This window comes from Shewanella sp. 1180_01, assembly GCF_052850535.1.
Map to the genome: position 1 here is coordinate 115344 of NZ_VXCT01000003.1, position 41276 is coordinate 156619.

The window sequence follows — 41276 nt, forward strand, 5'->3', positions numbered from 1 at the left end:
TGTGTAATCCGCCCTTCCATCAAGGTGAAGCCATTACCGATCATATCGCGTGGCAGATGTTTTTAGACGCCCGCCGCCGCTTAAAAGACGGGGGCATCTTACATATCGTCGGCAACCGCCATCTGGCTTACCATGTGAAATTGCAGCGCTTATTTAAAAACTGCACCACAGTCGCCTCCAACGGTAAATTTGTGATCCTGCAGGCGCAAAAGAAATAACCCTGCCACTATTTAGTACTTTAATCAGAGCCAGCAATGTCTGGCTCTTTGTTGAACTAAACCCGCTAAAATATTGTTCTACTCCACTATCAGCATTTTTCCACATTCGCTATGGCTAGCCGAAATCCCCTGTCGCAAGTACAATCCAATTGCAAAGGTGCTTAAGTCCTTAAATTCTTAAGCGCTGAATGTTTTAAGCTATTAGGCACTTAACTAGGATTGAGATATGCCGTTAAAGGATGACGTCGCACAACTAAAAGCTGAGCTGGCACAATTACAGTCGCTGCATTTATCGCAGCAATCTTCGCTCAGCCGTCAATTGGCAGAATTTTCAACTAAGCTCGATACCTTAAGTCAGCAAATTGCGACTGAAGACGCCTCTGATACCACTATCAGTATGGCGGCAGATGCAGTATCGATTGCGGCTGTGCTCCCTGCCGCAGGTAACACGCCCGCATTAGCCTATGCGGCACACACACCAATCCTTGAGTCTACTCCCGTAGCGGCTACTCAAGCAGACCCCAACCCATGGCAGCAAAACGCTTTGCAAGAAGACCCTTGGCAAAGAAACACAAAAAATACCTCAGCAGAACAAACCGCCAAAACCAGACACCAAGCGCAAGACCAACAACTGAGTGATGAAGTCAAATTACAGGCAAGCGTGCAAGTGGCGAGTCAATTTGACGATCTGTTATCCCAAGGATTAGCGACCATCATGGCGCCCTTTGGCGCAATTACCGAACAAATCAAATCCTTCTACCATCATTATCAAGCCAAGGGATTAGGCCCAGTCTTCTTGATGACAGTCGCAGGGATCATCACCCTGACATTAGGCTTTGGTTATTTACTGCAATATTCCATCAACCATTGGTTCTCAGAACTGGGCAAAGCGCTACTCGGGTTTGCCAGCGCGAACGCTATCATAGCTGGCGGGATTTTTATTCGCCAAAAACGTGCGGGCATGGCGGACTTTGGTTCTGGGATAGTCGGATTAGGCCTTATCCTTAACTTTCTCTGCGCTTACTTTATTGGGCCGTATTTTGAAATCATCCCCAATAGCGCGAGTTTTATCTTACTGTTAATAATCACTCTGGCAGGTTATGGTCTGTCGATGCGCTTAGATGCCAAAGTGATCGCCGTGATCGCCTTAGTCGGCGGCTCGACCGCGCCTATGATGTTGTTATCCCAAAGCTATACACCACTGCTGTATCTTCCTTATTTACTGCTTATTGGAATTGGCGCCCTTGCCCAAAGTTATAAGCTTAAGTGGCCGTTATTACTGGAAATCACCGCGCTGCTGCACATTGGCTGCATCGAAGCCTTTAGCTATTTTGTGCCACTGCCACTCACCGACTTTGGCGGTGGCAGTCTGCTGGCGCTTTTCAGTATTAATGCGACCTTTTATCTCTACGGCATCACCGGCCTACTATTTACCCAGCAGTTTAGCCATCAAGATAAACAACCAAGCAACACCCTAAGCCATCGCATGCTCGCTTTGCCAATAGCATTGCTCGCCTTTGTGCTATTCGAATTAACGCAATTCACTGAGTTCGCAGGGGAAATCTTCGCGATCAACGCGCTGATTTGTGCAGCCCTCTATTGGCAGCTAAAAAGCCGCTTAGAAAAAGCCCGCAGCGGCTTATTGTTAGTCTTGGCAGGAAGTTTTGCCGGATTTGCAGCACTGTATTTACTTAGCCATGATTTCCTCGGCTTAGTCTTACTGCTCGAAGCCTTATTACTGTTATGGATTGGCACCAAAGAAGAGCTGGTTTCAGTGCGCGCCGAAGCCTATGTATTACTGCTAATGGGATTAGGGTTAAATGCGTTTAGCGTGCTTGATAGCATGGCACTGTTAAAATCCAGCATATTAGATGCCTTGGCAATTTCAGCTTTGTCGGCCTTTGGCGTTTCGCTGATCGCACTGGCCTTAAGTTGCGCCGCCTTAGTCTTTGCCATTCGACTATTAACATTCACCCATGCGCCGCTTTCTGCGTTAGAACATCAGCTTTGCAGAATATTAAAAGAACTATTAAGCGGTTTTTATTTGGCGACAATTATCCTCGCGGCTTACCTTTTGAGCAGCGATTACTATCTCGCTATCTTGCCGCTAGTTAGCCTATTACTGCTGTACTTAAGCGTAAAGGACAAACTCGTTGTCAGCGAATTTGCCGCTTGGCTCTTGCTATTGCCACTGCTGTTTAAGGTCGTTGAAGGCATAACGCTCGCGGACAGTTTTAGCTTTAGCGCCCAGCCGCTTATGGCCAAACTGGCACGAATTGAGTTATTTACCGCCTTACTCTTGGCCCATTATTGGTATCGCCGCCACTATAAAGATGCCCTATTTGCTAAAGCCGCTTACAGCGTGCAAATCTGCTGTTACTTGCTGCTGCCGCTTATTCTGCTGCCCAAAGTTATCCGCAACTATTGGGAATATACCGCTATCGCCCTCTGGCTAAGCACCTTTATGAGCCTAGGTTTAGCCTATGTAGTTAAGCATAAGAGTTTGAACATAGAGGCCAAAATCCTCACTTGGCTAGCGGTTATGATGACAGCCTCGCTATGTCTTATTCACGCTTGGCAAGGACTCGCGGCGCTGACCGTTGGCGCCCTGTTTATGGGCTTCACCCTGCTTCGTTATCGCCAATTACCCGAAACATGGCGCCCCTTGCTGCAGCTACAATGGCAACTGAGCCCTTATTACTTTGCACTGGTATTAGCCGTGATCGTTTATGGTTTTAATCATTCAGAGCTCGTCGGAATAGCGATGACAGCGTTAGCCTTAAGTGGTTATTTTGCATTGCTGATCCAAAAAAGTTTAAGCAAAAGAGCTGAAGGCCAAGCCTCACATAGCATGAAATTAACCCTAGTCGCCGAAATCCAAGCCGCAATAAAGGAAAGCTATCATCTCGCCTATGGCCTAACGTTAGGCTTAGCCCTGTTGCCCATCATGTTGCATTTTGAGATCACACTTGGGCTTAATCGTGATAATGCCTCGTTTGTGTTAATCGAGTTTTTATCACTGGCACTCCTAGCAAGGCTTATCTTGCAGCACGGCGCAGCAATACGCTTGCATAGACGTATCTTGCCATTACAAGGACTTAAGTGGGGTTGGCATCTACTGCTCGCCTTGAGTTACTTCATGTGGAGTTATAGCTTCGATAGCATGATTGCCGCCCCACTCAGCGCGATTTTATTGGTTATCCATGGCAGTGTGTTGATGTTTATCAGCTTAAAACCACAAAATGCCGATATGATCCGCCTCGCCGCTGGGCTATTTATCCTATCGACGCTCAAGGTGCTATTACTGGATATGGCGTCCTTCGAGCTAGTGCAAAAGGTCATTGCCTTTATGCTGATCGGGGTTATTTTACTTACCGTTTCTTACTTCTACCAGAAGGCGAGAAATCGATTGCAGCAAGATTAACATCGTTTTAAAAGCACTAAAAAAGCCGCCATCGAATTGAATCGATGGCGGCTTTTTACTGTTAACGATTTAATAAATCGATGGGGTATCAGCTATTCGACATGGGCTATTCGATAAGAACTACTTGCTCACCAGTGCCTTATCGAGCGCCTGCGCCACATCGTTAATGATGTCGTCAATATGCTCAATCCCAACCGAGATACGGATAAGATCTTCTGACACGCCCGCCCGTGCCAGTTCATCGGCATCGAGCTGTCTGTGCGTGGTACTCGCAGGGTGACAGGCCAAGGATTTCGCATCGCCGATGTTCACTAAACGCAGGATCATCTGCAGCGCATCGATAAAACGTCCGCCGGCAATTTTACCCTCTTCAGGCGTGGCCGCTTTAATCCCAAAGCTGATGATCCCAGAAGCTTTTCCGCCAGTGATCTTGTGGCAATTATCCTGATAAGGGCTGCTCGGCAAGGCGCCGTAATTCACCCAACTCACCGCCGGATGCAACACCAAATATTCGGCTAATGCTAGCGCGTTCGAGCAATGGCGCTCCATTCTAAGGCTTAAGGTTTCAAGGCCTTGCAACAGTAAGAATGCGCTGTGCGGTGAAAGCGCGGCGCCGGTATTACGCAGCGGTACCACACGGCAGCGACCAATAAATGCTGCGGGGCCAAAGGCTTCTGTATAAACCACGCCATGATAAGAAGGATCGACTTGGTTGAGTAAGGCAAATCTTTCCTTATTGGCGACCCAATCGAACTTGCCAGAATCGATAATCACCCCGCCAATGGTCGTGCCATGGCCACCAATATATTTGGTTAAAGAATGAATAACGATATCGGCGCCATGCTCAAACGGGCGACATAACACTGGGGTTGCGACCGTATTATCGACAATTAAAGGTACGCCATGCTTATGGGCAATCTCGGCTAAACGTTGTAAATCAACAATATTCCCCGCGGGATTACCAATTGATTCGCAGAACAAGGCCTTAGTTTTGTCGTCGATCAGCTCATCGAGGCCTTCAAAATCATCGAAGGCCGCCATACGCACTTCTACGCCTTGGCGCGGCAGCGTATGGGCAAACAAATTGTAAGTGCCGCCATAGAGCTGACTGGTGCTGACAATATTATCGCCAACTTGAGTCAGGGCTTGAATCGCATAGGTAATCGCCGCCATACCCGATGCCACGGCCAGCGCACCTATGCCGCCTTCAATGGCTGCCAGACGTTGCTCTAGCACGCTAGTAGTAGGATTCATGATCCGCGTATAAATGTTACCTGCGACTTTCAAGTCAAATAAATCAGCACCATGCTGGGTATCATCGAAGGTATAAGAGGTGGTTTGATAGATAGGTACCGCGGCCGCTTTCGTGGTCGCTTCTGACTCATAACCGTAGTGTAATGCCAGTGATTCAAGCTTCATTTTGCCTTCCTTCAACAGAGTGCTGTCCTTGATCCAACCAAGAGGATTGCACAAGATTTGTGCATATTCAACAAGCTAACAGATAGACATCTGGAAGTCTAAAACTTTTTACCTCAGCATTTAACTTCTGACCGAAAACCCCAAACAACAAAGCGGGCTAACATAACAGGCTCATATAAAAAGCGAACCTAACGAGTTAGCACGAATAGTTACGGATGAGTTCGGCCAGCACTACGACAGCAGAGACTATCTCTGGCGAGCACTCGTATGAGGCATTCAAGCGCATAAAATGGCGGAACTCGACCTGATTACTAAAGAGATTTCCGGGAGCAATACTGATCCCGCGCTCAATCGCCTGAGAATAAATTTGTGTTGCATCCATGTGTGCAGGCAGCGCTAACCAGAGAAAATAGCCGCCTTGTGCAAAGTTAACTCCCACAGACTCGGGCAGATGTGCGCGCAATAACTGATACATGGCCAATTTGCGATCGGCTAACTTTTTACGTAACTGCTTCAAATGGCGCTCATATTGTGCCGACTGAATAAAATCGGCGATAGCAAGCTGCATGGGCGCGCTGGTCGATAGCGTCGACATAACTTGCAAGCGCTGTAGCTGCGGCGCATGCAGTCCCGCCGCCACCCAGCCGACACGATAACCTGCAATCAAAGACTTAGAAAATGAGCCGCAGTGCAGCACTCTTCCTTCGGTATCGAAGGCTTTTACTGGCCTTGGTGCACTAGAGCCGACATAGAGTTCTTGATAAACATCATCCTCAATTAAACTGACCTTATGCTCGTTTAATAACTGATAAAGAGCCTGTTTTTTAGTATCCGACAAGCTACAGCCAAGGGGATTTTGATGTTGACTCATCAACCAGCAGGCTTTCACTGGGTAGGTTTTTAACACTTCCGCTAGCGCCTCGAGATCAATGCCCTGTTGTGGATCCGTCGCGACCGCAATGGCCTTAAGCTTAAGCCGCTCAATCGCCTGCATCGCGCCATAAAAGGTCGGGGATTCAATGACTACCCAATCCCCCGCTTGAGTTAAGGTCGCTAAACTCAAGTTGAGCACCTCCATGGCGCCCGAAGTAATAATGATTTCATCGGGTGAAATGCTCATACCCAATTTGGCATAACGTTGGGAAATCGCCTTACGCAGTCCCGCATTCCCCGGCGGTAAATTATCGGCAGCAAAAGACGGTGACATGTGCCGAGTGACCTTAACTAACGAGCGCGCCAACGCTTGCTGCGGGAATAAACTGGGATCGGGAAAACCTGAGCCAAAGGGCACTATTCCAGCCTGTTTTGACGCCTGCAAAACAGAGAAGACGAACTCGTTAATATCCACTTTATCAGAGAGATAAATCTGCCGCTGATGGTCGGGATAGCGAAAGGTTTCTGGCTGCGGCGCCACTAAATAACCCGATTTTGCCTGCGCCGTAATCACGCCTTGGCTTTCCAATAGCTGATAGGCATTAAGCACTGTCATCAAACTCAAACCCGAATCGGCCACAGTTTGGCGCAGCGACGGCAACTTGTCCCCCGCCTGCCAGACGCCTTGGGCTATTCGTGTCTTTAATTCCTGCGCTAACTGCTCGTACTTCGCCATCTGTTATAGCTCATTAAATATATTCTGTGTCTGTTATAGCCAGCTTATCCCATGCTCTAATGGCACACAAGCTTTCACCGCTGGGCCAATATTAGGTTCAGTGGACACTGCATTAATGAATGCCTTTGTAACGAGACTCTTATCTCTCGAGGAAATTATGTTTGATTTTGATGCCACTGTACTTGCTAGGATCCAATTCGCTTTTACTATCTCTTTTCACATTATTTTCCCCGCCATCACTATCGGCCTCGCCACTTATTTAGCGGTATTAGAAGGCTTATGGTTGAAAACGGCGAATCAGGTGTACCAACAACTCTATCAATTTTGGTCGAAGATTTTTGCTATAAACTTCGGCATGGGTGTGGTCTCAGGCATTGTGATGGCCTATCAATTTGGTACCCATTGGAGCGCGTTTTCCGCCTTCGCCGGCAGCGTGACTGGGCCGCTACTCACCTATGAAGTGCTTACCGCGTTTTTCCTCGAAGCGGGATTTCTGGGGGTCATGCTATTTGGTCAGCAGAAGGTAGGCAAAAACCTGCATTTCTTCGCCACTTGCATGGTCGCCACGGGCACGATTATCTCGACCTTCTGGATCTTAGCGTCAAACAGTTGGATGCAGACGCCCCAAGGTTTTGAAATCGTAAATAATCGCGTCATTCCTGTTGATTGGTTTCAGATAGTGTTTAACCCTTCATTTCCCTATCGTTTAGCCCATATGACAGTGGCGGCGTTTATTTCGTCGGCTTTCTTTGTGGGCGCATCGGCGGCGTGGCATTTACTCAAAGGGAACGATACGCCCGCAATCCGTAAGATGTTATCTATGGCGATGTGGATGGCGTTAATCGTCGCGCCGCTGCAAGCTGTGATTGGTGATTTCCATGGTTTAAATACCCTTGAATATCAACCTGTAAAAGTCGCGGCGATGGAAGGCCATTGGCGTAATGAGGGCGATAAACCCACACCGCTGATCTTGTTTGCCATTCCTGATATGGACGCAGAGAAAAACCACTTCAGCCTCGAAATCCCAGGACTGGCGAGTCTGATTTTAAAGCACGATTTAAGTAAACAAGTGCCCGCCTTGACTGAGTATCCCGCCGAGGACAGACCCAATGTGTTGTTAGTGTTTTGGAGTTTTAGAGTCATGGTCGGCTTAGGCCTATTGATGATTTTTGCCGGACTGTGGAGCGCTTATCTCAGACGCAAAGACAAACTCTACAGCAATAAACACTTTCTGCGTTTTGTCTTGCTGCTCGGCCCCGCAGGACTGCTCGCGACACTAGCTGGCTGGTTTACGACCGAGCTTGGCCGCCAACCTTGGGTGATCCAAGGATTGATGCGCACTCAGGATGCCGTGTCTTCCCACAGCGTTACCCACCTGAGTATCAGCCTAGGAATTTTCATCGTCAGTTACTGCGGCATCTTCGGCGTGGGTTATAGCTATATGATGCGACTCATCCGCAAAGGGCCAGATATCGCGGCGACAAGCCATTAGCGTTAACGCAGATGGCACTCGCTTTACTTATTCAATCTTAAACATATTTAAGGGCTCACCATGGAATTCGATTTACCCTTGATTTGGTTCGGGATCATCATTTTTGCCACCTTAATGTATATCGTGATGGATGGCTTTGATCTCGGCATAGGCATACTGTTTCCCTTTATTCACGACGAGGACGACAGGGATATTATGGTTAATACCGTCGCCCCCGTTTGGGATGGTAACGAAACCTGGTTAGTGCTCGGCGGCGCTAGTCTGCTCGGTGCCTTTCCCCTCGCCTATGCCATAGTGCTCGAAGCGCTGACCATACCGCTGCTCATCATGCTGCTGGCACTGATTTTTCGCGGCGTGGCATTTGAGTTTAGATTTAAGTCGGGCGCAGAAGCTAAACTATTCTGGGATAAAGCGTTTATGTTCGGCTCTATCACTGCCACCTTTTCACAGGGCGTAGTACTGGGGGCGTTTATCTCAGGTATTTCTGTTAGTAACCAACAATTTAGTGGCGGAAGTTTCGATTGGTTATCGCCCTTTTCACTCTTCTGTGGATTTGGCCTTATGCTGGCCTATGCGCTGCTCGGCGCGACTTGGCTGGTGAAAAAATGCCAAGGCGAGCTTAAAACGACCATGCAACAACTTGGCAGAGCACTGACCTTATGCCTGCTTATGACCATAGGCTTAGTCAGTTTATGGACGCCTTTTGTGCAGCCCAATATTGCCCTGCGCTGGTTTAGTTTACCGAATTTATTCTATTTCGCCCCAGTGCCCATACTGGTATTAGCCTGCGGCTGGGCCTTGATGAAATCTTTGCGCCGCGATGATAACTATCAGCCATTTCTACTCACCTTATGCCTAGTTTTTTTAGGTTTTAGTGGGCTCGGGATCAGTATCTGGCCACACATTATTCCGCCCAATATCAGCCTTTGGCAGGCGGCCGCGCCCGATAGTAGCTTAAGCTTTATGCTCGTCGGCGCGCTGATGATCATCCCGCTGATTTTGGTTTACACCTTTTGGATCTACTACGTGTTCCGCGGAAAAGTCACTAAAGATGCAGGCTATCACTAGCCATGACTCAGGTAAAAGAGGCTTCCCAAAACGCGACCTAAGCTAATTTGGCTTAGGTCGCTAATTCACTTTAGATAACTTTACATATGCTGGAGATAAACATGACGACCCCAACTAAATCCCTCAGCTATCGACTCGGCTGGTTAGTGCTCATTTGGTGCACGAGCGTCAGTTGCCTGTTCCTCGTCTCCATGTGCATTAAAATACTGTTGAAAGGCGCGGGATTAATCACCTAAGTGGATACCCGATATTTACCATTTAAACGCACACATTAAGGCTTAATTCAGTTAGCTTGCATAGCGCTAAAATATACTTAAGTACTATAATCACCGAGCTAAGGGATTATTCGAGTGTACATTATTGAATGAGTACTTTATTTGAATGAGCAACTTTAGTGAATTAGTGCCTATTTATTTAATGGGTATTTCATCGCTAAACCCATCAGTGCTCGATTTATTTTACGCGTGCTAGGATTAAATTGACTAAGATTGGCATCAACACCAACAAAGTTAATTTAGTGTTAAATACATATTTACTGTAGATAAGTATATTCAGTAATGTGAACCTGGTTGGGCTTGCATTATTTTTTTACTTGGCCTATGGTATCAACCAAGTAAACATGGCTTATTTAGTTAACACTTTACTTAGTTAGCACTTTACATTATTTGCCATATTGAACGCTTAAAAAAGCAACCCATAGCACACACTTTTGACTGGAGATGTAAAACTATGTTTAGCACTGCATTTTCATCACTATTTCCCCATGTATTAGCGAGCACTCTTAGTTTAACCTGCTGCTTGGCTAAATTATTCCGCTTCTCACTCAAATTCCCAGTCTAAGCCGAGCGTCACTCGCGCTCGGCAGAACTTTAATACTCTTGTTAAATAAGCACTGAATCCAGTTATTCCTCTTTTTTAAATTCTTTGCTTGCACTTTTACTTGGTTATTTCAGAGGCGGAAATGGCATATTCCTTTTTTAGCGGTTTATTTCAGAATTTTATACTAAAAACCGAAACCTATTATTTACAGAACAGTTTTAATGCCTCCCTACGCCCAACTGCTTTGGCAGGCGTGATTAGCAAACTTGAGCAGCTAAAGCATGATGTGGCGAGTGATAAAGTGACTGTGGGGCGGGAGATCCGCTTAGTTAATCTGCAGGATCAACAGGAGTATCAAATTGAGCTCGTGTATCCACCAAAGCATAAACCCAGTGCAGGACGCTTCTCTGTTATATCCGATTTAGGCGTTAGCCTACTTGGGCGGTCAAAGGGCGAGTTGGCTGAAGTGAGTATTTTAGGCAAGCCAGTGCTGTTTATGATTAAAGATGTCAGTCTAGCGAAAAAACCTAAAAAAGCTAAGTAGCCAGCTGATTTAAGCAGCGTTATTTCTAATGGCTTTTAGTGGTTTATGTTGACTGAATCTACTCAAGTGTTGAGCCATTTTAGATGACGTAATTAAAGATATAGTGTGTTCTACTCCGTGACAACATACTTCAACTCGCTATTAGCGGCGGCTTCTAGCGGTACTTTTAACATAATTGGATAAGAAGGAATGTTATTTTGAAGTCATTAACTGGCCGCGTTATTTATTAAAGACAGGCATTAAATTAATTTAACACTGAAATTAACGCCTTTTGCCACTATTTACACTAAGTCATGGCAGCGCTTTAAGGTAAAACAGCAAAGGGGTTAAGAGGTTTAGGTTCGGCACCTCATCGTTAAATTACGTTTTATGTGTCCTTTATAAATAAACCGACTCAATTTAAGCCTGAAATAAAAATTGAGCCCAACTATCGAAACCGAATTGCGGCGCGGATTCGGATAGTGACCTTCACTTTGGAGTCTATATCTATGAGTAAAGAAAAAAACAAAAAACCGCCAATGAAAACCTTAAAAGAGAAGCGTCAGGATAAACGGAACCGCCAAAAAGCATCCGACTAATTTATCCACCAATGTAAAAAACCTTAAATCCTCTCTTTAAATAGGCCGAAAATAGGGTGCTAAATGCTTTGGCACCCTATTTTATTTCTCGGTTTTATCCGCTTATCGCCTCACAACATACGCTAGCGTTCGAATTAACAACAGGTCATTTTTCAACACACTAAGCTTATATGCCATCACACTAAACTTATGCGCCATCATAATCGACGGCGATACTGCTCCGGCGAGCACTGGGCATACTTTTTAAACATAACGATATAAGGTGAGGTTTGGTTATAGCCGAGCGTTAATGCCACCTCTTTTATAGCTAGCCCCTGACGCAGCAATTGTAATGAATAGATAAACTTATGCCTTTGCCTTAACTCGGTAAAACTCATCCCCAGCGCCTCTTGGCAACGACGAGCTAAGGTACGCTCTGTAGTGTGTAATTCATTGGCCCAAGATTTAAAGGTCTTAGGACTCGCAGGGGCGGCTTCGAGTGCCAGCAACAAGGGCTGTAACAGTTTATCTGAGACTGTGGGCAAAAATTGCGGCAGAGCTTGGCCGATAGTGAGCTGATCGAGCAAAACCTCAACAAGCCGTTTATCAGCTGCCGAGTTTGCCACTCTAACTTGCCGCTCCCGTAGGTCGTTAACGATCGATTGGGCAATGGATGTCACAGCTAACAAACAGGTCTCTAGGGGAAACGCCGCAGCCCGCTCGGCAACGATATTCATCGAACAATAATGGATACTACGCCGAGTGAAACTTTCATGCTCTATCCCCGCAGGAACCCAAATCGCATATTGCGACGGCGATAAAAACCGTTGCCCTGCGGCATGTAATTCCATGATGCCACCGCTGATTAACTGCAATTGTCCCCATGAGTGTTGATGCTTGGGCGTCACCGTATTAGGCAGGAAAGCTTCATAGTTAAAGAAGATATCCGCAACTGGCCCTTGCTCTGCCGTAAGGGGATGATAAACCGTACGCATTGTGTCTGTCCTCAAAGCCTTCTAGCTCAATACATTCTCTCGTTTAATAGTGCTCAACTGGTTTAATAGCTTTCAAGCAATCCTGATTTAATAGCACTGAAGCAATCTGGGTTTAATAGCACTGGTTTAATCGCGCTCAAGCGATTTTGCCATCCTATAGCACTCTGTCCGCCGGGGAACTGAGCTTGTCCGATTAGCAATATCTATATCATAACCGACCATGGATAATTGCCTGCAATGATTATCTGGATGCATAAGTAATACGTAGTAAGCAGAGTCTCTCGTTCTGAGTTACTCAGTTTTAGCCATGTAGACACAGTCGCTTATGCCTATTCACTCATGTCCAGCCACGTAAACCATTATCGAAAGGCAAAATCATGTTGTATTTGTTTCCCCTATTAGCCGTTTTCATTTGGGCAGGTAACTCGATAGTTAACAAGCTCTCATTTGGGATTATCGATCCTGAAGCCATAGCGTTTTACCGTTGGTTTTTCGCTATGTTGCTATTAACGCCCTTTGTCGCGGGTCGCGTATGGCAAAAGCGCCGAGTGATCTTGCCGCTGTTACCTAAGTTCGCGACTTTGGCCATGCTAGGTATGGTGCTCAACCAGAGTCTGGCCTATTTTGCGGCGGCCACCACCACGGCGACAAATATGGCATTGATCACCTCACTTGTGCCTATGATCAGCCTGTTTTTAGCCGTGCCCTTACTCAAGCAGAAGTTGTCGTCATTAGCCTTTGGTGGCACGCTGATCTCCCTCGTTGGCTTAATTTTTATGTTGAGCCACGGCGATATGATGAATCTTGCCATCGGCGTCACCCAAGGTGACTTGTTACTGCTGTTCAGCGCCTTTGTGTATGCACTCTATGGCGTATTACTGAAACGCTGGCAATTACCACTGCCCACTTGGGAATCGGTTTATATTCAAGGACTCATAGCTGTATTCATGCTGACACCGCTGCTGTTCAGTAGCCCGAGTATGGCGATCAGCACGCAATCGGCACCACTGATCCTGTATGCGGCAGTTGCGGCCTCGCTGCTCGCACCGTGGGCTTGGATCAATGGCATCAGCAAACTCGGCGCCGATCGCACCAGCGTGTTCTTTAATTTAATGCCGATTATTGCGGCGATACTGGCGGCCATTATCCTAGATGAAACCTTGGCCATTTATCATTACATTGGCGGCTCTATGGTCATTATTGGCGTCATGCTAGTACAGATAAAACCTATAAGCCAAAAGCCATCCCCACCTTAGCTTGCCCAGAATAACTTAAGCTAAACACCTAAGCCCTGGCTGCACAGTCGGGGCGATTCACTTTCGTTCAATGGACACAAAACTTCGCACCGAATCCCACCGCAATTTACTGCATGTAAAAGCAATTTCATCAATAACGGCTAAGCTATTTATTACGTTATTAATGGAGATGTTCCTATGTTTAACAGTATTCGCGCTAAGTTTTCGCTGATGTTTGCCATTATGGCGACAGCGCTCATTGTTATGACCGTCACAGACGCCATGCAAAGCCGTGCGACGGTAAAACAGATGCAAGAGTTCAGTCAGTTATTTAATCCTGCGATTTCGGCAATTCTCAATGCAGACCGCGATCTTTACCAAGCACAGCTCAGTGAAGAGGTGTTATTGAGGGAAGAATTATCAGCCGAGAATCGCAAGAGTGAAATTGATAACTGGCAAGAAAACGTCGACCAAGCCCGTGACCGAATGGGCGAGTTTAAAAAAATCCTTAAAGACCATCTGCTCGTACTGCAATCCACCAATGGCTTTGAAGCGCAATTTTCCCTTTGGTATCAAGCATCATCTGAAGTCATTAATGCCGTCAAAAGTAATGACTTTGAACGCGCGAAACAACTCCACGAAACCAAATCCAAACAAGAATTTAAAGCCTTAAGAAGCATCTACAATGCGGCGGGGGAAGCGGCCGATAACCGCGTAAAAGAGCTAGACTTACAAGCAACTGAACAGGCAACCATCCAAACCAAAATATCCCTCACCATAGCCAGCTTAGTGGCCATAGTCGCCCTGTTGATTGCCTACTTTGGCCCTAAAATCATCGTTAATGCCATTAAAGATATCACCAGCAGGATCAATGACATTGTTGATGGTGACGGTAACTTAACTCAGCGGATCCCGATCAAACGTCAGGATGAAATCGGTGAGCTTGCCCATGCCTTTAACTTGTTTGTAGAACAACTGCAGCAGATGGTTATCTCGATTATTGGTCAAACTAAGGATGTGAGCCAAACCGTTGAAAGCCTTGCGACTAAGTCCACCACCACAATCAACATCAGCCATGAACAAGAGCAGTTTGTTGATACCATAGTCACAGCAGTCAATGAAATGAGTGCAGCCGTAAGAGAAGTCGCCAGCAATGCCCTGCACACGGCGACCGAAATCACTAAGGTGAACGACCAGACGGTTGAAGGTAAAAATATCCTCGCCCAGTCCGTTAATCATATTCAGCAACTGTCTGAGTCGGTTAAAAATGCCGTGACTGTTATTGAGAAACTCTCAGTCAATTCTGCCAATATTGCCTCAGTGCTCGATGTGATCCGCTCTATTGCTGAGCAAACTAACCTACTCGCCCTTAACGCGGCCATTGAAGCGGCGCGTGCTGGCGAACAGGGCCGCGGCTTTGCCGTGGTCGCCGACGAAGTGCGTACACTAGCGAGTCGCACCGAAACCTCGACCCAAGATATTCAGCGTATGATTGAAGAGTTACAACGCGGCGTAAATGATGCGGTTAAAAGCATTGAATCGGGCGCCAGCCTGACCACATCAACCGTTACCCTCGCCAGTCAAACCCAAGATGCATTGGATGAAATCCTAAATTCCACCTCTAAGGTCAGCGAGATGTCCACTCAAACGGCAACGGCGACAGAAGAACAGACCCATGTAACCGAAGAAATTAACCGTAACTTGACTGAATTATCCGATAAAACAAGATACTGCAACTTAGTCATTCAAGAGACCCAACAAATCGTCGTCAACACTAAGGCTATTTGCAGCAACCTACAAAAAGAAGTGGCGCGATTTAAAGTCGCCTAAACGGACAGATTGCTAACGACACATAGTTAGCGACAAGCGGTTAGTGGCAAGCGGTTAATAACAGACCGCTCGCAACAAACAGCTAAAACGAAAAGAGTGCCCAATAAAGGCTAATGCCGTTCACTTAAGAGTGAACGGCATTTTTCTTGGGTCTAACCGGATACTTGTTTTTACTCATTTTAAGGACTCTTGGATAAGCCCTTTCCCGTTTACCATCCAACTTAAATTGCCGTGCATTGCGTTCTATATCCAATACGTCTCTCGGGACATTCCCCGGTGTTTGTGATGGCAGTTGTGTCAACTTGAAGATGATATAACTCGCCGCATCCCTAAAACTCAGTTGATTAGGATGGACCGATGACAAGCTTTTAGCCATCAGCAACATCTTATATCTAATGAGATTATAGGCCAGTAGCACGCCCCACAGCTCTTGAGTCACCAGCTCCGGTAGTTGACTGCGTAGCGTAAAACGACTCTCCAACAGATGTTGTTTCATCTCTCTGTAGCCCAGTTCGATTTCCCATCGATGGGCATATAAGTCGACGATGTCTTCGCTGGGGTAACGCATCGGGTCAGTCAACGAGGTCAAAATGGCAACTGACTTACCCTTCACTGTCTTAGTGAGTAAACGCGCTTCAAGGGTATCAGGGAGCTGCGGCCATTTCTTTCTGGCTTGAGGCGTGGTGGTGAGTTTCACCCACTGGTCATGTTTTCCCAATGTTCGAACCACCTCATATTGAGTGCCTTTCTTCAATGGTAACAACCAGTGGCTGTCAGGTTGCGCTTGCTGCCAAGCGTGCAGAAGGCCGAGCGAGTAAAATCCTCGGTCAAAAAGGGTTAGACTGTGATTGGGAATGCTAGAAATGAGCTGAGATGCTAAGTTCATTTCATTTTCGGCAACCGAATCAAAGGCGCTGTTGACCAACAAATGGCTGCTTAACTCCATCAAGCAAACCATGCGAATTTGCGGATAAGCCGCTTCGCCTGAAGCGTTTGCGGTTCGTGCAAAGGCGGCTTGATTTTGGACGCTATCGGGTGTCCGCCACACTACACCGTCAACACCATACAAGTTAAGACCGCACCAATGAGGGTGTTCAGCTCTCGCGTGCCAGGTATTGGCGCTGCGACTAAACACTTCTCGAATAACCTCACTGCCCAATCGTTTACGCGCCTGAGTCACGGCGCTGCATGCAACATAATCAATCTCTTGCGGCAAAACAATGTCGAGTTTGTTGATGAGTGACCGAACAGACTCCCCTCGGAACAAAGCCATTCCGATAACGGCCCAAATCATCGCATCCATCGGCAATTTACGCCGTCTTAATGTCGCAACGCCCTGAGAGTCTAAACAAGATTGAATTAACTCACATCAGCTAAGCAGGTGAATTCGGTTAGGCGGGTAATATGAGTGCGGGCGAGTGCTTCTGAGAGTTGCATAAAAAAATCCGATGACATGAGGTCATCGGATTTTGATCTTTTCAGCGAGATCGTCAAGCGATCTGTCTTAACTGATCGGCATTACCAATAAAGGCACTCTTTTTAATGTGTTTTAACATGGGATTTTTAATCGAATGCTTTTGAATTGGGTTTCAAATTGGGCTTTGGTGCAAAACTTATCAGCTACGGTGACGCCTGAGGGAGTGAAGGCGAATTTTACGGCCATGGTAATAATGCCAAACAAAACCTGAAAACAATAACATCCCCAAAAACGTATGCAATAAACTGTCAAACAGTTGGGCTGACTCTGAGCTCAAGTAATACAGTCCCACACCCGTTAACGCTAAGGTGATAAGACTGAGTGACATCACTAAGCCACTCCAATGGTTCAATTTTTTACGCCATCCAGCCCGAATATGACTGTGCCAAAGTGCACCAAGTAGCATCAACAGCAACCAACCTAACAACACATGCAACACCACTGCGGGTAACCGTAGTTCACCGCTGAGACCAAAATCCACATCCCACTGCAACTTAAACTCCATCACCCAAGGCAGCATAAACAAGCCTGTGATCGTGGTGACGCTAATGGCAAGAATAATTAGCCAAAAAAACCAATTTGGATAGCCAGTTAATTTCTTCATAGGAAAATGTTATACACTCAGAACGCAGCTTTTCCTTAGTAAATTCAGTAAGGAAAACTGCAAATAGTACCAAAGGAATGATTATTCAAAACTGACTAATCGACCACCTAAGTGAGCAATTGTGTCAGCGGCGGAGTCAGAGTTTAGGTAACCCGCAACCTTAGTCAACGCATCGGCGCGCCAAGCAAAGGGCGCACTCACACTGACAATACGTTCACTTTCAAGATCGATATTCACATCAGTAACATTGCCCGTGGGCAGTAATAACGCAGGATAATCATGGCTTAAAGTTTGTGACACCCGCGAACTTGCCAGCGCCATATTGCTAACGCAGATCTTTTGGCTCAATCCCTTTGGGCCGCGGCAGAGTACATTTAAAGAGGCGCTACCAAAGACTCTTAAATCGCCACCGGCATTCACCCAACCACCGCCAACGCCCGCACGGCGCAGCTCACTCACCGCCATATCAACCGCATAACCTTTGGCTATGCCATCTAAGGTCAAAATAAGTGGCCTAGCTAATCTCACTTGATTATCTTTTATTTCAATATCTTGCCACTCGCCTTGCAACAGCAAAGGCATACCTAGATAGGCAGGCAAAGCGCCGCGTGACATCATTTCCCCGCCGACGGTACAATTGAACAAATTATTACTCGCCTTGCCTAGCCACTTAGCTAACTTGAGCACTCGTAAACTGTCTTGGCTTACACGAATCCATGTCCCTGGCTGGCGATTTAGCTGATTTAACTCACTGTCTTGCTGATGAAAACTCAGTAACCGACCAATATGCGTCACACGTGAAAAAGCCGCTGTCATCGCGGCTTCTAAGGCTTTATCCCCAAGTGGGATCTCACAGCCCGAATGTGGCAGTGACTCGGCGGCAATCTCCACCAAAGTCCCGAGTAAGGGTTTAGCGCGACGTATCACGATAATGCCGTCTGTGACAGGAAGAGTTGATGAATAACCAACAGACGCTTCACACCATCGAGTAAATTACGGCAACTCAAGGTTGCGCCGCTGATATTGGTGACATCCTCATCCAGTTTAAAGGGATCGTTCAGTGTTTTACCGTGGAACTGTTGGCGCCAACTGGCCTCGCGCACTTGACCGCCATGGGTCTCGCGATAACTCAACACTTCTAAACCTAACACTTCACCTTGCGGGCTAATCCCCACGGCATAAGTAATGTATTCATGTTTACCGACCACATCATCAACCATAAACCAACCGAGAAATTGCCCGTCTTTCTCCACTTTCCAAATCGGCTGTTGATCTTGACGCTGACGCACGCCAGACAAATCTTTGATCTGATCTTTCGCATCTGAGCTCAATAAGGTTGGCCGCTCACTAAATACGGCCGCTTGATCAAAAATCAATGCCTGCGCCTGTGCAACCGTTAAATAGTCAGCAGCAAAAGCGGGCGCGGTCACCACGACCATGGGCATAAACCACAAGCTATTCCAATATGTCTGCGCCATTTCAATACCTAATGTTAGTGAATATGGAATAAAAACGAGCCATCCTTGGCGCTCACTCTGGCGGTACAGCCTATTACATTCGCTGCAACAGCCTTCATTGAACCTGGATTAAAAGTTAAATGCGACCTTCAATCTGATTTCTTGTTCTGTTTTTTCAATCAGATGCAAACTGGTATCGCGCTGACCTTGGTACTGCTCACCACCGCCACTTAACTGTGGTAACCAAGTCAGCGTCGCCCACCAATCAGCACTACCATAATGCAATGAAGGGCCAGCAAAGAAGGACCATCGTTCTTGACCAATTTCAGTTTCAAATTCAGTTTCAAACAGCACTTCGGCGCTAACGAACCAATTAGGGGCAAAACGATAGCTTAAGCCTGTGCCCATTTTCAATTCCAGTTCCATCTCTGGATCCGTCGACCATTCGAAGTCTTCTGGTAGATTAGCGATAGGGGCGCGGTCAGCATAGGTTGATTCCATGCCTAAGTTTCCCACCCAAATTAACTCACCTTCGAGCATGTATTTTTGGGTTTGCAGACCAAGATCTAACGACAAGGTGTCTTTGTCTTGGCCAGAATGCACATCAATCCAGTCGTAGTCGAGGGAGGCTGTCATCGACAAACCTATGTCATCCTTGGCTGGGCTTAAAAACATATAGCTTAGGCCAACTTCGGCGCCAGAGGATTGAAAACCAATTTTTTTCTCTGCCGGCAAATAACCATCGATGATAAGCCCACTGGTGTCTAAGGACATAAACTTAGCAGAAGCTGACACCGCCAGTTTATTCGTTAGGCCATACTCGAATTCAGTTTCGTAGTTAATACCTCTGTAGGTGCCTTGACCCTTATCATTACGCAGGGTGACCTTTTGGTACAGTTCGATGGCGTCTTTAGGCATAGCTTCAGCGCCTTTGACATAACCGAATAAATCTTCACCGGCGATCGCAGTATGGTTCAACCCTAAAGTCAGTAAAGAGACGGCTACGAGACTCAAGCCATGGCGAGAAGATGTATGCATTTAAACAAAGCCCCAAAGAGTTATTAACATAATTTGTGCGGATTCTATTAAACTCTCCAGTACAACGCAAATCGTTATCATTAGTGTTTTATAGTTTTTTATGCGGCTAACACTTTTTTACATTTGAAAACAATGAATTGATTGTTAAGGTTTAATTAATATTATTTTGTTATCTGAACGTGATTAAGCCGCTAAACGAGCGCTGCAAGCTAATAAGCAATAAAAATGAACTCGATGGATCCAGCTCATCTTCTTCGCCTTCTAAACTCATATAGACACTCACTCAGTGCATCAAAGCTTCAAGGGAAATAAGGGCGATAAATAGCCAATTTATCCCATCACCCCGGGCCACAGCTTAAATTTTACGCTATTCCATTCAGTTGCAATACACTCTAAATCAGATAAAAAACCGCTAATTTAACCTGAATGAAAAATGTTAACACATTGATTAAAAACTCAAATATAGACTAATCTTCATCTTATACAACCTATTAATAACCTAGCGATCACAACGGAAGTAAAAACATCTAGACGTCTAAATTGACAGGTTGGCGGGGATCAAATATGCTTTGCCTCAAGTTGCTAAGATACGATGCCGAAGCGACACTAAATTTAAGCGAGTTTGACTGCTAAGGAACCAGCGGAAAGAACTCTAAGCGAAAGAGAGATAACATTTGAGCAATCCAACACCAGCAACACAGCACAGCCCGGCATCTTTCATTGCCCTGTTGCCATTATTTGTTTTCCTTGGTCTTTTCATTGGCGCGGGTGTGTATTTCCAAAGCCAAGGTGTCGACTTCGCCTTCTATCAATTACCGAGCGTTATCGCCATTTTACCTGCGATTATTCTGGCGTTGATTTTATCAAAGCAGAAATTGAATCAATCGATTGATACCTTTATTGGCGGTATTGGTCACAGCAATATCATAGCTATGTGTTTGATTTATCTATTAGCAGGCGCCTTCGCAGCGGTCGCTAAAGCCACAGGCGGCGTCGATGCCACCGTTGCTCTGGGCTTATCACTGATCCCATCAAACTTGTTGTTACCCGGTTTCTTCGTGATTGCGGCCTTTATCGCAACAGCCATGGGAACCTCAATGGGCACCATAGCTGCTGTCGCACCCATAGCCCTCGGCGTGGCCGACCAAGCGCAAATCGACTATGCCCTGATGGCAGGTGCGGTCATGTCTGGCGCCCTATTCGGTGACAACTTATCAATTATTTCCGATACCACGATTGCAGCCACCCGCACTCAAGGCTGTGATATGAAAGATAAATTCCGTGAAAATCTGATTTTCGCTATCCCAGCATCACTGCTAACCTTGATTGCCTTTCTATTTGCAGGCCAAGGCCAAGCGGAATTAGCCACACAGAACATAGATCTCATTAAGGTCATTCCTTATCTGGCCATTTTGATCTTAGCGGTGGCGGGTCTGAACGTATTTGTGGTCTTAACCTTAGGTATCTTATTAGCAGGCGCTACGGGTCTGTTTACTATGGATTACGGCGTGATCCAATTTGGTAAAGATATTTATGCTGGCTTTAGCAATATGCAGGAGATTTTCATTCTGTCTATGCTGGTCGGTGGTTTAGCGGCACTTATGCAGCAACAAGGTGGTCTTGCCTTTGTGAGCAAACAGATTGAAAAGCTGATCACGCGTTTCTCAAAGGCACAAGGTGAAGCCTCATGCCGCGCCGCAGAACTGGGTATGGCTGGCATAGTCGCAGTGACTAACACTTGTGTGGCCAACAACACGGTTTCTATCGTGGTGACCGGTGATATTGCCAAAGACTTAGCCGAGAAACATGGCGTGAGCCCAAAACGTGCCGCCAGCGTCCTCGATATTTTCGCCTGTATTATCCAAGGCTTGATCCCGTATGGCGCACAAGCCCTACTGATCGCATCGACCTTTAGCATCACCCCATTGGCTGCGGTATCACATGCTTGGTACTGTATGATTTTAGCCGTCGTGGCCGTTGCGATTGTGATTTTCCGCAAACGTCATTGATAGGTCGCACTGTACTTATCGCCTGTTAAACAGCAGGTTGAAATAGCTAATTAAGATGCTGATAAGTACAATTGAAGGAGCCGAATTCGGCTCCTTTTTTATATTTAAATTCATCAACCTTGGATTGATATGCGCCTCGCAAAATACCTCGCCCAATGTGGCATTGGCTCACGCCGTGAAGCCTGCCGTTTAATTGAGGCCGGACGCATCATACTCAATGGCCATATCGCCCGCCACACAGATCCCGTCCGTTTAGGCGAATCATTAAATTGCCTCGACAATATTGAGCTTGATGGCACACCCATCACTCAAGCCGAAACCCTCGCCTACTGGGTATTTAACAAAGCCGTAGGCACAGATTGCCGCCTGCTGGAGCAGGATGAAACGAGCCTTATACACCGACTTCCCAAAGCGCCAAGACTCTATCCCGTCGGCAGGCTCGATAAGGATTCCCGCGGCCTACTGCTGTTAACTAACGATGGCGAGTTGACCCATAAACTCATGCACCCCAGTTTTGCCCACAGCAAAACCTACCATGTGCGCCTCGACAGGCTATTCACTGATGAGTTTGTTGAACAAATGGCCAGTGGAGTACGTTATAAAGACCTGCAAACCCTGCCCTGCCAAGCCCGCCGTCTCAGTTCGGACAGCTTTGAAATAGTGCTAACCCAAGGACTGAATCGCCAAATTCGGCGTATGTCCAGCGCCTTAGGCTATAAGGTAATTGACTTACAGCGCGTCGCATTAATGACATTAACGCTAGAATCCTTAGCCGAAGGAGCGATGCGGCCACTCACCCCACAGGAAGTTGCAGTGCTTAAAGCCGCAGTGACAATTTAGAGAAAGACAAGTGGCGAATACACTCAAGCTACTAACCTCAATTTTAGACAAATGCCCGCGCGAACAATATCTTCCAATGAACTCCAATGAAGATAGAAACGCCTGAGATGACTCAGGCGTTTCTATAAAACGAAGCTCCCCTTTCAAGCTTATTAATATGAGCTACTTTTTATCGGAACGAAGCACTAATTCCACTCTGCGATTCAGTTTTTGTCCGGCGTCATTAGTATTGCTGGCGACAGGGCTGTATTCCCCGTTACCGTGGGCGGTTAATTGGGCCGACGGAATTTGAAACCCGTCACTCAACGGCTTAATCACAGCTGCGGCGCGGCGCTCCGACAGGCTTTGATTGTAACTCCGCTCGCCCTTGTCATCGGTATGTCCAACCACATAAAAACTCATCGCCGGATGCTGCTTAAGATAGCTTGCCAGCACCTCCAGTACAGGTTTGGACTCAGGCAACATGCGCTCACTGTCATAATCAAAAAGCAATCCCTCCAACGTCGCCTTGCCAGTTTGGCTAATCGCATCGGTCAAAGCATTGAGGTCAATCGCCACTCGATCATCCTTCAGAGTAGAGAGTTCCATTACCCTGAGGGTAGTATCGGCAGGTGTACCATCGAAATATCCTTGGGAATAGATATCGAAGTAAACATCGCCCTTTGCGTGACTAAGCTTAAACAGCTGATACTCCTGCCATTCGTCCTCTTTATCGTCCTTGATTAATTTGATGGCATTAATCAGGCTATCATCGTCGCCGCAAGCCGTGCCTTTGCAATGGAATACCCGCTCTGCTGCCAGCTTTTGTGCGGCTGCGGCATAATTGCTGTTGATTTCAAACAGGGAATAGCTTTCAGGCATGCGGTAGATTATCTGGGTGAGTTTGGCATCCAGCGACTTGGTCTGGTAGTCAGCTCCGGCAATGCCCACAATCACAGGCACCTGCGTAAAATTGGTTTGCTTATAGCGAGCAATGTAACTGCCAGGCAGACGCCCCAGCAAAGGATGATCTGCCGCTCCTTGAGCATCGTCACTACGCCTATCTTTAATCTCAACCTCTTTCGGTGCCCGCTGTAAAAAGTCACTATTGGCTTGGATCAAGTCTAGAGGCTCAGGGATAGCGTCGAGAATATCGACTTGCAGATAGGTATATCTGTCCTCGCGATTGACGACATAGATACTGGTGTAAACCTCACCGCGAGTACCTTTCAGTTTTGCCGCCACATAAGCACTGTGATAGTCGCCATTCACGCTTTTAAGCGGCTTTAGCTGAGTTTGCATGGCTTGACCATCACCGCAGGTGACGGCCTGACAACTAAATAACACTTCAGCATTCAGCTTTTTTAGCTGTGCCAAATAGTTATTGATCACATGTTCAGGACTATACCCCTCGCGCTTTGTCGAGTCAATTTTCCTGATACAGGCAACAGAGTGAACTCGTCACCATTCACTGCGGTGATAAGTTCAAAGGGCGTAAAGTGGATGCGCTTTTCTTTAGGAGATTTGGCATCCGGAAAGGGGCTGAAAAGCGGTTCAGCATTAGCCACAAAAGCAGTGGCCCCAAAAACAGTCGTGGCTAAGACTGCAGTAATTAAAAAAGTATTATGTCCCATAAAAATCCTTTTCAGTGGGTAAATAGAAATTTAGCTCATAGCTTAAAAACATAAGCGCGAACGATATTACGATAAAATAAGAAATAATTCAGCCTAGATATTACTGCAAAGATTGAGACATATTTTCAGACTGCAGAAGCCACCGCCTTAGTTACATCACGATTAATAGCAGTATCATAATCAAAACCATCTATGACATATAAGCAGTTTAATAACCAAATCAAAATTATATTAGAGTGAGCAGAGTTATACCGTTAATTAGTCAGAAATCCTTCTTTCGTGTTATAGCCATCTGCAATACATCACCTTATAAAGGGAAATAATTTTTTTTCCGAAAGCCTTATCTTTATATGTTGATGAAATTACAGATAGAAAATGTTTGCTCATTCAGCAAACACGGGTGACGTTAACGGATACAAAGACGATGCCGAAAACGAGTCGTTAATAACAAAGAAATAATCAAACTAAGGCTATAGCTTTATTTGATTTTTTCCGTTTCTAGCTAGCTAAATTCATGCTCAAAGGACTTTGCAAAAATGCGATTCAGAATAATATTATCTCACGTAAAACTTTTACTTTGTATATCGCTGCTCGGCGCTACACCTACTTCTATAGCGGAAGAAAAAGCGGTAACTGTGCAAAGTATCCTTGCTAATGCACCTAAACCCCATGAGGTTGAATTTGCTCGTAAAGGCGTAGCAGAAACAAGCATAGAGAATGCTTGGGAGCGGCCATGCCCATATAACAGTTCTCGCTTGCTCTTTGACGATTCGGGCGATATTGACTTAGACGAAATTCATCTCCGTTGTCGCCGCTGGCAAGACTGTAAGACGACGGGAGCTTCAGCGAGTCAGTTTACTGAAGGTTTTTTCAAGCACCATAAAACGGGGGAGAAAATCCCTCAGCAGTGGAAAAAAGATGGCGAAGACTTGGCCAAAAATGACGCAGAATTTGGTGGCGGTTCGGGGCACTCTTATAACTACGCCTTGAAGTTTGCTGAAGAAAACTGGCGCTTGTTTGAAGGGCGAAGTGCTAGTGAAGCTGACAAACTCGTTAAAAAGCAATTCTGGCAATGGTGCGCCGTCGAACCTTTGTCGATTTGGAAAAGTAAACTCGATGATTAGGATTGGCATGTATTTCAATTTCATATCAACAGTGACTAAGGTGTAAAAATGCGATTCAGAATATGGTTATTTCAGACAAAATTTTTACTTTGCGTCTCGCTGTTCAGCGCAGCAGCTTTTTCCATTGCAGAGGAAAAATCCGGCTATGACTTGTTATTAGAAATGGCCATTCCTAAGCCCCATGAGGTTGAACTGGCTCGTAAAGGCGTAGCAGAGGCCAGTATAGAAAAGGCTTGGGAACGCCCATGTCCATATAAAGCATTGGAAGCTGAAGATGGTTCTGCCGAAGGCGACCAGCTTTACTATAGTTGTCAGCGATGGAATGACTGTAAAGAGGTCGGAGGCTCAGCCAGTGTGTTTACCGAAGCTTTTTTCAGAAACCATAAGAAGAAGTCAGAGGAAATAGTCATTCCTTGGGAGTTGATGCGTGATGGCAGTGCTTTTGGCATGGATGAGTCAAATTTTGAAACGACTAAGGGACAGCTTTACCGCTACGCATTGAAATTTGCCGAAGAGAATTGGCGCCTGTTTGAAGGACGAGCCCCTTTAGAGGCGAGTGACTTGGTTGAGAAGAAATTCTGGCAATGGTGTTCTATCCAGCCGTTATCGATTTGGGAAGATGAGTAACGGCTCGGATAAAAATTAATTTGTATTTCAACCTTGTGCCGACAGTGATATTACGCCGCAGATATGAAAATGATCGCAATAGCCAAGCAACTGAGAAAGCAAATTGCGTAATCTTTTCAATCCACAGGTGCTGCTAATGCTAAAAAGGTGAGCCAGGGTGATTTGCGAGACGACCGTCCGCCCCATGGCCGCTTTTTGGCATCCATGCCATCGCGGCATTCGTGAATCTATTCACATCAGACGGGGCGGTCGAGCATCCAAGGATGGACTGGCTGCGTGTCGATGAGCTAATGCCATGCCATGGCAAGCCTGTATGAGTGGAAATCAGCGAACACAAAGTTCCTAATAACTTAAGTTACAGGTTTAACTAGACGACTCCCCGGCACTGACCAACATGTTCCAGCCAAAACCGAGATACGATGAATGCCCGCAATTGGCTCAAACCCAACCAATTAAAAATTTATATAAAACGGCTTTATCACCACCAAATTACACAAAACGGTTTCCAACCTCAGAATAAAAAAATAGCGATAAACCCAGTGAGTTTATCGCTATTTTATTATCTTGTTATGGCTGCATTCAAAGAGTGTTAAATTGCGCTTGAATGCTAGTAATCCGAATAACGCGAGGCTGCATCATTGCTGATGCGGCAATGGATTACTTAACGATTTCCATCTCGGCTAATAAATTGTCGGCATGGTCTAAATATTTCATTACCCACAACATATAGCGGCTATCTACTTGGATAGAACGGTTGATGTTATCGTCATACGCCCAGTCACCGATAATGCTTTCATACACACCATCGAACAGCAGACCGACTAATTCAGCGCGGCCGTTTAGGGTGGGTGAGCCTGAGTTGCCGCCGGTTGTGTCTAACGTCGACAGGAAGTTAACCGGTACAGAATCGATGGCTTTCACATAGAAATCACCGTATTGCTTCTGCTTAATCAGCTCTAACTCTTTTTTCGGCGCATCGAATGGATCAACACCAGTGTCCTTTTGCACTATGCCTTCAAGGCGAGTGAATGGCACAGCCACTAAACCGTCTTTTGGCGAGTAGCCTTTCACATGACCCACAGTGACACGCAGGCTTGAGTTTGCATCGGCATACACAGGTTTACCTTGCTCAAGATTGTAGGCAATGATGGCATCCATGTACTGCGGGCGCACTTTCATCAGCTCGCCATCCAGTTCTTTTTCTTTCTTTTCTTCTGCCATATCTGTGTCATACATAGCCACGGCGAATTGAATGAAAGGATCTTTAGAGGCTTTAAAATCGGCAACGGATTTATCCATCCACGCCAGACGCACGTCTTTTTTGCCTAACTCAGTTTTGGCGTACATTTTGTCTAAGGTTTTCGAAAGCTTAGCTTCGCTGAACTTTTTATCGATACCAAAGGCTTTATCCAATGCAGGTAAACGTTTGTCTTCTGGCAGTGCGGCGTAGCGTTTCAGCATATCGAACAACACGGCTTTATCGACGCTTGGCGCATAACGACGGTCGATACGCTCCATGCTCGCTTTGAGGCGAGTCATATCACGCTCTTGGAAGCCAGGTTCACGCTGCATATCCGGCAGTTGTTTCTCGTTCGCTAAGCGATACAAACTGCGCGCCGTTGGCAACATTGTCGTGCTACCTATGTAGCTTAAGATCATGTCACGCTCTTGATGCGCTTTACTCTTGGCAATTAACGCATCTAGTTCTGCTAAAGTTTTACCGTATTTCGCTTCACGGCCGCTGTCTTTAGCGATCCACGCTGCAAGCTCAGCTTCGCGGGCTTTGCGGTCAGCCAACATGGAGGATTTGCCATAAAACTCGATCATCGAGGTGAAGTTTTTCGCATAGTTTGCAAGGCTAGCAATTTGACTCTCGTACTTAATACGTTCGTCACTGCCCTCTGGCGCGGTATCTTTAATGATCTCAATAAAGCGCTCGCGCAATAACTTACCTTCAGGATAAGCCCACTCGAATTGATTTTGTACTTCATTGGCGGTGCGATATCGGTTGGTGCGACCTGGGTAACCAGCCACCATAACAAAATCACCATCGCTCACACCTTTAGCCGATACTTTTAAGAAGCTTTTTGGCTCGTATGGCACGTTATCGCTACTGAAATCGGCAGGTTTGCCCGCTTTAGACACATAGGCGCGATAGAAAGAAAAATCGCCTGTGTGACGTGGCCACATCCAGTTGTCCAAATTCCCGCCGTACTTACCCACGCTCGCGGCGGGGTTATAAACTAAGCGAACATCACGGATTTCTAGTTGTTTTACTAGGTAATATTCGAGGCCGCCGTGGAAGCTATACACTTGACAACGGTAGCCATCTTCTTTTTCACATTCAGCGACTAACGCTTTTTCTTGTACCTCAATGCCTTGGTAAAACTCACTGCCCACTTTCGACTCAAGCCCTGCTTTTACCGTGTCGGTTACATTAGTCACTTCTTCGGTCACATAGATACGTGAACCTGGCGTGGCAGGTAATTCATCAGCAAAGGTTTTAGCTAAAAAGCCATCTTGCAGTAGGTTTTTTTCTGGGGTTGAGTTGTATTGAATCGCACCATAGGCACAGTGATGGTTAGTGACAACCAAGCCTTTTGGCGATACGAATGATGCCGTACAACCGCCAAGGCTTATCACTGCATTCATAGGGAATTCTGTCAGCTTTGAAATCGATTTCGCATCAATTTCTAAACCCTTGGTTTTTAGCTCATCGGCCATTGCAGGTAACTGATGTGGCTGCCACATACCTTCGTCTGCCTGAACGCCAAAGCTGGCTGCAACTACGGTGGCGAGTAACCATTTTTTCATTGTGTTAAGTCCATTTGGTTCAAATTGAGTCGCTTAAAAACGCTAACATCACGATTAAGCAAAAGCCTAAGACGCTTACAGAGCATTTTTAAGATGGATTCAAGCCGTCTACACGCGCTTGTTTGGATAAAACAAAACGAGCTTTTGCTAAGATAAACCACTTAACATTGTGCTCGTGCTGGCATGGCTTTTACTTTACAAAATGCCTTAGTTCCAAGGGTAAATAAGGAACGAAGATTGTTATCACACAGCTAAAGATAAAAAGTCAGGCACAGAACCTGACTTTATCACATTGCGGGTAGACTCTAACAGTAACTGACAAACTCGCTTACAAAGCAGATACATTCAACTTTTGGCTTACTGCACTTATCCAATAAATCATTGTTAGTCGCAGACTTTAAAGTGAATGATGCAACAATTTATCCGTTAACATACTTCGGTTGTGAAGGTCGCTGGTATTAGTCGCATGATTCCCTAATACAAGAAAAAGCGAATAAAGCTAAAAATGTATCAGCCTAATAATTTTTTCAAAACTCTTCCATATTGTAATTACAAGCAGACAAAGTGAAAATTAAAGCTCATTTTTGGACAAATGCGCGTTAGGTTTTTAGCTCTAATTCGGGAGTTCGGGAGTTCGGGAGTTTGTATTGAAAACTAACGCCCTAATAATGGGCAAAAAATTGTTGGCTAAAATAAGTGAACGTAGTGAACAAGAGCTAACTGTTTTTTGTCCTTGTTTAATTTCTTGTTATACAAATTTAACCACCCAAGTTACTAAATATACTAACTAATTGGTTAACTGAGCCAAACTTAGTTAAGGCTTCACTTACTAATTTAGAGCCCGCATCTTTTGCACCTTTATTTATGGTATCAACAAGCTTGTCTCCTAGGTTTTGGCTAATCTCTAAGGAGCTCGGAACTAGTTTTAGAAGTTCTAACCCTTTTGGAGAAAGGGTAATGTCTATACATTTCTTAGACGTATAGTGCAGTGCCACCTCATTTTCAATTTTTCCATACAGAAAACCCGAATCAATCAACCAAAGTGCCGTATCGAGAAGGAAATCTGCCTCTTGGCATTTGTTAATATATTCTTCGTCCCCCTCGTTATCATCTAAGAACGAACTGTGCTCAAATTCTATGTTAAGAAACTCAAAAGAATCTATTTCAGTTCTTCGAGGGAAAGTTCCATATAGATGAGCCAGTAACATAGCTACCAATTCGTCAAATTTTTGAATGTTATTCATTTTTTCTCAATTAGTATAAGGGTTTGTTCAACACTCGGGATAAGGTCTCGGCTACGCGCGGCCTATCCTTATTTGTTAGGCGAAAACGCACAATAGATGTCTTGCCCATTTAAGGCTTCTGTTCTTTAGTATCGAGCAAGCCATTCGTAATCTTTGTTAAATAGATAGTTAGCGGTACGCTCACTACAGTTGTAATCAACGCCGTGATTATGGCAACAACAACAGGCTTAACGAGCCACTCCTTGAAAGTCTCTCGATCCTTTCTTATCTCGTTTCGAATTCGCTCTTCAAGGACCTCTTTCTTGCGCTCTAAATCTTCAGGAGTTTCTTCGTAAAAATTCATGATTTTCCTAGGATTTTGTTAGTGCGCATACGCGTACCTTTAACCTTTAACGCCTGAGCTTTCAGAGCTTGCGTTTGTAACTTCTATTAGCATTAATAGAGTATTGTAATTTGGTATCAATGGGCTTAGTTCGCCTTTATCGTGATAGTAACTATTGACCAAAGCCTGTACAGCGGGTCTAGCAGCTTCCTTTCCTGAGTGGATGAACACTGCTGATATGCTGTTCATATATCTCTCAAATTTTTCTTCAAACTCTTTGATATAATGCTTGCTCTCATACTCATTCATTATCAACCCCTTTATAAGTATAATTTTTTAGTTTCTAGAGACCCAAATACTCCATAAAAGTGTTAAAAACAACCACTAATATATTGTAAGCCATTGAACAGTAACACGATATCGCTATAGTGAATTTGAGGTGTAGGTTCGCGATGCCTAAGACTAATTCAATTTCATGCTCAAAAAGCAATCGCTAAGTATTGTTTTAATTGACATTAGTTAAAGTAGGGCTTAATCAGTTTGATTTGAGGCTGTCAAGCATATGTTCAAAATGATAATGGGGCATAAATATTAGACTAGGGCACAGGAAAGGAGTGGAACAAAAACACCGTAAAACTAGCACATCCTCTTATCGACATCGCCGCCGTATTTACCCACGCTCGCGGCTGGGTTATAGACTAAGCGTACATCGCGGATTTCCAGTTGTTTAACCAGATAATATTCAAGGCCGCCGTGGAAGCTATACACTTGGCAACGGTAGCCGTCTTCTTTTTCACATTCAGCCACTAAGGCTTTTTCTTGGCTTTCAACGCCTTGATAGAAGGCACTGCCCACTTTGCCTTCAAGCCCGCCTTTTACGCGCTCGGTCACATTGGTCACATCTTCGGTCACATACACACGTGAACCCGGTGTGGCAGGTAATTCATCGGCGGAGGTCTTAGCTAAAAAACCATCTTGCAGCAGGTTTTTTTCTGGGGTGGAGTTGTATTGAATCGCACCATAGGCACAGTGATGGTTAGTGACCACCAAGCCTTTTGGCGATACGAATGACGCGGTACAGCCACCAAGGCTGATCACTGCGTTCATTGGAAATTCGGTGAGTTTTGAAATCGATTTGGCATCAATTTCTAGCCCTTTTGCTTTAAGCTCATCGGCCATAGCGGGCAGCTGATGGGGCTGCCACATACCTTCGTCAGCCTGAGCGCCAAAACTGGCGGCCACGGCAACTGTGAGTAACCATTTTTTCATTGTGTTAAGTCCGTTTTATGTGAATGAAGCCACGCGCAAGCTGGGCCATGTTCTCGTTTTAATCGTGTTGTTTTTATCTTAAGTCACTGTATTAAAACCCAGCATCACTCGCTTTAAAACCTAAAAAGCAAATAGTCAGGCCGGGGCCTGACTTTATCACATCGGATACACTTTATAACAGACTCAGAAAAATTCGCTTACAAAGCAAATACATTTCATCAGCTTCATTCCATCAGCGTTACCCCGCGGCGTTCGCTACAATGCTGACGCTAACCGCGAATTAAATACCAAGCCGTTAGATTGCAACAAATAGCTGCGCGCCCACAATCACAGCGCCTAACAAACCTGCCATCACTAAGCCTGCAGAACCACCCGACACTTGATAACCGCCCGGTTGTGTTTGGCGTTGACGCAATGCCATCACGATTGGCAAGAAGATGATCATCACCACCAATGGCACGGCTGCGAATCCCAGTACCGCCACAAAGCCTTCTGGCAGATACAGAGCACATAATACTGGCGGAATAAAGGTTAACAACCAGGTCTGCATACGGCCGGCAAACGTCTCTTTAGCGCGGGTTAATTCGGCGACAAAGTCGTACAGGCTTAAGGTCACCCCTAGGAATGAGGTCACTAGGGCTAAATCGGCGAATAACGAAATACATTTGCTGATCCAAGGCGTATGGGCAATATCCTGCAATGCTGTCACTAGTGACGGTAATGAACCTTCGAAACCACTCACTTCATAGCCGCCTACAGTGCCTAAGGTCACCAATAGCCAAAGCACATAACAAGCGAGTGGAATCGTCGAACCGATTAACAATACCTTGCGCAGTGAAACTGCATCGCCATCCAGATAACGCACTAAAGTGGCAATACAAACGTGGAAACCAAAAGATGTAAACACTACGGGAATCGCCGCCATCCAACTGCTGGTCATCGACTCGGCTATCGCGCCCGTTGCCATGCTGGCAATACTGACTTCAGGCAGGAGAAATAACACCACAACCACCAGCAGTAAAATCATTAACGAAAACAGGAAGCGGGACACTTTATCGACCCAAGCCACTCCTAGCGCCGCAAATCCGCCGAGCACTAAGGTAAACAACAATACGGCGACTTGATTATCGAGCACGATATCGAACATGTTCTTCGCTTTAAGCACTAATAGCGATGACCCACCGGTGAGATAAGCCGCAGTCAAAGCAAATAATAAACTTAAGAAAGAAGCGCCTTGAATTATTTGACCTTTTTTACCCAGCAATTTACCCGTAATGACATGCAGATTATCACCCACGCCAGTGCGTAAGTTAATTTCGAGCATCAGTAATGAGGTATAGGCAGATACGCCCCAAATAACTACGAGTAACACTAACGCTGGAATAATACCTAAAGCCGCGGTGGCTAAAGGTAAGGCTAACATACCTGCGCCAATGGCCGTCCCGGCAACGATGGCGATCGAGCCTAACATTTTTGAATTCACACAATAGTCCTGTTCAATGATTAATTATTATTTTATTTGAGTAAGATTTGAACCGATAAAGCCTTGCGTCTTAAATCGAAATAAGCAACACATCACTTAAAGCAGCTTCAAAAAGCATCCAATCGGATCTCATTCCTGCAGATCAATTGGCCCCAATAGCTTTTGAATATTTCAACCCAGTAGCCATTGAGGCTAACTAAATCGGTTGCATAAAAGTGGCATGACTTTCAATTGTGATAATCCTAATAACAACATAGGTAAAATAGATAGTTTGGGACATTAACAGAGCCAAACCCAGTGGGCAAGCCAGTTGTGAACAAAGATAAGTCGCGCACTGTACGGTAACAACTTAATAGCGCTGTGATAAACGAAAACATACAAGCTAACAAAATCGCTACCTTTGTTGGAAATACGTGGGGTTCAGCATTGTGGGGGAATCGAGGTAAAACGTATATTTTGACCGTTGCGAGCGCGCTGAATATGGGCTTAAACATATTCGCTGTGTTTAAGCCCAATCACATCATGTTGAGAATCGATTAACTCAAGATGTTAATTTACAGCTCAGTCCACGCCATAGTCCAAGAAGCGCCAACACCTGGCTCAAATCCTGTGGCAGAAGCCGACCACTGCATGCAATAGCCGCTATAGGGGAATGGCTTACATTGATACACTTTGCCATTTTTAGGCTGTAACACTGTAGTGCCCGCAACGTAACCTTTCACCCCTTCAGGGAAGACAAAATCCGCTTCTGGCGCTGGTGCTTGATCCTTTAAGAAAAGATCAAAGTTCTGCTGAATAACATCACCTTGTTTAGGCTCAGCTTTAACCTGCAAGTGATAATGCCCTGCTTTAGGCGCAACCACGTCTAACACTAAGCTCGCACTGGTATTATTAACAGTTTGGCTGACAAAACCCGCAGCCGTACCATCGTGGCTAAACAAATACGCAGACACTAACATTTCGGCATTGCTGGTGACGTCAAAACGAACCTGCGCCGCGCCGTCGATAATTTGATAATCGTCGGCAAGTGAAGTGACTTCTAAGCTATTGCCCGGCGCGGGCGCCAGATCAAATCCCACTTCGACACGCTAAATACCTGAAGTCGTCGCAGTAAAAATGTCGTTTTTGCCATACACAGGCTCAATCACACCTGATGCATTTTTTTGTCCCGCTTTTAACTGAGACTGCTGGGCATTAATCGCGCTCGCTAAATAGGAAAGGCCAATTTTGTTTATCACCTTGAGTCGCATCGCTAATGGTAATCACTGTTTGCTTAGCCGCTTGCTCACCATTGGCATCGAACACTCGAGTCATCACTTTATCGCCCGCCTTGAGATCGAGTGACGGATTGATGTCGCCCACATCGAGCCATTCACCCGGTACGACGGGACCCGAATCTAAGTTTACATCGATAGCAGGTGGTATCACCCACTTCCCACACGGCTAGAATCACTTGATAACCGCTGCGACCTTCTGGCACATAACAGTCATGGGTCACTAACTTAGGCGGCTGCACCATGCCACCATCGACTACGCAGAATGGCGCTAAGTCAAAGCTCGCACGGCTTAAAGCTTGGTTTTGATTCCAATCTTGGCGAGTTAAATAATAACGCCAATTGCGGGTGACATGATTGGCAGTGAACTGCCAACTGAACTTATTCCAGCCCGCTTTAATATCTGTCTTTGACCAACGGCTGGGACTCTGTTCATCTAAAGGCGAGAAAGCACCATTACCCGCACTCGCTAGTTTGCCATCCGCAGGACCTGACTCAGGAAAACCCGATGGCCCTTCAACGCTTTGCGGTTCCCATTGCACCGCGCCACAGTTGGCATTGTTGCCGGTTTTACAGGCATAGGAACGTGACTCTGGCGCCACAACATAACCGTGTGCCTGTGCAGAAATACTCACAAATGTATTTGCCGCCATCACTGCGGCGGCCAATAAACTCAATTTAGAAACAGGGGAAAAAACAGTAGGATTTGCCACTTTAATGCACTCCATTTGCACCCATCTTCGCCAGTATTGGCTTGGGCTTAGGTATAAAAGTGGTATTTGGGCAAACAACAGCATTAAACAGCAGTCGTTTATCTTTCACAGAAATCGAATTCTGCGGCAACTCCGCTATCTTAGTTCACTAAAAAATCCATTTACAACCTTAGACCGGAAGCTTTGCGTCCTAACTTTTCAATTAGTTTGCCAAATACGGTAGGTGTCATCGAATCACTACGAGTTAATAGTATGTAATCAAGTAGAAATGACTTGGCTAAATTAGCAACAAAAGACAACGCTGTCAAAAAATTAACCCATTTATATTCATATAATTACAGAATGTTGCGCGGTATTTTTCTGACACCTGTCAAACATCCATTCGTGTCTACTGCGATAAACTGGTGCTTGAAACCGAAGTTCACTTAGGTATAATGCCCAACTCGCTTCGGGGGAGTAGCTAACTGGATTTCGAGCCATCGTCATCTAGGGTGAACATCAACATACTTGGCCACACGCCATGGTGTTCACAGCAAATCATCGATTTGCCCAGCAAGACCTGAGCACAATGACTGCACCTAGGGGTGGACGGTTTATTGTGCTTATGTCTTAACCACCCCTAAAGGATCACACTTGGAAGCCCTACTTGCATCAACCTTTACGGTTGCTATTGCCGAAATTGGCGATAAAACTCAATTACTTGCACTTATTCTCGCCGCAAGATTTAAAAACAAAACTGCCATTATTTTAGGCATTTTTCTGTCAACGTTATTCAACCATTTTGCCGCCGCTTGGATTGGCCAATGGGCGATTAACTGGGTCAGCCCAGATCTTGCCCGCTATTTAGTTGCCGCATCCTTCTTCGCGATAGCCCTTTGGGTGTTAATCCCAGATAAAGTCGATGCTGAAGAGAGCCGTTTCTATAAAATGGGTCCCTTCCTCGCCACCTTTATCCTGTTTTTCATCGCCGAGATGGGGGATAAAACACAAATCGCAACAGTAGTGTTAGCCGCAAAATACGATTCATTAACTATGGTGGTTGCTGGCACAACCTTAGGCATGCTGCTTGCTAACGTACCTGTGGTGATCGCAGGCCATTTCAGCGCCGAAAAATTACCTATGTTATGGATACACCGCGGCTGCGCCGTATTGTTCGCACTGTTAGGCGTAGCAACACTACTGTTCTAGATCATTGATCATATTGAATTAAGGCAACAAAAAGGCCAGTGATAAACATCACTGGCCTTTCTACTTACAGCGGTTGTATTGAGATAAACAGTGTCGACTTAGAAACGCAGTTTATAATCCTAATGCCGTTCTAATACGTTGACCGTAATCCGCATCGGCTTGTTCGAAATGTGCCAGCATACGTTGCTGCACATCTAAGCTTGTTTGACTTAGTGAGCCTGAAATCGTTGCCACTAAGCGTGCTTTCTCCGCTTCTGAGAAGATGCGATACAGATTACCCGCTTGGGTGTAGTCGTCTTGGTTATAACGGCTATAACGCGCCGCCTCGCCTTCTAAACGCAGTGGTGGCTCGGTAAAGTTTACCGGTTCAACCAGAGCATCCGCAGTGCTGTTCGGGCCATAGTTTGCCGTGGCATCAGCACCCGTTTGGCTGCCATGGTAAGGACATTGTGTGCCCGCCATAGCGCCCGCACGTTGATGGTGATTTGCCTTAGCGGCATGTGGGCAGTTCACCGGTAACTGGTTGTAGTTGGCACCAATGCGGTAACGCTGGGCATCAGCATAGGCAAATAAACGCGCTTGCAACATCTTGTCGGGTGAAGCTCCAACACCGGGAACCAAATTACTGGGCGCCAATGCCACTTGCTCAACTTCGGCAAAGTAGTTTTGTGGCAGGCGATTCAGCTCTAACACCCCAATCTCAAGCAATGGATAGTCGCTATGTGGCCAAACCTTAGTTAAATCAAATGGATTGATATGGTAAATATTGGCATCCGCCTCAGGCATGATCTGCACGTTAACAGTCCAACGCGGGAAATTGCCATCGGTAATCGCCACCACCATATCGCGCTGTGATGAATCGGGATCTATCCCCTTTAATTTATCAGCCTGTTCATTAGTTAAGTTGACCACTGTATAGACTCTTAAATAATGATCAGAAACCAATTAAATCGAGATTAGATAAAATTTGGCCTGAATAAATGAGATCGATTGAGGAACGGCGCGGGTTTGCTGGGCGAGTTGTCCAGGCTACCGCGCCGTTTTTGTATCTGATTGGTGCGATCTCAATTTTGATCAATGGCGATCCAATTTAGGCAAATGCCGCTAAAAAAGTGATCACTGTGATTTAAACCTATGTGACGTTTAAAAGAGGTTTAAATTTTAATCCCCAATATCCTTCGAGATGTGAACAACCTGCCCAACAACATGGAAGTTATGCTGTTCAGTCTTAGGCACTTCGATTGGCGGGTATAAAGGGTTATCACTCAATAAAAGCCAAGCATTTGGTTTAACCTGAACGCGTTTAACCCATAGTTGGTTATCACTGCGTATCACATAGATATTGCCATCTGTAAGCTCGGTGCGTTGCATATTAATTAGCAAGGTATTGTTATTGCTAATGATGGGTTCCATGCTATCGCCCTTGGCCCATACTACTACTAAGTCCTTTTCAGCAAAGCCTCGCCATTTAAGCCACCGCTTTCTAAATGCAAGATGACGGCTAGGCTCAACTTCATCCGAACCTTCACTCCCCCAACCCGCAGACACCTGAACGCTATAGCCTGGTATCAAGGCGAACTCAGATAGAAAGTCTCTATTAGCTATATAGCCACCACAAACCCCTTCAGTTACTTGATGCTGATAGGGTTGCTCAACCTCATTGAGATACTTCGGTCCATCTCCTGTCGCTAACCATAAAAGATTAACCCCGCCAACTTTAGCAATGGAAACGATCGGCTCAATCGTGGGCTGGCTTGTATCTGCAATGTAACGATGTAGCTGCGATTCAGAAATTCCCGCCATATTTGCGAGTTTCTTTTTGCCGCCAACCATATCTGCAACTTCTGATATGCGAGTTCCTATAGTAGAACTCGAAACGGAACCAAGTTCCTTTTCCATTATTAGATACCGTAAATAGTGATTATTCTTTTGTAAGCAATGGCTTAGTGTGTACCCTTTATTGTTTATTCACATAAGACAATCGGAACTGTCATATATGAGTTGATAGTCGCGCATATATGCGTTAATGTTTAGCTGTCAGATTAAACTAAACGCATAAACGGAACGACTAACTTTAGGGGTAAAAAAATATGCGTCAGCAAAAAGAATCACCACGCATAAGAACAGACTGGCATCGAGCAGACATTATTGCTGCTATCCGCAAACAAGGCACTACATTGGCGGCGGTCGCTCGTGAAAATGACCTTGCTTCGAATACCTTGCAAAACGCTTTACGGGTTTCTTGGCCAAAAGGTGAACGCATTATTGCAAGAGCAATTGGCATTGAACCAGAAGACATTTGGCCTAGTCGTTACCCACATCCTAACAAATCTGTCAAAAACAATGTTAGCACAAATGACAGTGTGAGCACACAAAGGGAGGTTGCATGAACGCAATCATCTCTATTACCTCAATTCAGTTATTTCAGATCAATGGTAGTCAGGCGATCGCTTCTTTCATAGCAGCAAGATCTGGCTTTGTTTGGAACACTCCCGTTAAGGCATAACCCAATGAGTAGACGCAACTGGAAAAAGGTCCGTGCCAATAGCCTGCGCCATGCAATGGAGTTGTGCTTAGAGTTTGCCCGCGAAAAACAAAACCTTTCAGTAGACCGCGTTGCCGATCTGATGGGTTTACCTAGCAAGTGGACGCTATATAAATGGCTTGAGAATGGTCGTATTCCTGCCGTATTGATCCGCCCATTTGAGCATGCTTGTGGTGCGGATTACATGACCTTGTATATCGCCGCATCCAGCAATCGCCTAATTGTTGAGATACCAAGTGGTCGCAAAGCAACAAGCAGTGAAGTAAATGATTTACAGGGATCATTTAGTGAGGCCATGGGTTTACTGATCCGTTTTTATCAAGGACAAAGTGCAGCTGCTGACACCATCAATTCTCTAAATAATGTTATGGGCGGTATCGCATGGCATAGCGAGAACGTCCGTAAAGCAGAAACCCCTGAGCTTTCACTTTTTGAAGGGGGAGAATAATGATGAATTTATGGGTTACCGCTAAAGAAGTCGTAGGGCTTCCTGAATTACCAGGCACTGAACGCGGATGCCGGAAGACACTAGAAAGATTAGTGGAAGGCATATCAGAAAAATGCCGCAAAAGAGCTGGAACCAAAGCTACTGAATATCACCTTAGTGTTTTACCTCCGGCGACTAAAGCCAAGCTGTTAGCGCAGCAAGGCAAGATTGAGCTTAACGGTACTGTGCTGAATGCCCCAAAACCTAAAGCCGCGCGTGAGCGTTACGATGCCGCGAGCCTGTGGCAATTGTGGGAACGTGCAGGTGAACATGCGCAATCTGTCGCTAAAAGCAAACTGGCCTATGTCAGTGCCTTTTATGCGCTAGTGGAAACAGGTACCAACAAAATGGCGGCTTATGAGCATATCGCCGTTGAGTTTGGTGTAGCCGTGCCAACCTTGCGCCGTGACTGTAAAAAGGTCGAAGGCTTTGATAAAGCCGATTGGGCACCGCAGTTGTTGACCAAAAACAAAATTGCGGCCATGAACAACGCCGCTAACCGTTTAGCCCCCGTGAGTGATGAAGCGTGGGAATGGTTTAAAACCGACTACCTGCGGTTAGAACAACCTAACTTTGCCACTAGCTATTGGGCCTTGTTAGACACCGCCAAAAAACATGGTTGGCAAGTGCCCTCGGTAGATAGCCTTAAACGCCGCTTAGATAAAGAAGTGCCGTTTGAGCAACAAGTTATGCTGCGCCAAGGTGAGCATGCACTAATGATGCTCTATCCAGCGCAGCAACGTACCGTGCTTGATATTGAGGCGATGGAGTGGATCAACGGTGACGGCTATCAACACAACGTGTTTGTGCGCTGGCATAACGGCGAGATCCTGCGCCCTAAAACATGGTTTTGGGCAGATATTCGTACCCGCAAGATCCTCGCTTGGCGCGTTGGTGTGTCTGAAAACACCGACACTATTCGCCTGTCGCTAATGGATGTGGTGAATCAATATGGCATCCCCAAACATATCACCATAGACAACACTCGCGCGGCCGCCAACAAGTGGATCACTGGCGGTGTGCCAAATCGTTATCGCTTTAAAGTTAAGCCAGATGACCCTATGGGATTGATCCCTATGCTTGGCATCACGTTGCATTGGTCGAGTGTGATTTTAGGCAAAGGCCATGGTCAAGCTAAACCGATAGAACGTGCCTTTGGCGTAGGCGGTTTAGGTGAGTTTGTTGATAAACACCTTGCTTTTGCTGGCGCGTATACGGGGCCAAATCCTACCGCAAAACCCGACAACTACGGCAGTACAGCCGTTGCTGCAGAGGTGTTTATGCAGGGGCTAGCCGAAGGTGTGCAACGCTTTAACGCTCGACCAAATCGTGAAACCGAAGCATGCCGCGGCATTATGTCGTTTGATGAAGCATTCATCTCTAGCTATCAAAACGCCACGGTGCGTAAAGCCACTGCTGAACAAAAGCGCATGTTGCTCCTGAGCGCCGAAGCGGTGCGGGTGAAGAAGGACGGAACCTTTATTTTGGACGCTGGCGGCGCGATAGCTAACCGCAAAAACCGCTACCACCACAATGAGTTATTTGCCTATGTCGGCCAGAAGATCGTTGCCCGTTTTGACCCAGACGACCTGCACAGCATGGTGGTGTGTTACACGCTCTCTGGTCTGCTGATCTGCGAAGCGGAATGTATTGAAGCCGTTGGCTTTGGCGATAGCACTAGCGGCAGGGAACACAAACGCCACGCTATCAAATTTACCAAGGCCAATAAGCTAGCCGCCAAAGAACACTTGAGCATGACAACGATGGAGGCCGCCGAGCTAATGCGCGGCGTTGAACCTGAGCCGCCATTAACGCCAGCAGCCACCGAGATGGTGCATATCCGTCACGGCAATACCGTGCGCACTGTCTCCGCCCAGCCCTTAGCCCAAACAGAAAGTGAAAACTTTGAAGAAGCTTTTGCACTAGGCGTATCGGCAC

The 41276-nt window shown here is 45.9% G+C and carries 28 protein-coding genes, 6 pseudogenes and 1 riboswitch (1 of these 35 only partly in view); of the genes and pseudogenes, 16 read left to right on the forward strand and 18 right to left on the reverse strand.

Annotation, left to right across the window (positions count from 1 at the left end; all coding sequences use genetic code 11):
• Together FW758_RS03745 and FW758_RS03750 are read left to right on the forward strand one after the other, a co-directional pair.
• Positions 1–218, forward strand: partial view of a methyltransferase gene (locus tag FW758_RS03745; RefSeq protein WP_446444668.1) — the 3' portion only. The gene continues 919 nt to the left of window position 1, outside the view; the window shows 218 of its 1137 coding nt (coding positions 920–1137); its start codon lies beyond the left edge, outside the window; the stop codon is at positions 216–218.
• A 226-nt stretch (positions 219–444) separates the two neighbouring features.
• Positions 445–3642 carry a DUF2339 domain-containing protein gene (locus FW758_RS03750; RefSeq protein ID WP_446444669.1) on the forward strand — a complete coding sequence of 1066 codons (3198 nt, stop codon included), beginning with the start codon at positions 445–447 and terminating at the stop codon, positions 3640–3642.
• A gap of 120 nt (positions 3643–3762) precedes the next feature.
• Here FW758_RS03750 and FW758_RS03755 read toward each other — a convergent pair whose 3' ends face one another.
• The gene (locus FW758_RS03755) at positions 3763–5061 is read right to left on the reverse strand and encodes an O-acetylhomoserine aminocarboxypropyltransferase/cysteine synthase family protein (protein ID WP_446444670.1); all 1299 of its coding nucleotides are present in this window, start codon (positions 5059–5061) and stop codon (positions 3763–3765) included.
• A gap of 196 nt (positions 5062–5257) precedes the next feature.
• Entirely contained in the window at positions 5258–6670 is a 1413-nt protein-coding gene (locus FW758_RS03760; RefSeq protein WP_446444671.1) for an aminotransferase-like domain-containing protein, read from the reverse strand.
• Positions 6671–6827: 157 nt separating this feature from the next.
• On the opposite strand from FW758_RS03760, the gene FW758_RS03765 reads away from it, so the two are divergent.
• From FW758_RS03765 to FW758_RS03780, 4 genes are all read left to right on the forward strand, one after another.
• Complete coding sequence (locus tag FW758_RS03765) at positions 6828–8162, forward strand: cytochrome ubiquinol oxidase subunit I (protein ID WP_446444672.1); 1335 nt, start codon at positions 6828–6830, stop codon at positions 8160–8162.
• A 60-nt stretch (positions 8163–8222) separates the two neighbouring features.
• Positions 8223–9230: a cytochrome d ubiquinol oxidase subunit II gene (gene cydB, locus FW758_RS03770; protein ID WP_446444673.1), complete on the forward strand. Its 1008-nt coding sequence runs from the start codon at positions 8223–8225 to the stop codon at positions 9228–9230.
• A 101-nt stretch (positions 9231–9331) separates the two neighbouring features.
• Complete coding sequence (locus FW758_RS03775; RefSeq protein WP_446444674.1) at positions 9332–9466, forward strand: DUF2474 domain-containing protein; 135 nt, start codon at positions 9332–9334, stop codon at positions 9464–9466.
• Positions 9467–10191: 725 nt separating this feature from the next.
• Positions 10192–10593 (forward strand): GreA/GreB family elongation factor, encoded by a 402-nt coding sequence (locus FW758_RS03780; RefSeq protein ID WP_220778021.1) that lies wholly within the window; start codon positions 10192–10194, stop codon positions 10591–10593.
• 775 nt (positions 10594–11368) lie between these two features.
• Here FW758_RS03780 and FW758_RS03785 read toward each other — a convergent pair.
• Positions 11369–12145, reverse strand: a complete 777-nt coding sequence (locus tag FW758_RS03785) for an AraC family transcriptional regulator (RefSeq protein ID WP_446444675.1) — start codon at positions 12143–12145, stop codon at positions 11369–11371.
• Positions 12146–12522: 377 nt separating this feature from the next.
• Between FW758_RS03785 and FW758_RS03790 the strand changes: the two are divergent.
• Both FW758_RS03790 and FW758_RS03795 read left to right on the forward strand, forming a co-directional pair.
• A pseudogene (locus tag FW758_RS03790) lies at positions 12523–13415 on the forward strand (DMT family transporter).
• A gap of 163 nt (positions 13416–13578) precedes the next feature.
• Complete coding sequence (locus FW758_RS03795) at positions 13579–15210, forward strand: methyl-accepting chemotaxis protein (RefSeq protein ID WP_446444676.1); 1632 nt, start codon at positions 13579–13581, stop codon at positions 15208–15210.
• Between the two features lie 124 nt (positions 15211–15334).
• Here FW758_RS03795 and FW758_RS03800 read toward each other — a convergent pair.
• From FW758_RS03800 to FW758_RS03820, 5 genes and pseudogenes are all read right to left on the reverse strand, one after another.
• A pseudogene (locus tag FW758_RS03800) lies at positions 15335–16647 on the reverse strand (IS4-like element ISSba6 family transposase).
• A gap of 179 nt (positions 16648–16826) precedes the next feature.
• Positions 16827–17291, reverse strand: coding sequence for a hypothetical protein (locus tag FW758_RS03805; RefSeq protein WP_446444677.1), 465 nt, complete (start codon positions 17289–17291; stop codon positions 16827–16829).
• An 81-nt stretch (positions 17292–17372) separates the two neighbouring features.
• Positions 17373–18218, reverse strand: coding sequence for an FAD:protein FMN transferase (locus FW758_RS03810; protein WP_446444678.1), 846 nt, complete (start codon positions 18216–18218; stop codon positions 17373–17375).
• Positions 18215–18769, reverse strand: a complete 555-nt coding sequence (locus FW758_RS03815; protein ID WP_006083955.1) for an FMN-binding protein — start codon at positions 18767–18769, stop codon at positions 18215–18217. The genes FW758_RS03810 and FW758_RS03815 overlap by 4 nt, the downstream gene beginning before the upstream one ends.
• A 108-nt stretch (positions 18770–18877) precedes the next feature.
• The gene (locus FW758_RS03820) at positions 18878–19786 is read right to left on the reverse strand and encodes a DUF6662 family protein (protein ID WP_063884108.1); all 909 of its coding nucleotides are present in this window, start codon (positions 19784–19786) and stop codon (positions 18878–18880) included.
• Positions 19787–20460: 674 nt separating this feature from the next.
• On the opposite strand from FW758_RS03820, the gene FW758_RS03825 reads away from it, so the two are divergent.
• Together FW758_RS03825 and FW758_RS03830 are read left to right on the forward strand one after the other, a co-directional pair.
• Entirely contained in the window at positions 20461–21795 is a 1335-nt protein-coding gene (locus FW758_RS03825) for a Na+/H+ antiporter NhaC family protein (RefSeq protein ID WP_446444679.1), read from the forward strand.
• A gap of 129 nt (positions 21796–21924) precedes the next feature.
• Complete coding sequence (locus tag FW758_RS03830; protein WP_446444680.1) at positions 21925–22635, forward strand: 23S rRNA pseudouridine(2604) synthase RluF; 711 nt, start codon at positions 21925–21927, stop codon at positions 22633–22635.
• A 162-nt stretch (positions 22636–22797) separates the two neighbouring features.
• On the opposite strand, the pseudogene FW758_RS03835 reads toward FW758_RS03830, so the two are convergent.
• A pseudogene (locus FW758_RS03835) lies at positions 22798–24248 on the reverse strand (DUF4892 domain-containing protein).
• Positions 24249–24883: 635 nt separating this feature from the next.
• Between FW758_RS03835 and FW758_RS03840 the strand changes: the two are divergent.
• Positions 24884–25372 carry a hypothetical protein gene (locus FW758_RS03840; RefSeq protein ID WP_446444681.1) on the forward strand — a complete coding sequence of 163 codons (489 nt, stop codon included), beginning with the start codon at positions 24884–24886 and terminating at the stop codon, positions 25370–25372.
• Positions 25373–25420: 48 nt separating this feature from the next.
• Entirely contained in the window at positions 25421–25999 is a 579-nt protein-coding gene (locus FW758_RS03845) for a hypothetical protein (RefSeq protein WP_446444682.1), read from the forward strand.
• 657 nt (positions 26000–26656) lie between these two features.
• Here FW758_RS03845 and FW758_RS03850 read toward each other — a convergent pair.
• The 7 genes and pseudogenes from FW758_RS03850 to gbpA form a co-directional block, all read right to left on the reverse strand.
• Positions 26657–28813, reverse strand: a complete 2157-nt coding sequence (locus FW758_RS03850; RefSeq protein WP_446444683.1) for a S46 family peptidase — start codon at positions 28811–28813, stop codon at positions 26657–26659.
• 758 nt (positions 28814–29571) lie between these two features.
• Positions 29572–30057, reverse strand: coding sequence for a hypothetical protein (locus FW758_RS03855; RefSeq protein WP_446444684.1), 486 nt, complete (start codon positions 30055–30057; stop codon positions 29572–29574).
• A 109-nt stretch (positions 30058–30166) separates the two neighbouring features.
• Positions 30167–30400, reverse strand: a complete 234-nt coding sequence (locus FW758_RS03860) for a hypothetical protein (RefSeq protein ID WP_446444685.1) — start codon at positions 30398–30400, stop codon at positions 30167–30169.
• A 39-nt stretch (positions 30401–30439) separates the two neighbouring features.
• Positions 30440–30688: a hypothetical protein gene (locus tag FW758_RS03865; protein ID WP_446444686.1), complete on the reverse strand. Its 249-nt coding sequence runs from the start codon at positions 30686–30688 to the stop codon at positions 30440–30442.
• Between the two features lie 333 nt (positions 30689–31021).
• Positions 31022–31648, reverse strand: a pseudogene (locus FW758_RS03870) (S46 family peptidase); the annotation flags it as partial.
• Between the two features lie 295 nt (positions 31649–31943).
• The gene (locus tag FW758_RS03875) at positions 31944–33119 is read right to left on the reverse strand and encodes an aromatic amino acid transport family protein (protein WP_012090059.1); all 1176 of its coding nucleotides are present in this window, start codon (positions 33117–33119) and stop codon (positions 31944–31946) included.
• A 566-nt stretch (positions 33120–33685) separates the two neighbouring features.
• Positions 33686–35118: pseudogene (gbpA, locus tag FW758_RS03880) on the reverse strand (N-acetylglucosamine-binding protein GbpA).
• 122 nt (positions 35119–35240) lie between these two features.
• Positions 35241–35340, reverse strand: a riboswitch (cyclic di-GMP riboswitch).
• Between the two features lie 411 nt (positions 35341–35751).
• On the opposite strand from gbpA, the gene FW758_RS03885 reads away from it, so the two are divergent.
• Positions 35752–36306, forward strand: coding sequence for a TMEM165/GDT1 family protein (locus FW758_RS03885; RefSeq protein ID WP_006083964.1), 555 nt, complete (start codon positions 35752–35754; stop codon positions 36304–36306).
• Between the two features lie 111 nt (positions 36307–36417).
• Here the strand turns inward: FW758_RS03885 and katB are convergent.
• Positions 36418–37221 (reverse strand): annotated as a pseudogene (gene katB / locus FW758_RS03890) (catalase KatB); the annotation flags it as partial.
• Positions 37222–37467: 246 nt separating this feature from the next.
• Positions 37468–38205 (reverse strand): LexA family transcriptional regulator, encoded by a 738-nt coding sequence (locus FW758_RS03895; protein WP_446444687.1) that lies wholly within the window; start codon positions 38203–38205, stop codon positions 37468–37470.
• A gap of 191 nt (positions 38206–38396) precedes the next feature.
• Between FW758_RS03895 and FW758_RS03900 the strand changes: the two genes are divergently transcribed.
• From FW758_RS03900 to FW758_RS03910, 3 genes are all read left to right on the forward strand, one after another.
• Complete coding sequence (locus FW758_RS03900) at positions 38397–38696, forward strand: helix-turn-helix domain-containing protein (protein WP_446444688.1); 300 nt, start codon at positions 38397–38399, stop codon at positions 38694–38696.
• Positions 38697–38816: 120 nt separating this feature from the next.
• On the forward strand, positions 38817–39299 hold the full coding sequence (locus FW758_RS03905) for a hypothetical protein (protein WP_446444689.1): 483 nt from the start codon (positions 38817–38819) through the stop codon (positions 39297–39299).
• Positions 39299–41276 (forward strand): transposase domain-containing protein (locus tag FW758_RS03910; protein WP_446444690.1); only part of this gene is annotated, 1978 nt, incomplete at its 3' end. The genes FW758_RS03905 and FW758_RS03910, both read left to right, overlap by 1 nt.

Bases quoted from the DNA above. Each gene is read 5' to 3' on its own strand.
- FW758_RS03750 (WP_446444669.1), top strand. From the start codon at position 445: ATGCCGTTAAAGGATGACGTCGCACAACTAAAAGCTGAGCTGGCACAA.
- FW758_RS03755 (WP_446444670.1), bottom strand. From the start codon at position 5,061: ATGAAGCTTGAATCACTGGCATTACACTACGGTTATGAGTCAGAAGCG.
- FW758_RS03760 (WP_446444671.1), bottom strand. From the start codon at position 6,670: ATGGCGAAGTACGAGCAGTTAGCGCAGGAATTAAAGACACGAATAGCC.
- FW758_RS03765 (WP_446444672.1), top strand. From the start codon at position 6,828: ATGTTTGATTTTGATGCCACTGTACTTGCTAGGATCCAATTCGCTTTT.
- cydB (WP_446444673.1), top strand. From the start codon at position 8,223: ATGGAATTCGATTTACCCTTGATTTGGTTCGGGATCATCATTTTTGCC.
- FW758_RS03775 (WP_446444674.1), top strand. From the start codon at position 9,332: ATGACGACCCCAACTAAATCCCTCAGCTATCGACTCGGCTGGTTAGTG.
- FW758_RS03780 (WP_220778021.1), top strand. From the start codon at position 10,192: ATGGCATATTCCTTTTTTAGCGGTTTATTTCAGAATTTTATACTAAAA.
- FW758_RS03785 (WP_446444675.1), bottom strand. From the start codon at position 12,145: ATGCGTACGGTTTATCATCCCCTTACGGCAGAGCAAGGGCCAGTTGCG.
- FW758_RS03795 (WP_446444676.1), top strand. From the start codon at position 13,579: ATGTTTAACAGTATTCGCGCTAAGTTTTCGCTGATGTTTGCCATTATG.
- FW758_RS03805 (WP_446444677.1), bottom strand. From the start codon at position 17,291: ATGAAGAAATTAACTGGCTATCCAAATTGGTTTTTTTGGCTAATTATT.
- FW758_RS03815 (WP_006083955.1), bottom strand. From the start codon at position 18,769: ATGGCGCAGACATATTGGAATAGCTTGTGGTTTATGCCCATGGTCGTG.
- FW758_RS03820 (WP_063884108.1), bottom strand. From the start codon at position 19,786: ATGCATACATCTTCTCGCCATGGCTTGAGTCTCGTAGCCGTCTCTTTA.
- FW758_RS03830 (WP_446444680.1), top strand. From the start codon at position 21,925: ATGCGCCTCGCAAAATACCTCGCCCAATGTGGCATTGGCTCACGCCGT.
- FW758_RS03845 (WP_446444682.1), top strand. From the start codon at position 25,421: ATGCGATTCAGAATATGGTTATTTCAGACAAAATTTTTACTTTGCGTC.
- FW758_RS03850 (WP_446444683.1), bottom strand. From the start codon at position 28,813: ATGAAAAAATGGTTACTCGCCACCGTAGTTGCAGCCAGCTTTGGCGTT.
- FW758_RS03855 (WP_446444684.1), bottom strand. From the start codon at position 30,057: ATGAATAACATTCAAAAATTTGACGAATTGGTAGCTATGTTACTGGCT.
- FW758_RS03860 (WP_446444685.1), bottom strand. From the start codon at position 30,400: ATGAATTTTTACGAAGAAACTCCTGAAGATTTAGAGCGCAAGAAAGAG.
- FW758_RS03865 (WP_446444686.1), bottom strand. From the start codon at position 30,688: ATGAATGAGTATGAGAGCAAGCATTATATCAAAGAGTTTGAAGAAAAA.
- FW758_RS03875 (WP_012090059.1), bottom strand. From the start codon at position 33,119: ATGTTAGGCTCGATCGCCATCGTTGCCGGGACGGCCATTGGCGCAGGT.
- FW758_RS03895 (WP_446444687.1), bottom strand. From the start codon at position 38,205: ATGGAAAAGGAACTTGGTTCCGTTTCGAGTTCTACTATAGGAACTCGC.
- FW758_RS03900 (WP_446444688.1), top strand. From the start codon at position 38,397: ATGCGTCAGCAAAAAGAATCACCACGCATAAGAACAGACTGGCATCGA.
- FW758_RS03905 (WP_446444689.1), top strand. From the start codon at position 38,817: ATGAGTAGACGCAACTGGAAAAAGGTCCGTGCCAATAGCCTGCGCCAT.